At 71.5% G+C, this 57545-nt stretch carries 52 protein-coding genes (1 of these 52 only partly in view); 20 read left to right on the top strand and 32 right to left on the bottom strand.

Translation table 11 applies throughout. The annotated features are described in order from the left end of the window. Together ABD747_RS21170 and ABD747_RS21165 are read right to left on the bottom strand one after the other, a co-directional pair. Window positions 1-452, bottom strand: partial view of a hypothetical protein gene (locus tag ABD747_RS21170; RefSeq protein ID WP_344808353.1) — the 5' portion only. Its footprint begins 226 nt before the window's first position; 452 of the gene's 678 nt are visible here — the first part of the coding sequence; its start codon is at window positions 450-452; the stop codon falls past the left edge of the window. Between the two features lie 49 nt (window positions 453-501). Then, complete coding sequence (locus ABD747_RS21165) at window positions 502-2958, bottom strand: DEAD/DEAH box helicase (RefSeq protein WP_344808351.1); 2457 nt, start codon at window positions 2956-2958, stop codon at window positions 502-504. Window positions 2959-3464: 506 nt separating this feature from the next. On the opposite strand from ABD747_RS21165, the gene ABD747_RS21160 reads away from it, so the two are divergent. Next, window positions 3465-4241 (top strand): polymorphic toxin type 34 domain-containing protein, encoded by a 777-nt coding sequence (locus tag ABD747_RS21160; protein WP_344808349.1) that lies wholly within the window; start codon window positions 3465-3467, stop codon window positions 4239-4241. A gap of 20 nt (window positions 4242-4261) precedes the next feature. Further along, window positions 4262-4906 carry a HEAT repeat domain-containing protein gene (locus tag ABD747_RS21155; protein WP_344808347.1) on the top strand — a complete coding sequence of 215 codons (645 nt, stop codon included), beginning with the start codon at window positions 4262-4264 and terminating at the stop codon, window positions 4904-4906. Between the two features lie 143 nt (window positions 4907-5049). Here the strand turns inward: ABD747_RS21155 and ABD747_RS21150 are convergent, their stop codons facing one another. The 7 genes from ABD747_RS21150 to ABD747_RS21120 form a co-directional block, all read right to left on the bottom strand. Then, window positions 5050-8346 (bottom strand): peptidoglycan DD-metalloendopeptidase family protein, encoded by a 3297-nt coding sequence (locus ABD747_RS21150; protein ID WP_344808345.1) that lies wholly within the window; start codon window positions 8344-8346, stop codon window positions 5050-5052. A 48-nt stretch (window positions 8347-8394) separates the two neighbouring features. Continuing rightward, window positions 8395-8985 (bottom strand): HNH endonuclease, encoded by a 591-nt coding sequence (locus ABD747_RS21145; RefSeq protein ID WP_344808343.1) that lies wholly within the window; start codon window positions 8983-8985, stop codon window positions 8395-8397. Between the two features lie 53 nt (window positions 8986-9038). After that, window positions 9039-9569, bottom strand: coding sequence for a single-stranded DNA-binding protein (locus ABD747_RS21140; protein ID WP_344808341.1), 531 nt, complete (start codon window positions 9567-9569; stop codon window positions 9039-9041). Window positions 9570-9735: 166 nt separating this feature from the next. Further along, complete coding sequence (gene dnaE / locus ABD747_RS21135; RefSeq protein ID WP_344808339.1) at window positions 9736-16071, bottom strand: DNA polymerase III subunit alpha; 6336 nt, start codon at window positions 16069-16071, stop codon at window positions 9736-9738. A 105-nt stretch (window positions 16072-16176) separates the two neighbouring features. Continuing rightward, window positions 16177-16662: a hypothetical protein gene (locus tag ABD747_RS21130; protein WP_344808337.1), complete on the bottom strand. Its 486-nt coding sequence runs from the start codon at window positions 16660-16662 to the stop codon at window positions 16177-16179. Beyond that, a complete protein-coding gene (locus ABD747_RS21125; protein ID WP_344808335.1) occupies window positions 16659-17249 on the bottom strand; it encodes a hypothetical protein in 591 nt (196 codons plus the stop codon). The genes ABD747_RS21130 and ABD747_RS21125 overlap by 4 nt, the downstream gene beginning before the upstream one ends. A 113-nt stretch (window positions 17250-17362) precedes the next feature. Continuing rightward, window positions 17363-17677 carry a hypothetical protein gene (locus ABD747_RS21120; protein WP_344808333.1) on the bottom strand — a complete coding sequence of 105 codons (315 nt, stop codon included), beginning with the start codon at window positions 17675-17677 and terminating at the stop codon, window positions 17363-17365. A gap of 453 nt (window positions 17678-18130) precedes the next feature. On the opposite strand from ABD747_RS21120, the gene ABD747_RS21115 reads away from it, so the two are divergent. Continuing rightward, entirely contained in the window at window positions 18131-18763 is a 633-nt protein-coding gene (locus tag ABD747_RS21115; protein WP_344808402.1) for a phosphatase PAP2 family protein, read from the top strand. Further along, on the top strand, window positions 18700-19377 hold the full coding sequence (locus ABD747_RS21110) for a phosphatase PAP2 family protein (protein WP_344808331.1): 678 nt from the start codon (window positions 18700-18702) through the stop codon (window positions 19375-19377). The genes ABD747_RS21115 and ABD747_RS21110 overlap by 64 nt, the downstream gene beginning before the upstream one ends. 235 nt (window positions 19378-19612) lie before the next feature. Here the strand turns inward: ABD747_RS21110 and ABD747_RS21105 are convergent, their stop codons facing one another. Beyond that, window positions 19613-19870, bottom strand: a complete 258-nt coding sequence (locus ABD747_RS21105; RefSeq protein ID WP_344808329.1) for an SHOCT domain-containing protein — start codon at window positions 19868-19870, stop codon at window positions 19613-19615. Between the two features lie 280 nt (window positions 19871-20150). Here ABD747_RS21105 and ABD747_RS21100 point away from each other — a divergent pair, with 280 nt between their 5' ends. Both ABD747_RS21100 and ABD747_RS21095 read left to right on the top strand, forming a co-directional pair. Continuing rightward, the gene (locus tag ABD747_RS21100; RefSeq protein WP_344808327.1) at window positions 20151-20393 is read left to right on the top strand and encodes a hypothetical protein; all 243 of its coding nucleotides are present in this window, start codon (window positions 20151-20153) and stop codon (window positions 20391-20393) included. Next, a complete protein-coding gene (locus tag ABD747_RS21095) occupies window positions 20390-21964 on the top strand; it encodes an FMN-binding glutamate synthase family protein (RefSeq protein ID WP_344808325.1) in 1575 nt (524 codons plus the stop codon). Before ABD747_RS21100 ends, ABD747_RS21095 begins: the two co-directional genes overlap by 4 nt. 546 nt (window positions 21965-22510) lie before the next feature. Here the strand turns inward: ABD747_RS21095 and ABD747_RS21090 are convergent. The 5 genes from ABD747_RS21090 to ABD747_RS21070 all read right to left on the bottom strand — a co-directional run bounded on the left by ABD747_RS21090 (window position 22511) and on the right by ABD747_RS21070 (window position 30504). Then, entirely contained in the window at window positions 22511-23884 is a 1374-nt protein-coding gene (locus ABD747_RS21090; protein ID WP_344808324.1) for a hypothetical protein, read from the bottom strand. 58 nt (window positions 23885-23942) lie between these two features. Then, window positions 23943-26537 carry an ATP-binding protein gene (locus tag ABD747_RS21085; RefSeq protein ID WP_344808322.1) on the bottom strand — a complete coding sequence of 865 codons (2595 nt, stop codon included), beginning with the start codon at window positions 26535-26537 and terminating at the stop codon, window positions 23943-23945. Continuing rightward, window positions 26537-27625 (bottom strand): hypothetical protein, encoded by a 1089-nt coding sequence (locus ABD747_RS21080; RefSeq protein ID WP_344808320.1) that lies wholly within the window; start codon window positions 27623-27625, stop codon window positions 26537-26539. The genes ABD747_RS21085 and ABD747_RS21080 overlap by 1 nt, the downstream gene beginning before the upstream one ends. Before the next feature lie 39 nt (window positions 27626-27664). Beyond that, window positions 27665-28252 carry a hypothetical protein gene (locus ABD747_RS21075; protein ID WP_344808318.1) on the bottom strand — a complete coding sequence of 196 codons (588 nt, stop codon included), beginning with the start codon at window positions 28250-28252 and terminating at the stop codon, window positions 27665-27667. Window positions 28253-29628: 1376 nt separating this feature from the next. Next, window positions 29629-30504 (bottom strand): hypothetical protein, encoded by an 876-nt coding sequence (locus tag ABD747_RS21070; RefSeq protein WP_344808316.1) that lies wholly within the window; start codon window positions 30502-30504, stop codon window positions 29629-29631. Window positions 30505-30665: 161 nt separating this feature from the next. On the opposite strand from ABD747_RS21070, the gene ABD747_RS21065 reads away from it, so the two are divergent. From ABD747_RS21065 to ABD747_RS21050, 4 genes are read left to right on the top strand one after another with little or no spacing between them, the layout of a single operon-like run. Further along, on the top strand, window positions 30666-32009 hold the full coding sequence (locus tag ABD747_RS21065; protein ID WP_344808314.1) for a hypothetical protein: 1344 nt from the start codon (window positions 30666-30668) through the stop codon (window positions 32007-32009). Continuing rightward, entirely contained in the window at window positions 32006-33016 is a 1011-nt protein-coding gene (locus ABD747_RS21060; RefSeq protein WP_344808312.1) for a hypothetical protein, read from the top strand. Before ABD747_RS21065 ends, ABD747_RS21060 begins: the two co-directional genes overlap by 4 nt. Further along, a complete protein-coding gene (locus tag ABD747_RS21055; protein WP_344808310.1) occupies window positions 33013-33585 on the top strand; it encodes a hypothetical protein in 573 nt (190 codons plus the stop codon). The genes ABD747_RS21060 and ABD747_RS21055 overlap by 4 nt, the downstream gene beginning before the upstream one ends. Next, window positions 33572-34486, top strand: a complete 915-nt coding sequence (locus ABD747_RS21050) for a hypothetical protein (protein ID WP_344808308.1) — start codon at window positions 33572-33574, stop codon at window positions 34484-34486. The genes ABD747_RS21055 and ABD747_RS21050 overlap by 14 nt, the downstream gene beginning before the upstream one ends. A gap of 39 nt (window positions 34487-34525) precedes the next feature. Here the strand turns inward: ABD747_RS21050 and ABD747_RS21045 are convergent, their stop codons facing one another. Continuing rightward, complete coding sequence (locus ABD747_RS21045) at window positions 34526-35797, bottom strand: NYN domain-containing protein (RefSeq protein WP_344808306.1); 1272 nt, start codon at window positions 35795-35797, stop codon at window positions 34526-34528. Between the two features lie 97 nt (window positions 35798-35894). On the opposite strand from ABD747_RS21045, the gene ABD747_RS21040 reads away from it, so the two are divergent. Further along, window positions 35895-36470 carry a hypothetical protein gene (locus ABD747_RS21040; protein ID WP_344808304.1) on the top strand — a complete coding sequence of 192 codons (576 nt, stop codon included), beginning with the start codon at window positions 35895-35897 and terminating at the stop codon, window positions 36468-36470. A gap of 352 nt (window positions 36471-36822) precedes the next feature. Here the strand turns inward: ABD747_RS21040 and ABD747_RS21035 are convergent, their stop codons facing one another. From ABD747_RS21035 to ABD747_RS21025, 3 genes are all read right to left on the bottom strand, one after another. Beyond that, entirely contained in the window at window positions 36823-37503 is a 681-nt protein-coding gene (locus ABD747_RS21035; protein ID WP_344808302.1) for a hypothetical protein, read from the bottom strand. 138 nt (window positions 37504-37641) lie between these two features. Continuing rightward, window positions 37642-38844: an ImmA/IrrE family metallo-endopeptidase gene (locus tag ABD747_RS21030; RefSeq protein ID WP_344808301.1), complete on the bottom strand. Its 1203-nt coding sequence runs from the start codon at window positions 38842-38844 to the stop codon at window positions 37642-37644. A gap of 106 nt (window positions 38845-38950) precedes the next feature. Then, window positions 38951-39316, bottom strand: coding sequence for a hypothetical protein (locus ABD747_RS21025; protein WP_344808300.1), 366 nt, complete (start codon window positions 39314-39316; stop codon window positions 38951-38953). Window positions 39317-39488: 172 nt separating this feature from the next. Here ABD747_RS21025 and ABD747_RS21020 point away from each other — a divergent pair, with 172 nt between their 5' ends. Then, complete coding sequence (locus ABD747_RS21020) at window positions 39489-40151, top strand: HD domain-containing protein (RefSeq protein ID WP_344808299.1); 663 nt, start codon at window positions 39489-39491, stop codon at window positions 40149-40151. Window positions 40152-41169: 1018 nt separating this feature from the next. Beyond that, window positions 41170-41466 carry a Dabb family protein gene (locus ABD747_RS21015; RefSeq protein ID WP_344808297.1) on the top strand — a complete coding sequence of 99 codons (297 nt, stop codon included), beginning with the start codon at window positions 41170-41172 and terminating at the stop codon, window positions 41464-41466. A gap of 146 nt (window positions 41467-41612) precedes the next feature. On the opposite strand, the gene ABD747_RS21010 is transcribed toward ABD747_RS21015, so the two are convergent. Then, a complete protein-coding gene (locus ABD747_RS21010; protein ID WP_344808295.1) occupies window positions 41613-42275 on the bottom strand; it encodes a DUF2182 domain-containing protein in 663 nt (220 codons plus the stop codon). 151 nt (window positions 42276-42426) lie between these two features. Beyond that, window positions 42427-43029 (bottom strand): DUF1326 domain-containing protein, encoded by a 603-nt coding sequence (locus ABD747_RS21005; RefSeq protein WP_344808293.1) that lies wholly within the window; start codon window positions 43027-43029, stop codon window positions 42427-42429. A gap of 434 nt (window positions 43030-43463) precedes the next feature. Between ABD747_RS21005 and ABD747_RS21000 the strand changes: the two genes are divergently transcribed. Further along, window positions 43464-43940 (top strand): hypothetical protein, encoded by a 477-nt coding sequence (locus tag ABD747_RS21000; protein ID WP_344808291.1) that lies wholly within the window; start codon window positions 43464-43466, stop codon window positions 43938-43940. Between the two features lie 31 nt (window positions 43941-43971). Here ABD747_RS21000 and ABD747_RS20995 read toward each other — a convergent pair whose 3' ends face one another. The 5 genes from ABD747_RS20995 to ABD747_RS20975 all read right to left on the bottom strand — a co-directional run bounded on the left by ABD747_RS20995 (window position 43972) and on the right by ABD747_RS20975 (window position 47751). Beyond that, window positions 43972-45024: a hypothetical protein gene (locus ABD747_RS20995; protein WP_344808289.1), complete on the bottom strand. Its 1053-nt coding sequence runs from the start codon at window positions 45022-45024 to the stop codon at window positions 43972-43974. An 83-nt stretch (window positions 45025-45107) separates the two neighbouring features. Then, a complete protein-coding gene (locus ABD747_RS20990) occupies window positions 45108-45764 on the bottom strand; it encodes a hypothetical protein (protein ID WP_344808287.1) in 657 nt (218 codons plus the stop codon). A 164-nt stretch (window positions 45765-45928) separates the two neighbouring features. Continuing rightward, window positions 45929-46567, bottom strand: coding sequence for a hypothetical protein (locus tag ABD747_RS20985; RefSeq protein ID WP_344808285.1), 639 nt, complete (start codon window positions 46565-46567; stop codon window positions 45929-45931). Between the two features lie 175 nt (window positions 46568-46742). Then, window positions 46743-46886, bottom strand: coding sequence for a hypothetical protein (locus ABD747_RS20980; protein ID WP_344808283.1), 144 nt, complete (start codon window positions 46884-46886; stop codon window positions 46743-46745). Between the two features lie 259 nt (window positions 46887-47145). Then, window positions 47146-47751, bottom strand: coding sequence for a dihydrofolate reductase family protein (locus tag ABD747_RS20975; RefSeq protein ID WP_344808281.1), 606 nt, complete (start codon window positions 47749-47751; stop codon window positions 47146-47148). Window positions 47752-48569: 818 nt separating this feature from the next. On the opposite strand from ABD747_RS20975, the gene ABD747_RS20970 reads away from it, so the two are divergent. Then, window positions 48570-49595, top strand: a complete 1026-nt coding sequence (locus ABD747_RS20970; RefSeq protein WP_344808279.1) for a metallophosphoesterase — start codon at window positions 48570-48572, stop codon at window positions 49593-49595. A gap of 360 nt (window positions 49596-49955) precedes the next feature. Continuing rightward, the gene (locus tag ABD747_RS20965) at window positions 49956-50462 is read left to right on the top strand and encodes a DUF1269 domain-containing protein (protein WP_344808277.1); all 507 of its coding nucleotides are present in this window, start codon (window positions 49956-49958) and stop codon (window positions 50460-50462) included. A 526-nt stretch (window positions 50463-50988) separates the two neighbouring features. On the opposite strand, the gene ABD747_RS20960 is transcribed toward ABD747_RS20965, so the two are convergent. The 5 genes from ABD747_RS20960 to ABD747_RS20940 all read right to left on the bottom strand — a co-directional run bounded on the left by ABD747_RS20960 (window position 50989) and on the right by ABD747_RS20940 (window position 54144). Further along, complete coding sequence (locus ABD747_RS20960) at window positions 50989-51453, bottom strand: hypothetical protein (protein ID WP_344808275.1); 465 nt, start codon at window positions 51451-51453, stop codon at window positions 50989-50991. Between the two features lie 817 nt (window positions 51454-52270). Continuing rightward, window positions 52271-52858 carry an HD domain-containing protein gene (locus ABD747_RS20955; RefSeq protein WP_344808273.1) on the bottom strand — a complete coding sequence of 196 codons (588 nt, stop codon included), beginning with the start codon at window positions 52856-52858 and terminating at the stop codon, window positions 52271-52273. Between the two features lie 11 nt (window positions 52859-52869). Continuing rightward, complete coding sequence (locus ABD747_RS20950) at window positions 52870-53031, bottom strand: hypothetical protein (RefSeq protein ID WP_344808271.1); 162 nt, start codon at window positions 53029-53031, stop codon at window positions 52870-52872. Continuing rightward, window positions 53013-53189 (bottom strand): hypothetical protein, encoded by a 177-nt coding sequence (locus ABD747_RS26765; protein WP_425562567.1) that lies wholly within the window; start codon window positions 53187-53189, stop codon window positions 53013-53015. The genes ABD747_RS20950 and ABD747_RS26765 overlap by 19 nt, the downstream gene beginning before the upstream one ends. Before the next feature lie 448 nt (window positions 53190-53637). Beyond that, entirely contained in the window at window positions 53638-54144 is a 507-nt protein-coding gene (locus ABD747_RS20940; protein ID WP_344808267.1) for a DUF1269 domain-containing protein, read from the bottom strand. A 329-nt stretch (window positions 54145-54473) separates the two neighbouring features. Between ABD747_RS20940 and ABD747_RS20935 the strand changes: the two genes are divergently transcribed. From ABD747_RS20935 to ABD747_RS20925, 3 genes are all read left to right on the top strand, one after another. Next, complete coding sequence (locus ABD747_RS20935; RefSeq protein ID WP_344808265.1) at window positions 54474-55673, top strand: inorganic phosphate transporter; 1200 nt, start codon at window positions 54474-54476, stop codon at window positions 55671-55673. A 130-nt stretch (window positions 55674-55803) separates the two neighbouring features. Beyond that, a complete protein-coding gene (locus ABD747_RS20930) occupies window positions 55804-56100 on the top strand; it encodes a hypothetical protein (RefSeq protein WP_344808263.1) in 297 nt (98 codons plus the stop codon). Between the two features lie 284 nt (window positions 56101-56384). Continuing rightward, a complete protein-coding gene (locus ABD747_RS20925; RefSeq protein ID WP_344808261.1) occupies window positions 56385-56537 on the top strand; it encodes a hypothetical protein in 153 nt (50 codons plus the stop codon). A gap of 211 nt (window positions 56538-56748) precedes the next feature. On the opposite strand, the gene ABD747_RS20920 is transcribed toward ABD747_RS20925, so the two are convergent. After that, on the bottom strand, window positions 56749-56943 hold the full coding sequence (locus tag ABD747_RS20920; protein WP_344808259.1) for a hypothetical protein: 195 nt from the start codon (window positions 56941-56943) through the stop codon (window positions 56749-56751). Between the two features lie 71 nt (window positions 56944-57014). On the opposite strand from ABD747_RS20920, the gene ABD747_RS20915 reads away from it, so the two are divergent. Next, window positions 57015-57545 (top strand): helix-turn-helix domain-containing protein (locus tag ABD747_RS20915; RefSeq protein WP_425562566.1); only part of this gene is annotated, 531 nt, incomplete at its 3' end.

Genomic DNA, 57545 nt, shown 5'->3' with positions numbered 1-57545 from the left:
GGCGGATCCGGCCGGGCTGGGGCGTAGGGAATTCTCCTGGCCCGGGGCGCCTTCGCCAGCTTTCCGCGGCAGCCGGCGGTGCTGCGGCATGACGTCGGCACGGCCCGCCGTCCGATCGCCAGCCACGCCCCGCAGACCGTGCAGACGGCGATGCTGCCGCCCGGTTCGGCGACGACCAGCTCGATCAGGTCGGCGTGCGCGTCCAGCAGCTCGAGCTGCTCGTCGCTCAGGTGGAGCCGGCCGAGCCTGGACAGCACCTCCGGGTCGGACCCGTCGACGGCCAGGGCCAGCTGGGCCCAGGTGGCGCGCCGGGTGAGCCGCAGCAGGATCCCTGCCAGCGACACCGCCCGCGCGGCCGGCGGCGCGTCCGGGATCTCGATCCCGAACCTCGGATCGGGTAGGGCGGCGGGGGCTGCCGGTGACCGGGAGCCCTGCCCGCCGCTTTGGTTCACGACGGTCCGGGTGTGCGGCACGGCCGGGCACGCCGACGGGGGACGGCGATCACGCGCAATGCCGGGCCCTGCCGGGACGGCGCCGCGCCGCCACGTCGGCGACGATGCCGGCGAGCAGCTGCCACGGCGCCGGTGCGTCCGAGCCGTCGAAGGTGTCGTCGCGGGTGGCGCGACCGCGACGGTCGCCGACCACCTTCGCGGTCAGGTCGTCCTTGGCGTTGCGGACCTTGATCACGTGCTCGTCGAGGGTGCCGGTGGCGCACAGCGCGGTCAGGGTGACACCGCGGGTCTGGCCTGGCCGGTGGTGCCGGTCCTCCGCCTGCGACATCAGCTGCGCGGTCCAGTCGGACTCCACGAACAGCGGCTCGGCGCAGGCGGTCAGGGTGAGCCCGACCCCGGCGGCCGTGATCTGGCAGACCAGCACCCCCAGCCGGTGGGCCTGCAGCTGGTCGACGAGCCGGGTCCGCTCGTCCAGGCCGGTCGAGCCGTCGATCACCCCGACCGGCGGGTCGGTCGTCCCGACCCAAACCCGGAGCAGCTTCCCTGCGTGCCCGGCGAGAGCGGTGATCACGTCGCGGTGGTGGGCCCACAGCACCAGCGGCTGGTCGAACAGCCAGCCGTCCGGGCCCGGCCGGGGCGGGCACTGCGCCAGCCGCGTCTCGATCTGCTCGACGGCGGCCGGCACCTTCGCCAGCCCGGTCGCCCGGCGCAGCGGCGACAGCAGACCGATCTGGCCGCGGCACCACTGTTCGATGTCGTCGCCGTCCGGTCCGGCGGGTTGATCGTCCAACCAGACGCCGACGGCGCGTTCGAGCTCGGCCCGGGCGGCGCGGATGTCGGCCGTCGGCACGTCGACGTAGGCGGTGACCCAACGCTTCTCCGGAAGCCACGGCAGGATGTCGGCCTTGTGTCGCCGCACCCAGACGTGGGCGTCGAGCAGGCGGCGCAGTTCCTCCAGATTCCGGGCCCTGCCGACCCACCGGCCGAAGTGGTCGCGGCGGCAGAACCGTTGCGCGAACGCGGCCCGGCCACCGAAAACCCAGTCCAGCTGCCCGGTCATCGCCAGCAGCGGGATCAGCTCGACCGGTGAGCCCGTGAACATGGGCGTGCCGGTCAGCGGCAGCACGGTCAGCGCGGGCAGGGGACAAAGCCCTGCGGCGGTGCCCTCGCCCCAGGCCGCGCCGACCCCGGCGGTGCGGGCGACGCTGAGCCGGCCGATCAGGGACCGCATCGTCCGGGACCGGGTGGAGGTCCAGGTGCGGGCGCGGTGCGCCTCGTCGTAGATCACCACACCCGGCGACCAGGACACGATCTGGTCGGCCAGCGCCGGACGCGACGCGAGGGTCGAGTCGGCGACAATGAGCACGCCCCGGTCCGGAAGGGCGGGCATCCGCCGCCCCGGTTGCACCACGGCACAGACCGCGCCGTCCGCGGCGGGGGACCCGGGCGCCGGCGCGAGACCGGTCGGCCACCAGGACGCCCGGCCGGACGGATCCGGCCGCCCGAGATGGGCGGCGACGGTCTCCCGGGCCCAGTGCGTCAGCACCACCGGCGGAACGACGATCAGCACCCGTCCGCTGGACGGGCCCGATCCGGCGCCGTCCGGGACCGGCGCCGGGTGGCACCTTTCCCGGTCGAGCACGGCGGCGGCCGCCGCGAGAGCCTGCCGCGTCTTGCCGCAGCCGGCCTCGTCGGCGCACAACGACCGCCCGGCCAGCAGCGCCAGGGCGCCGGACACCTGGTACTCGTACAGGTCGAGCCCGAACCAGTCCGGCACGCCGCCGCCGGTCGCCGCAGTGAGGACATCCAGCGCCGAGCCTGCGCCGTCCGACGTGTCGCCCGCGGCCACGACCGCGGCGGCGGCGGGGGCCACGGACACTGCTGTTCCCGGCGGTCCAAGGGCCGCGGCCCGGGCTGCCCGGACCAGCCGCCTGTCCCGTGCCGCGCGCGGCGCCTGCACCCGTTCCGCGTACGCGTCGAGCGCGGCGGCCGCCAGATCGCCGTCCAGGTTGAGCCCGGCCCGGACCCGGCCGGTGTCCGGCTCGACCAGGTCGATCAGGTCCGCCGACAACCGGCCCGTCGCCTCGTCGGTGTCCGCCATCGGGACGAGCACGGTCGACACATGCGTCGCCCCGGCCAGCCGCGGCCGGATCGCCACCCGGGCCGGGTCGTCCGGATGGCGGCGGATGACCGGCGTGGCCAGCTCGGCCAGGACCGCCGCCACGTTCGACGGGGACGGGTCGCCGGGGTCGTGTCGCCGGGCGGGGGACCGGCTGATGTCTGGTCGGATTCCCGCGCGGCGCAGCACGTCGGCCGGGTCCGGGCCTAGCCCCGTCACCCACCAGCAGAACCGCTCCGGGTCCCACCGGCGGTCCGGCAGCCCCTTCACCCAGGCGAGGCCCGGCGTCCCGTCCCGGACGATGGCACCGCGGGCCAACGCGACCCGGATCATCGGCCGGTGGAACGTCCCGACCACCTCGGCGCTGATCCCGACCGCGCCGGTCACGCGGTACCGCCGTCGGTCGGGGTCGGTGGTAGCGACGCGATGCGTTTCGCCGTGTCTATTGCCGCCGGGACGAGCACCGCTTGGTGGTGTGCGGCCCCGGCCGAATCGCCGACAGCTTCCTGTCGCCCGTGCTCTCGCGGCGACGTTACAGGGTGGGGCCACGCGGACTGAACACCCGCCAGTCAGTGGGAACTGTGCATTGCCGCTCCTGGGGACGCCGCCCGACCGCCGAGGCCGCCGGTGCCCATGCCCGAACGGCTGCCCGTTCGGCCCTTGAGGGCCGAACGGAACCGGGCGACTGTTATTCGGTGTGGCGAACGAATGCGCGTTCACCGGCGGCGCCGGCACCAGTGCCGCATATCGAGCCGACCGCACGACACGTCGGATTGCTCGCCCTCCAGCAGAGCGCTGGGAACCGGGCTGTGGCGTCCTTGGTCGGTTCAGTTTTGCAACGCTGTGGGTCGACGCCGCCGAGTGAGTGCGACTGTCACGCTGACGAACCGGTCGTGGCTCGAGATGGCGACCAAGGGCCAACTCCGGCACCGGCCAGTGGCGGCACCAACGCTGGTGGTGACCTGTCCGCGAGGTTGCACGTACTCGCCGCCGATCTGAGGGCGATCGCCGCCTACGCCGGGGGAAAGGCCGACAGCGACGGCATGGGTGGAGAGGCGGCGGCTCAGCTGTCCGGACTGCAGACGCTCGCGGGAAACATCGAGGCAACTGCGGAGGGCTCTGATGAGGCAGTCAAGGCCGCGGTGCTACGCGAATTCGGCCCTGGTTTCGTGAGTCGCGCGGAGTCGATCGCGACCGGCCAACTCGCGGAGGTGGGAGACGACGCGGCCGAGCTCGCCGGTACGGTGCCGGTCGCCCAACGGGCTTGTGCCGCGACCGCGTCGTCCCCGGTTTCCAAGGCCGATCGACCGGCCGTGCTGCAACGCCAGGTCGCAGAGACGCTGGTCCTCGTCGGATCCGGCATGGTGGGCACCGCGGAGGTCGCCGCGCCGGTGGAAGTGGCAACCGGACCGCCGGGATGGGTGACGGGCGCGGTTTTACTGGTTGCCGGCGCGGCGCTGATCGGAATCGGCGTCTACATGGCCAGCGCCGGCAACGTCGCCGACACCGGAATCATGGAGGAAGCCCGCGCCATGATTGCAGCGGGCACAGCCAGCGACATCTGTGACGCGCTAGCGAAGCTGATGGCGGCGACCGGCGACAGTCGGCGGAAGCTCCGGATCAAGGCGACGCAGAAGGCGATGGGCTGCCGCCACAGTCGACATTCGTGACGAAAGGTGTGGACGAATCGATGATCGAGAACGTTGCCGAGCTCGTGGCCAGGGCCGCGGCCGACGACGCCGATGCCAGGGCGGGCGCGGTCCGACGACTGATCCAGCTCCTGGACGACCAAGATGCCTTCACCCGCTCTGAGGCGGCGGATGCCTTGGGGCCGATCGGTGACCCGTCAGCCGCGCCCGCCCTGCAGCGGGCGCTGACAGACGATGAACCTGTTGTCCGCGCGGCGGCTGCCGAGTCGTTGGGCGACCTCGGTCAGCGTAACTCGATGGAGGCACTCACCCGAGCCGTCCGCGACGACCCCGATGAGGCCGTCCGCGCCTTCGCGTCGAGCGCGCTGGGCCTGCTTGGCATGTCCGACGATGTTCTGTCGGAACTGCAGCGGAAAGAGATGTCGGACTGGGTGCGGGCCGAGCTTGCAATAGCACGCTACCGAGCCGGCGGCGCGACAATCGACGAAGTGGTCCAGCCGCTGGCTGCCGGCAGCGAGACCCAGCTCATCCGTGTGGTCAACGGCTTGTACGACCTCGTGGATCGCGGTGCCGGGCTCTCCGCTACGGACCAGTCCGTTCTCGCTGAAGCGCTGCAGTCTGCTCGGTCACGGGTCCCCGCGGTCGCAGCCGAGATCGATCGCCTGGCGGGGCGACTTACGCGATGAAGAGCGGCCACCCCGATTGCGCCTGTGGCGGGGGCCTCCCCGGCTATCGGCCCGTGCTGAGCTATCGGGAGCGAGATCGTCGAGACGCGGCAGGCGCCCGCGATCATCGGCGGCTCGGATACGCGGCAACTGCCGCGCGTAGTTCATGATCCTCGGAGATGCCCTGAAGCGACGTGATGCACAGCCAGCAGCGGCGCCGGGTCGACCGGCGTGCCGTTACGGCGGATCTCGAAGTGCAGGTGTGCGCCGCGCGGGCCGGCCGGGATGACGTGGCCCTCGAACCCGGACAGGCCGATCTCCTGGCCCCGCGTCACCGTGGCGCCGACCGGAACGAGCCGCTGCGACAGGTGCGCGTACCAGGCGGTGAGGCTCGGATCGGAGCTGGAGCGGACGACGATGAAGTTGCCGTACGAGCGGTGCGCGGCGCCGCCGCAGATCGGCAGGGCGGTGCACGGTCCGCCTGAGGCGGGCAGGGACTCGGACCGGATCACGGTGCCGCCGAAGACGTTGAGGACCGGGGTGCCGGCCAGGTCCGGGTAGTCGGCGCCGGTGTGGCCGGGGTAGCAGCCGAACCCGCAGGTGATCTTGTACCTGCCTCCGGTCGGGTCGGCCCACAGCCCGTCCGTCCCGCCCGGCGGATTGGTGGGGCCGGTGCCCCGGTCGCCGTAGACGCTGACGTGGACGTGGCTGTGGTGGGACCGGTTCGGGTCGGGGTTGTCGGCGTCGAAGTAGCGGCGCCAGCCCTCCGGGTCGCGTTCGACGTTCCAGATCCGCCCCCACCAGATGACGTACTGGACGCCGAGCTCGCGATGGTGGTCCCGGATCCAGGTGGCGACCCGGTCGCCGAGCGCCCGGCCCTGCGGTGTGTCGAAGCCGGGGATCATGATGTCGACGGCCTGCCGCATCGTCGGCTGGTGTCCTGGGTAGGAGAAGACCGCGCCGATCGTCGGGAACTGGGCGGCGACGCAGCGGGTGACGAGGACAGCGTCGGGGGACAGCCCCTGCCGCTCCGCCTGCAGGGTCGTCGGCGGGCAGCCGGCGTCCGGTGTCGTCGCTGCAGAGCACCCGGCGGCATTGCCGGCCGATCCGGTGTCGACGCCGCCGATCCGGTCGAGGATGGCGGCCGCGACCGGGGCCCACTGGTCGTAGGCGCCGGGAAAGGCCGACACCTGGACCGCCTGGGCCAGCTCGCCCAGAGTTTTCGTGCCGCGGCCGGGGATGTCGAGCAGGCCCGGCGGGCCGCCGGGCTTCGGCTTCGACGGACCCCCGTAGAACATGCCGATCGCGAACGGCGCCTGCATCAGCTGCGCCACCGACCCCCACGCGCCGGGCCGCTGCTGGAACAGGTTCACCGAGTCGTGGTCGTGGCCGACGGCGTCGTGCGGATGGTTCAGCGACCCGGGCACGTTCGCGTTGGCGTACATCAGCAGTCTCGACTCCTGCAGGGCCGTCATCAGCGCCGCCTGGATGTCGCGTCGCGCGAGCCTCAGCCTCCGCCCGTAGCCGATGATCTCCGCGGCGTGCCGGATCTGGACGGCGTCGAGGCGGACCGGGGTACCGGTGGCGGTGGTCGCGGTCACCCTGGCCGGCAGCGGGGTGACGGTCCCGGCCCCACCGTCGGGCGGCTCGCCGCCCGTCGCCGCCCGGCCGGTGCACACTGTCGGCGGGTTGCCGAGCGCGTAGCCGAGCGCGAGCTCGAACAGGCCGGGCACGCGGGCCTCGGCGTCGTCGACGGGCAGCCGGCCGAACGCCTGCACGTACGCGGTCCTGACCCGCTGCTGCGCCGCCAGGTCGTCGCCGCCGGTGCCGAGCCGCAGCACAGTCCCGCCGGGTGTCTCCGCGGAGACGACGCCCGCGGTCAGCGACGACGCGGTGATCGACGGGTCGGCGTCGGCGAGAAGCCGGACGAACAGCCGGCCGAGCGCGGCGCCGGCGGCGACGCGTCGGGCCGCCTCGTCCGTGGTGAGCGGGTCCAGTCCGTACCGGGCGGCCTGCTCGTCGAACCGGTCGACGTCGAGGCGGTACGGGCCGACACCGGTGGCGGCCGGCACGTCCGGCGCCGTGGCGCTGTCCGGTGGGCCGCCGCCGCTGACGCTCGCCGGCTTGGCTGCGGACGGGTCGGCGCTGGCGGCCCCCGTCCGGGCACCTGACCGGTTCGACAGCTCCACCACCACCGGGTTGTGGTCCGACCCGTGACGGGGCAGGATCGCCTGCCGGACCGGTGCGGCGAGCGCCGTCGAGGCGAACACGTAGTCGATCAACCGGCCCCCGGCGTGGGTGCCGCCGCGCGGGTACCCGAGGCTCCGCCAGTTCGAGTACAGGCCGTGCCGGGCGTAGCCGATGTAGGGGAATCGCGGGTCCTGGGCCTTCGCGTCGGCGGCCGCGGCGATGTTGTGGTCGCCGGTGACCATGGTCGCGACGCCCGCGGCCCGGAACCGGTCGGCGACAGCCAAGGCGGTGTCCATCTGCTTCTCGGCGGCGGCGACCCGACGCGGACGGTCGGGGTCGGGGCGGCCGCCGGCCTCGATGCCGGGCAGCAGGTGGTGGTTGACGACCGCGAACCGGGCGCCGGTGCCGCGCGCCGCGAACTCGGACCACTGCACCGACCGCGGCGAGAACAGCGTGCCGCCTGAACCGCCCTCCACGTGTGTCGGGCCCAGGACCTGCCGGCTGTGCTCGGCGACCAGGTCGACCCGGGCCCGCCGCCACACGATCGGGACCGCGTTGTCGGCGTCCGTCATCCCCCAGTCCGGGCCCAGCCGCTCGCGCAGGGCGGCCCGCTTCGAGCCGGGGGTCACCTCCTGCAGGCCGATCACGTCGGCGCCGGCCGCAGCGAGCGCCGCGAGTCCGCCGACGATCCCGGCCACGCTGTTCGTCTTCAGCACATTCCACGAGCCGACGCCCACGTCCAGGGCGGCAGCCGGGTCCGGGTTCGGCGCCGGCGCGTCGGACCCGTCCGGGAGCGCGGCGGGGCTGGTGGTGTCGGCCTCGAGGGCGGCCAGCACCGCCCAGTGCACGCCGCTGCGGGCCGACGCCTCGGCCCAGCCGGCGGCCTGGTCGCCGCTGACCGCCCCGGCGGCGCGGCCGCGGCTCATCGCCAACGAGTCCAACTGGGTGCCGAACGCGGCCGCCACCGACAGGCTGCCGAGCGCGAGCATCCCGCCGATCAGCAGGTTCGGGATGAGCAGGCACAGCAGCCCGATCAGGAGTTTCCCGCGGTGTTGGGAGCGCAGCGCCGCCCGGCCGGCGCCCAGTGCGGCGCCGACGACCGCGCCGTGCGCGCCGCCGATCCGGCCGCCGACCGCGGCGCCATGCCTGGCTCCGGCCACGCCGTGGCCGACCGCCGAACCGACCGCGACGACAGCCCCGGCGGTACCCGCAGCCGGGTCGGGCGCGTCGCCGACCCGGGCGTCGTCGTGCTCTGCCGTCGGGTCGGTCACATCCACATCCATGCGGAGGACGGGCCGTGGCCGCCGGCTGCTGCGGACTCACCTTCGGATGCGGTACGGCTCGCCGGGCCGGGCCGGTTGCCGGGCCGGGAAGTAGCCGCGGCGGCGTTGCGCGATCCGCCGCGACTGGGCCCGGCTGGGCGGCCGGGCGCCTTTCGACCGGTTGTGCCGCGCACAGGCGGCGACCAGGTTCGGCATCGACGTCGCGCCGCCGCGGCCGTGCGGCCACCAGTGGTCGGCGTCCTCCGCGGCCCGACGGCAGCGGGTCAGGCCGAGCCAGGCGTCGAACTCGCACCGGTTGCCGGCCCGGTCGAAGCCGGCCCGGCGCTCATCGCCGCTGAACAGGCGCCGCGGGTCGCGGACCGTGCGGCGTGCCAGCGTGATCGGCGTCGCCCCCCACAGGAGTCGCAGCAGCATGGCCGCAGCCGCGGCGCACGCCCAGGGACGGTGGGCCCTCAGCAGTGCCGCCGGGCCCGACGGCCACCACGGTGCAGGGCCGCTGACCGCCTCGAGGCCGGCCGGGTCGAGCAGGCCGGGCGCGACCAGCAGCGGCGCGGCGCACAGGGCGGCCGGCCCGACGGCCAGCTCCAGCAGCCGCCGGACGGCGGTCAGGATCGCGTACACGGACACCCGCCGGCTCCGGCCACCCCGCCTCGGGGTGGGCGGCGTCGGCGGTTCGACGGTCAGAAGTCGTCGTCGTCCGCGGCGGTCCGGCGGGAACGCCCTGCAGACGACCGGGCCGCCGTGTCACCGTCCCCGGAGCGGCCCGGCCGGTGCGCCGGCTTCTCCGGCTCGTCCTGCCCGCTCTGGCTCGCCTGCCCCGTCCGGTCGCCGCCGGCGTCGGCGTCGGAGTCGAGGGTGACCCGGGTGACCTTGGCCGACTGCCAGCGCAGGTCGGGCGCGACCGCGGTGGCGATGAAGTTCGTCTTGGTGATGTTCTTCGACTCGCCGTCGATCTCCGCCTCCACCCGGTAGGTGCTGGCGCGGCCGATGACGACAACCCGCTTGCCCTTGGTCAGCGACTCGGCGACGTTGCGGGCGAACGAGTCCCGCTTGCCGGAGAAGACGGTCACGTCGACGTAGGTCGGCGGGGCGTCGTCGTCGCGGCCGTACTCGTCCAGCGCGATCGAGAAGACCGCGCGCTCCGAACCGGCGCGGCTGGTGATGAGCTTCGGGTCGGCGGTCAGGTTGCCGACGAAGGTCGCGTTGTTCACGCTGATGCTCCTGTTCCTCTGCTACGAGTGGGTCCTCTGCCACGGGTGGGCTTCGGCGGACCGCCATCCGGGGCGGGTGGCGGTGGGGGCGGGGAGCGCCTCCACCGCCCATGTGTGCGGCGCCGCACAATCCGACGACACCCCCGACTGTCGTCGGACCCGGAGGTCAGGCCGACACCGTGTCCCGCCGGCCGACGCCGCCGGCAGCCCGGCCGGGGGCGGCCCGGACGGAGCCGGTGTCCCCGGAGGCGACCTGGCCGGCGACGGGCCGCTCGTCCGCGCCGCCGGCCGGCGGGACGGTCAGCGGGGTCGTCGAGCAGGCGATCGCCTGCCGGTCGATGACGGTGGTCCGGCCGAAGTCGAGGCCGTCGACGGCGTCGAACACGGTCCGCTGCCAGTCCGGTGGCAGGTCGGAGGCCCGGATCGCGGTCACGTACAGCTCGCTGCGGTTCTCGGTGACGTAGCGCAGCACCGTCCCCTTCTCGGCCCGGGCCTCGGCGGCCATCCGGGCCAGCACCCGGTAGCGGCTGCGCATGGCCTCGACCGCGGCCTCGTCGAGCAGCCCGTCGGTGGAGTTGGCCAGTCGCAGCCCGCGCAGGCCGCCGGTGTCGACCAGCACCCACCGCACCGCGTCGGCGTCCCCGGACGGGCCGGACAAGCCGGGCAGCCTGGCCGGCAGCGTCGGCGGCGGCACGTGGTCGGGAAGATCCGGCGACTCGGCCTGCTGTGCGGCGGTCGGCTCGAGCCACGGCCGGCCCGTCGCGGCGAGCCGGAGCGGCCGGGCCGGCGGTGGCGTGGCACACCCGGTGGCGGCGAGATCAGATGCGGTCGGATCGGTCGGGGTCGGATCGGCCGGGGTGGGACCTACTGGGTCGCTACCTCCCGTCGGGACCGCGGCCGTCCCGGCCGGGCCCGGGTTCGCCGCCCTCGCGGCGCGGCCCCGGGCGGACCTGCCGGCGGCCAGCAGTTCCCGTCCGGCCCGGCAGGCGGCGCGGAGGTCGATCCTGCGCCGCGCCGGCGGCAGCTCCAGCCGGCCCTGCTCGGGAAGCCGGATCGGGTGCAGCAGGTCTGCGCGCAGCCGGAGCGCCTCGACGGTCCGGAACCGGTCGGCGTCGGTGTCGTCCCGGCCGTCAGGATAGGAGCCTTCCGGGTCGGAGCCGTCGGGGTCGGTGACCCGGACCTGGACGGTGCGGCGCTTCGCGAACCCGTCCACGGCGACGGCGGAGCCGAGGGCGGGGACTCCGACGGTCCGCTGCGCGGCGAGATCCCGGTTCCACATCACCCCCTCGACCCAGGCGCCGTCGGAGCCTTCCAGGTCGAACCGGGCCATCGTGCCGTTGCGGGTGGTCGTCTCCTCCCAGCGGGTCAGCAGCCCCGCGACCAGAACCGGCCGGCCGCGGTCGGGGATGTCGGCGGCGTGCAACCGGGTCACGCCGATCGCGGGCCGGCCCAACGGTGTCCCGGTCTCGGCATGCTCGCCGTCGTCGGAACGCCACCGGCGCAGCGCGTCGCGGTGCGGGACGAGCGGGTGCGGCCCGACCCGGACACCGAGCCGCATCCGCTGCCGCTCCGACCGTTCCAGACCGGCCCACTCGGCGTCGACCGGGCGAAGCGGCAGGTCGGCCCGCAGCACCATCAGCATGCCGAGCCGTGGGCCGAACGCGTCCAGGGCGCCTGCCTCGATCACCGCCTCGAAGACCTTCGCCGACACGCCGCGGCCCGCCATCCGGGCGGTGAGGTCGGCCAACGAGGTGAACGGGCCGCCGGTGTCCCGTTCGGCGATGATCAGGTCCGCGGCCCGGCCGACGTCGCGGATCTCCGACAGTCCCAGCCTGAGCCGGCCGTCGGCGCCGACGGAGGTGGTGGCGCGGCCCTGGTTGACGTCCGGCGGCGCGACCTCGATCCCGTCCGCGGCCAGGTCGAGCAGGACCCGGCGCCTCTTCTCGTCGTCGTCGGTGCAGGCCAGCACGGCGGCGGCGCACTGGGCCGGCCAGTTCGCCTTCGCGTACGCGGTCAGGAACGTCACCTGCCCGTACGCGTAGCTGTGGGAGTTGTGGCTGACGATGCCGTTCGCGACGAACGAGTGGTTCTCGTCGTCCATCTCGACGTCGTAGGTCGGCTCGACGCCGGCGGGGGTGATCGCCACGATCCGGGCGGTCGCCGGCACGTGTCCCTTCTGCCAGCGGGGTCGGCGCCGGTCAGGGCGGTCGTCGCCGTCGACGTGCCCGACATTCCCCTCGGCCTGCGCCGACACCGGCCCGACGCCGCGGCGATCACCCACGGTCGTCCGGACGGCGGTCGGGTCGTGGGCCAGCCGCTCGTACCCGCCGTCGACGACCAAGGCGTCGCCGGGACGGAGTTCGTGCACGCGCCGCCAGCCGGACGGGGTGAGGAAGCGATGGTTCCCGGTTGCCCGAACCGACCGTCCGTCGGACAGCACGACGCGGGTCACGGGCCGGATCCCGTTGTAGTGCACCGTTCTGACCCGCTTGGGCCGGATCCGGTCGTCGGCGAAGTCGTAGGCCAGGACGGTCAGCCCCCTGCCGCGGAACTTGCCCCACCAGAGCTGGCAGGTCTTGCAGCGGCCGGTCGTCGGCAGGGCCGGGTTGCCGTCGTAGCGGCACAGGCCGTCGGGGGACGGGCCGGAGGTACACGACTCGATTCGGGCGTACAGGTCGCCGATCGTCCACCCACCCGCTCCACCGCTTGGCAGCACGGTGTCGCCCGTCAAGCACTTGTTGAATTGGTAGCTTGCCGAGCCTTTCAGCATGTCCCACAGCCGTTCGGCGGTGGCTCTGCTGAACACGGGGGAGATGACGTTGCCGTCGGGATCACGGAATTCCCGCACCGCCCCGTCCAGGAAGGCGGTGCCGACCTCGGCCATCAGGTCCGCCTTCTTCTTGCCGATCGCTCGGCGGAGCCTGGCCCGCCCGGCCGCGTCGAAGCCGGCGACGACGGTGCCGAGCAACATCGACTGCTCCTGGAAAGCACAGTTGTGGACCAGAAGGTTCTGGGCGACGAAGCTGTGGTGCTCGGCAACTTCCAGATCGAACACCGGCGAAGCACCGGCGTCCTCCACGGACTTCACCCGGAGCCAGCGCACTTTGGTCAGCGACTGCATGCCGAGGTCGCCGCTGACCTCGGCGAGTGTCGACAGCACCCCGTATCCGACGGTTTGGGACACACCGCTCAATGGGTTGGGCACACCCCACGTGCGGAGTGTCGTCTTCCACGGCCGGTGCCGGTCAGCGAACTGCTTCAGGTTGCGCCGGGGACAACGGCAGCTCCGCGAGATGGCCTGGGCGACGGTTCGGAGCGCGAGCTGATTCCGCTTGCCCGTGTGGCGCATGTGCGGGCCGACCACGGCGGCGAACGACTCCGGGTCTGCGACCAGTACGCTCTGCTGGACCCGATCCGACCCGCTCGCGGTGTTGTAGGGCGACCGGGTCACCGTCGATGCGATCCCCAGCCGCAGCAGGCAGTGGCGGACGTCGTAGGCCAGGCCCGGGCTAACGGTCGTGTAGCGAATCGTCAGGTTGCGCCTCTGATCGCGGCCGTGGCCGATGTGCCCGTCGCAGTCCCAGAGCGCCGCCAGCAAGGCGGCCAGAGCCTCGTCCGACCTACCCGTCCAGCTGGTGGGGATGCGCTTCTCGTGGCTGGCGGGTCCACGCTGGACGTCCGCGCCTTTCGCGGTTTTCAGCCCGACACTGCGCATCCATCGCAGGTGCTCCGGGGCGGCGGTCCCGCCGATTCCGCCACGGATCCCAATGATCGGTGCCAGCCTTGAGGCTCTCGTCTGGTGCGGGCCTCGTCCGGCGTCGACCAACCGGGCGTTCGGGAACCGTGCTCGTAGGGATTCGTCCAACGCGTCGTGCAGTTCGTCGCGGTCCTTGGTGAAGAAGGCCGACGTGAGCCGGGTGACGCCGCCGTCGGCGAGCAGACAGCCGAGGATCCGGGCTTCGTGTAGCTCCGCCTGTGTCGCGGGTGCCTGGGCCAGCGAGTTCAGCTTCCACGGGGCGGCCACGGAGTCACTCGCGGTTAGCGCTGCGGCAGGTTTCCAGCCGTCCTGGGTGAGGACGCGGTGATCGGCGGTCAACCGGATCGTGTCGCCGCTGTGCGTGATCAGGTGAACGATGGCCTTCTCGCCCCGCTCCATGACCCTTGTGACGCGACCCGGCTGGGCCGAGAGATCCGATGCCACTGACTGCACCAGCTCCCCGACGACGATCTGCTCGATCGGTACCTGCCGGCCTCGGGTCACCGAGTGGACCATCTCGCCGCTGGCGATACAAACGCCGGAGGTCGTGTCAAGCACGGTCGCCAACCACTCCTGCTCGGCCGGGTCGTCGGTGTAGATGCCGTAGTCGACGGGCTCGCGGCCGTTGCGGCGCTCCACGTACCGCTCGGCCATGCCGGCGGCCAGCGGGCCCGGCCGGTACAGCGCGGAGATGGCGGACAGGTCCTCGAGGCTCGCTGGTGCGGCGCCGACCAGCAGTTCCCGCATGCCGGCGCCCTCCATCTGGAACACCGACGAGGTCCGGCCCTCACACAGCAGCTCCCAGGCGCGGCGCACCCGCGGATCGGAGGTGTCGGCGGTGTCGGGCAGCCGGGCGAAGTCGACGTGTTCGCCGGTGGTCTCGGCGATGATCCGGGACGTCTCGGCCAGCACGTCCAGCGACCGGAGGAACAGGGCGTCCAGCTTCAGCAGCCCCAGTGCCTCGGTGTCCTTGCCGTCCCAGTCGGTCACCCACGGCTGCCGGTCCGGCGGCAGGTCCTTGTTGGGTCCCTGCCGGTCCTTCCGCAGCGGCACCAGGTCGGTCAGCGGCTCGCCGGAGACGATCACGCCGCAGGCGTGGATGCCCGCGCCGAGCACCGCGTTCTCCACGGTGCGGGCGTGGTCGACGATCCGCCGGGCGCCCGGTTCGGCTCCGACGAAGGTGCGGAACTCCTCCCCGGCGGCGAACGACTCGTCCTCCAGCGAGTCCAGGCCGACCGGCTTGCCCTGGTCGACCGGCACCAGGTCCGCCAGCCGGGTGCCGAGGTCGGGCCGGCCCAGCACCCGGGCGACGTCCTTGACCGCGCGTCGCGACCTGGCCATCGCGAACGTGCCGAGCCGGGCGACGCAGTCGGCGCCGTAGAGCTCGCGCAGATGGGCGTGGATCTCGGGGATGCGGCGCTGCTCGAAGTCGACGTCGATGTCCGGCATGTCGGTGCGGCCGGCCTCCAGGAACCGCTCGAACAGCAGGTTCGCGCCGATCGGTTCGACGTCGGTGATGCCGAGGCTGTAGGCGAGCGCCGAGCCGCACGCGCTGCCTCGTCCCGGACCCACCAGGATCCCGTGGTCGCGGGCCCAGGCGACGAGCTCGGCGAGGATGAGGAAGTAGACGGAGAATCCCGTCGACCGGATCACGTCCTCTTCCCGCCGGAGCCGGCTCCTGACCTGCGCCGGCAGCGGCGTGCCGTAGCGGGACCTGGCGCCGTCGAGGGCGAGCCGGTGAAGGTAGGCGGCGGGGCTGTCGAAGCCTTCGGGCAGGGTGAAGGCGGGCAGCCGGTACCGGACCTCCGGCAGCACCCAGTCCTCGACCATGGCGGCGACGGTCGCGGTCGCCGACACCGCGTCCTGCCACCGGCGAGACGTCGGCCGCAGCGCCCGCATCTCCGCCTCGGTGCGCAGGTGGTAGCCGGACCCGTTGAACCGGAACCGCTTCTCGCTGGTCAGCGTCGACTTCGACTGCGACGCCAGCCACACGTCGTGGGTGGGCGCGTCGACCTCGCGGACGTAGTGGGCGTCGTTGGTGGCGACGATCGTCAGCCCGTGCGCGTCGGCCAGCCGGGCCAGCGGCGCCAGCACCCGTGACTCGGACTCGATGCCGTGGTCCATCACCTCGACGAACACGTTCCCGGCGCCGACCGCCCCGATCAGACCGAGCAGGTTCCGTTCGGCCAGGTCATCCTCGCCGCGGGCGAGGGGACCGGCGACCGGGCCGCCGAGGCAGCCGGTCAGCACGATCAGGCCGGCGCCGTGCCGGGCGAGCAGCTCGACGTCGGCGAGCGGGCGGCCGCGGAAGGTCTGCTGGGCCGCGTTGTTGATCTTGACCAGGTTCGTCCAGCCGGTCGGGGTGGCGGCCAGCACCGTCAGGTGCTCGTTGCTCTTCCGCTTCGTGCCGGCGTCCCGGTTCGCCGGATCCGCCCCGTCGACATCGGTCGCGTCAACGTCGGCGCCGTCGCGGGGCACCTGGAGCACCTGCGGGTCGAACCGGGACCCGATCCCCAGGTAGGCCTCCATGCCCAAGATCGGTTTGACGCCCGCGGCCCGGCAGGCGTGCGCGAACTTCCAGGCGCCGCCGAGGGTGCCGTGGTCGGTGATCGCGAGCGCCGTCTGGCCGGCCGCCTTCGCGGCCGCGACCATGTCACCGACCCGGCCCATCCCGTCGAGCAGGCTGAACTCGGTGTGCGTGTGCAGGTGGACGAATCCGCCGGTCTCCGGGCTGGGGGACGTCATGGCCGGCAGGTGTGCGGCAGTCCAGGGTTCACGGCCGGGCGATACAGGTCGGGGCGAAGCAGGTGCCCAACCCGTCCGGTGTTCGGGTGGGCCGATCGGGCGCTGTCAGGTGATGGCGTCGGCGGCGCTGCGCCGCAGCAGACCGACCGCTCGACGGGCCCGGTTCCGTTCCGCGCCGGTCACTCCGGGCAGCGGCTCACCGGTGTGCCTGTCCTGCACCGCCCACAGGTCGAACGGGGCGAGGTCGCCGACGTCGTCGGGGTGCAGCTCCCCGAACACGGCCCGGATCGCCGCAACCATCTCCGCGTACGCATCGGGGCCGAAGCCGGGCAGCCGGCCGACCAGGTGGCGGTGCCGGACCGCGACCTCCGCCACCCGTACCGCTTCCGGCACCGGGACCGCGGCCACGCCCGTGCCGGAACCGCTGGTGCCCGTCGCGTCGGGGACCGACGTATCGAGCCCGGCCGCGTTCAGCGCTGCCAGGGCCGACCCGATCAGGTCGGCCGACCGCGCCAGGTAGGCCCGGTCCAGCCGCGCCCGCTGCACCGGTGTCGCGTCCAGATACAGCCGGGCCGGGTCGGGGCCGCTCATTGGTGCACCCCCGCCCAGGCGCGGGCGTAGACGGAGTGCCGGTGCGCGGTGTGGACGGCGACGTGCAGGTTCGCGGCCCACCAGTCCTTCAGCTCCGCGTGCCACTGCTGCAGCGCATCGGCCTCGGTCCCGTACTGGTCCCGGACCGCGTCCAGGTCGACCGGGTAGCCGGTCTCCGGTCCGAACGTGTCCGGGGTGACCTGCTCCGGCGGGACCGCCTCCACCTCCGCGACCCGGTCGGCGTACGCGTCGATCACCGACAGGTGCTCGGCCAGCTCGGCCGGTCGCAACCCGACCAGGTGCCGGCTGAGCAGGCCGTGCACCTGCCGGCGGGTCAACGTCGCCGGCGTGCCCTCGTCGGCGTCGGGAATGCCGGCACGAACCGCCGCCAGCAGCTCGAGGGCGCCGGCGGTGCCGGGTCCCGCGTCGGCGGGCCGATGGCCGACGGTGCTCTCCTTCCGGCGGCCCGGACCGGCGTGACGGTGCTCCAGGTCGAGGTCCGACTCCGGGTGCGTTGTGGGGGCGAACTGGCCGCCGGCCGGGGAGCCGGCGGGACGGCGTTCCCGCGGATGGGTCTGTGTGCTCACGCGTCCCAGGTGTGCGGCGGCTGGCGCGGTTCCCGAGCCGGTGAGGACGTCGGCCGCCCCCGACCTCACCCGACAGCGCCGGGCGGGCAGCCCTTCGAGTGCAGGTGGTCGGGTCAGTTGCCGGCCCGAGTCGACCGGAACCAGCGGTCCTCGCCGATCGACGCCATCAGGTCCGGGTCGGCGGCGTCGTCGTCCGGCCCGTAGACGCCGGCGTCACCGCCTGAGGCGTTGTCCCAGGCGGCCGTGCCGTACACGTACCGGGGCGGCGGGGTTCCGGCGTCGGCGAAGTCTGCCTCGGACGGGGCGAAGTCGGCGTCGCCGGGGAGCGGCAGGTCCGTCGCCGACTCGGGCCGTGGCGCCGGTGAGAACTGGCCGCCGGCGGGCGACCCGGCGGGGCGACGGCTCGGGGTGATGGGTTGTGCGGTCACGTCCCACCGGTGTGCGGCGACCCGCCAGGTGCTGCTGAAGATCGTCGGCGGACTGGTCGGCGCTGGGTGGACGGCCTGTTGTCGAATCGCCCGTTAGCGGGCGTAGCCGTAGACCTGGGCGACGGTCGAGGTGACAAGCCGTCTGCCGTCGGCAACCAATTTGCGCGCGGTGGTCGTCCCAGTCGGGGCTCGATGACGACGGCTCGAGGTGTGGCGTGCCGCGTCGCGTGTCGGTGGCGGCGACTCAGTCCGGGATCTTTCGTGGCGTGGATCGGTCCGTCCGGAAATGATGCTCCACTGTTCGGTCTTGACCGTCGGTCCCCAGGTTAGATGCAGATCGACTCAGATGGTCGGGGTGTGCGGATGGTTGGTTACGGTGGATCGATGGCGGGCCGGACTGCGACAACGGTGGTTCGTTCCCAGGTGCGGCGCACGGTGCGAGCGGTGGTCGCCATGGTGCTGTTCACCTTTCCGGTCCTGTTGTTGGCTTGGGCGATCCGGCAGCGGTCTGGCCTGGTGTTCGTGTTCGACCAGTGGGCAGTCACGGACGCGACGGGCACGACGCGCGCGTGGGACCTCGCCTCGGTGGCCGTGTTCGTGCAGGCTGTATTCCATCCGTTCGTCGTCTACGTCGCGGCGACGCTGATGGTGATCTACGCCGGGCTCGGTCAAGGGCTGCGCTCCCGGGCGCTGTGGGCGTTCACCACGATGATGGTTGGCTGGGCGATAGGTGCCGCCGCCAAGCAGGTCGTCCATCGTCTCCGACCGGTGTTGCCTGATCCACTGACCCGGCTCGGCGGGTACTCGTTCCCGTCGGGCCACGCGCTGAACATCACCGTCGCGACCACCGCATTGCTGTTCTTGTTCTGGCCGGTGCTGTCGCCCGCTTCTCGCCGGTTGGCCGTGGCCGGCGCCGTGGTCCTGATCACGATCGTCGGGTTGGACCGGATCTTTCTGGGTGTCCACTTCCCCTCTGATGTCGTTGCAGGCTACGTCCTGGGTTTCGGGATTACGTTCTCCTCATGGATCGCATTCGTCGGACCGGCGGCCGGGATCTCGTTGTCCTCGTCCTCGGCCCGGCGTTAGCGCTGTGGGTGGTGATCTTGGGCATCGGTCTGCTTGTGACCGGACCGCTGTCGGGGACCCTCGGTGGCGAGGACGACATCGTCCGGACCTTGGTGTCCCGCCGCAGCAACACGTGGAACTCCATCACGTTCTACTGGTCACACATCGGCAACATCGAGTGGGTCATCGCCGTGTGCCTGATCGGGTCGGGCTTGATCCTCTGGCGGACCCGGGACTGGAGACTTGCCGCGGTGCCTTGTCTGGCGGTCTTGCTTCAGTTCGTGATCTTTGACACCGTCTCGATCCTGGTCGGTCGGGCGCGGCCTCCGGTGCGCGAGTTGGACCTTGCGCCGCCGACCACCAGCTATCCGAGCGGACATGTGAGCGCAACCATGGCCCTGTACCTCACCTTCGCACTGCTGGCTGCCACCCGGCTCCAGTCCGGGTGGCTGTGTCGGCTCACCGTCGTCGCATTCCTCACCTTCCCTCTGCTGGTGGCCTTCGGCCGCCTGTACGAGGGCATGCACCATCCCACCGACGTCGCGGCCGGGCTCTTCAACGGTGTTGTCTGCGCCCTCCTGGCATTCAACTGGTATCGACACACACACCGCGCAGCTGGCGCGCACCGTACCTGACGTCACGGGTGCACCGAGCACAGGCTTGCGGTGCCGACACGTGTCACAGCGCAGACTGGTGCTGCGTGCGTACTGCGGAAAGCGTGCCGAGCCAGCGGGCCGAATCTGGTGGAGCGTCAACTCGCCCGGCACCGCCCATCCGAGCCTGCGCCTGAGGCGGCAAACGGCGCAGGAGCAGGCGGCAAGCATCTGCGCACGCTTTGGATCAGGCGTGGAATCGGGAGCCTGTCGGCTGTCACCGCCGCCTGGGCTGGGACGTTGTGTCGGTCGCGTCCAGTGCGCTCAGTCGGAGGTAGTACTCCTCGTCGTCGATCTCGCCGCGGGCGAACCGATGGGCGAGCAGTTCGCGGGGCGAGGAGGGCACGCTGGTGGCATGGTGGCTGCGGTTCCGTACCAGCAGGACGATCGCAGCGGCCGCGGCAATGGCCAGGAGCAGGAAGATCAGGCCGCCGAGCCATGCGCCGGCCATCATCCCGGAACCCATCCCCATCATGGCTGCCACCTTCCCGAGCGCGCACGTGTTGTCACTCTTACGATGCCGCGGCGTCAATGACGAGCGCAGGGCCGGATGGCAGCGTTGCCCGGGACCGAAGACCATCCTGGGATCTTGTCGGGTGGGATCGAAGCGCGTCGTCGGGAGTCGAGCCGCCGACGCGCTCGTTTTGCTTCACCCGACCAGCACATCTCTAGGACAGCCACCTTGAGCGGCATCCAGACCCACGCCCTCGGCAGCACGGTCGGTGAAACCGGGGGTCGTGGGTAAGGAAGCTCACATGAGCGATCTGAACGACGCCGACCTGGCCCCCACGGGTGGAGAGGCGGGCGGCACTCCGAGCGAGTCGGACTTGCCGTCGATGCAAGGTCTGGGCGACAGCGTCGACGATCCTAGTGATCCGACCGCGGCCCGCGACGATGACGCCGGCAGCGTCGGGGACAATCCGGCGGCACTGTTGAACGACGACGAAGGGCCGTCTGATCCGATGCCCGACATGTCGGGTACGTCGGGCAGCCAGTGAAGTTGTCGAGAGCACTTCCGTCCGCCGCGGCGTCGGCGTTGGCGGCGGTCGCCGCTCGTGATCTGATCCAGCGCCGCCATTCGCTGCTGCGGAACTTCCCGGTGCTCGGCCACGCCCGCTACCTGCTCGAGGCGATCGGTCCGGAGCTGCGGCAGTATCTGGTGGCTGCCAACAACGAGGAGCGGCCGTTCACCCGGGACCAGCGCCGCTGGGTCTATGCGTCGGCCAAGGGGGAGAACAACTACTTCGGGTTCGGCACAGACAACGACGTCGAGTACACCGCCGGCTATCCGATCATCAACCACCGGACTTTCGGCCGAGCCATTCCTCCGTCCGCGCCCGCGGCCGGTCACGAGGTAGCGCTCCCTTCGGCCAAGGTGCTAGGCGCCGCGCGGGGCCGACGCTCGGCGTTCCGGCCGTCCTCGGTGGTCAACATCTCAGCGATGAGCTTCGGTTCATTGTCCGGGAACGCCGTCGCGGCCTTGAACACCGGCGCGGCTCTGGCCGGCTGCCTGCACAACACCGGGGAGGGCGGGATTTCGCCGTACCACCGCAAGGGCGGAGAGCTCGTCTTCCAGATCGGCACGGCGTACTTCGGCTGCCGCGACGAGGACGGCAGGTTCAGCCTGCAGCGACTGAAGGGCCTGGTCGAGGAGAATCCCGTCCGGGCTCTGGAGATCAAGCTGAGTCAAGGCGCCAAGCCAGGTTTGGGCGGGGTGCTGCCCGGTGCGAAGGTGTCGGCCGAGATCGCCGCGACGCGTGGGGTGCCGGTCGGCCGCGACTGCATCAGCCCCTCCCGGCACGCCGAGTTCGACGATCCCGACAGCCTGCTGGATTGGGTGGAGATGCTTGCTGCCGAGACCGGGCTACCGGTTGGCATCAAGTCAGCCGTCGGGGACCTCGCATTCTGGGACGAGCTGACGACGTTGATGGCCGAGTCCGCGCGCGGGGTGGACTTCGTCACCGTCGACGGCGGAGAGGGCGGCACCGGCGCCGCCCCGCTGATCTTCACCGACTCGGTGTCGCTGCCGTTCCAGCTCGGGTTCAGCCGGGTGTATTCGATTTTCGCGGCGAAGGGTCTGCAGGAGAAGGTGACCTTCATCGGCGGCGGCAAGCTCGGGTTGCCCGACAACGCCGTGGTCGCTTTCGCGCTGGGATGCGACATGGTGAACGTGGCCCGCGAAGCGATGCTGGCCATCGGATGCATCCAGGCCCAGAAGTGCCACACCGACACCTGTCCCACCGGGGTCGCCACCCAGAACCCGTGGCTGGCGCATGGTCTCGACCCACAGCTGAAGTCGGTTCGAGCGGCGAACTACATCAAGACCCTGCGGCGCGACCTGGTGAAGGTGGCCGAGTCGTGCGGCGTCGAGCACCCAGGACTCATCGACGTCAACTCCGTGGAGATCCTTGACGGGCGGACCGCCTCCACCTCGCTGCGTGACGTGTACGAGTACCGGCCAGGTTGGGGACTGCCGTCCGAGGATGACCGACAGGCCATCATCGAGCTGATGACCGACCAAGACGAACAGGGCGGCAGCGCGCCCGCCTCACCGACGGCGCGCGGCTGAAGATCTCGTCTTCAGGAGCGCGTGGCCCCAGGAAGGTCTGTTCCGTCCGTGTCCCAGCCGCGTACAACATTTCCGGCACGGCAGAGGAGGACCGGAACGCGCTGAAGACGCTCGCGACGACGGTGTGATCAAGGTCGAGGCGCTGGCCCTGGTGAACCGTGATGACGGTAGCAAGCTGCACGTGAACGACACCACGAACGAGCACGGCATCGGCGCGGTGGCCGGGGGCATCGGTGGCGCCCCTGGTCGGAATGATCTTCCGCCGCATTGTTGGCGTCGCCTGCCGTCGCTCCGAACTCTGTCCACTCCATCAGAAGGGCGGATTGCCGCGCCAAACCTGACTGTGAAGGTTCCAGCGACCGCCTTTCGTCGGTTTCATTCTGTCCGAGCTACCCGATCGGCGCAGGTCAGATTGCGCTAAACACAACAACGCACATCTCGAGCGGCTGATCGAGCGTGCCGGCACTCGAGCGACGCATTTGCGGGGACGCGGGGCCGCAGACGGACCGGGTGGCCGGCGATCCGCCGGCAAGCAAGCGGTGCGGCTCAATCGCACCCGCCGGGGTCGATGGTGTTGGCCGGATCCGAGCCCAGCTGCAGCGATGAGCTGAACAGCAGTACCTCCCTGTGGGCGAGCCGGCCCAGCTCCAGCCGGACGCCGTCCGGACGGTCGCCAAGCCCGGACCGAAGTTCGGCGACCTGGGCGAGACATTCCTCGAAAGTCCGCTTCAACCGTTCGTGACGCTCCAGCACCGAAGCCAGGTCGACCACCGCACCGGCCCGGCGGGCGACCGGTTCGCACTCGGCCTCCACATAGGCCGCGGCGGCGTCCCGCACCGCCGGGTGGCGTTCGCCTGACGCGGCGGAGACCGCCGCCACGAAGGCCCGGATCTTCTTGCCGGACGGTCGGGGCAGTGGGGCGACGGCGGCCAGGGCGACGGTGTGCGCCACCGCCTGCGGCTCGTCGAGGATGCCGCCGCAGGCGAGCAGCCGGGCCGCCTGGTCGCGGCTGAACCCGCTCCAGATGCCGAGCAGCGCCGGGTCCAACTCGGGCTGAGGGGACGGGGGTTGCGGGGACAGGGGGTGCGCGGGCTCGGGTTCGCCGGCCCGCGCCCACCGGCGAAGGGACCGGTGGGCGAGCCCGTTGTCGGCGGCGAGCAGGGCATGGAGCCGCTCCCGGTCGACCAGGTGGGTGAGACGCCGCACCGGCGGCAGGCCGAGCCCCCGCAGCAGAGCCTCCGCCTGCAGGTGCACGTCGTCCCGGGCGGCGCGGGTCAGGGCCTCCACGGCGTCGGCGACGTCGGCGCACCGCTCCGGGTCGAACGACGGGGCGAGGGCCGCGGCGGGTTCGGTGGTCGGTTCGGTCGGCCGCGGCCCGGGTCCGGTCGGCCCACCGCAGATTCCGACCCATTCGCCGTTCGCCAGCAGTCGGAACCGCTCGTAGAACCGGCGCAGGTCGCGCTGCTGCCAGACGGCGGCGGTCGAGGCCAGCTTCCACGCCCAGCCGCGGACCGAGCCGGCCCGCCGCGGGTCGAAAGTGGTCGACGGCGGCAGCATCTTGTCGATCAGCAGGATCCGCAGCCGCTCGGTCAGGTCGGCGCGAAGCCGCAGGTCGTCGCCGCGGCCCGACCGGGCGCACATTCGCCACGCCACCGCCGCCGGGACGTCGGACCCGTCGATCAGCACAGCCAGTCCGCGACGCAGCCGGTCGACGTCGAGGTCGCCGCGCCGCCACGCGTCGAGCAGCGGCTCCGCGGCCGCGTCCAGGTCGGCGACCGGCGGTAGTGCCAGCGCCGCGGGGAGCCGGGCGGCGGGCGCGGCACGCTCGCGGTCCGGGTACGGCGGCAGCCGGCAGCGCTGTCCGCCGACCGCGGCCGCGTGCGGCTGGTGGCGGGTCGGGATCCCGGTCGCGACGGTCATGGGCCGCTGGTGTGCGGCGGTCGACGATCCGGCGACAGCGGGCCGGCGCAGGCTCAGTTCATCGGTGCGGCGCGGCGACGGGCGTGTTCGTCGGTGCGGCCTGTTGCCGGGCGCGGATGTCGAGGCCGTTGGTGGAGGCGGCACGGAGGAACCAGTCCGGGATGGTGATCTCGACCGGGACGCAGCGGCCGGCCAGGTCGACGTGGTAGCCGACCGCGCCACGGTGCACGACCCGGTCGGCGTCGACCAGGGCCTTGAGGCTGCGCCAGTCGAACGCGGCGGTCTCCCTGGCGCCGTCTTCGGTGGTGTCGCCGCCGATCCGCGGTTTCGCCGTCACCCGGGCCATCCGCTCCGGGGTGGGGTCGAGCTTGAACAGCTCGAAGGAGGCTCGGGCCTCGTCGGCGTCGGGAATGGACAGGATCAGACCGCGGGAGATGTAGCCGGCCATCCCGGCGTCGAGGGCGTCGGAGACCTTCTGGGTGAGCAGCACCGGGAAGACCTCCAGCGCCCGGGCGAGCCGGCCCAGCCGGTCCATCTCGGCGCGGCCGGCGGTGGTGAACACCCAGCCCTCGTCGAGGAACACCACGCCCTGCCGGCCGGTGAGGGCCGACATGGTGCCGAACACCATCATCCGGACCAGGGCCAGCGCGGTCCGCTGGGTCACGTCGGGGTTCGCGGCGCCCGGCTCCGGCAGGTTGAGGTGCGAGTTGCCGACCTCGATCAGGGTCAGGCCCTGCGACAGTCGCAGACCGTCGCCGGCCGGGTCGAGACCGACCAGGGCGCGGACCTGCGGCACCGACTCGAGCAGGGTGTCGACGGCGTCGACCATCCGGGTGATCACCGGGTCGTCGAGGTCGGCGCGGGCGGTGTGCAGCGCCTGCCCGGTGGCGCCGGCGCCGCGGTCGATCCCGTGCTTGAGCGCCTTGAACAGGGCGATCTCGTAGCCGTCGCGGTCCGGGCCCCACGGGTTGATGCCGAGGAGCACGCTCACCGCCAGATCCATGCCCTCCCGGGGGCTGCGGGCGAACCGCAGCGGATCCACCGCACCGTCGGCGGCGGTCAGCTCGTCGAGGCGGAACGAGCGGCCGCCGACGGCGTCGATCAGCGGCTGCAGCGACTGGCCCGGTTTCGGGTTGAACAACACCACCGGTGTCTTCTCGCCGAGCGCGTTCGGCACCTGCGCGGCCTGGTAGGCCGCCCACTGGGCCAGGATCGTCTTGCCAGACCCGGACGCCGCGGGGACCATCATGACCGGGACTTGGTCGTCGTTGGACGCGGCCGCCGTGTTCATCCAGGCCGGCTGCCGGTCGGTCTCGGTGAAGCCGAGCAGGATCGAGTTCGCCGGCGGGTCGCCGACGGTGGACAGCGAGGTGACGCCGGAGAAGGTGACGGCGTGGGCCGGCAGATCGTGCAGCGTGGGGTTGCCGCGGGCCGGTGAGCACAGCCAGGTCTCTGCCATCGCCACCGGCTGCAGGTCCGACATGGGGGCCAGGGTCAGCGGCAGCCGCCCGGGGCTGATGTCGCGCAGGTCGGCCACGTTGCCGTCGAACCCGACGATCGCCGACAGGCCCTTGATCGTCGGCGGCGCGGTCCCGTTCGCGTAGAGGTCCTCCACGCCGGCCAGCCGGGCCAGCCGGGTGTCCTGCTCGCCGCGGGACGACTTGCCGGCCGCGGCCCGCTCCACGATGTCGCGCTCGTACAGCTCCTTGTTGCGGCGGACCACGCCGCGGGTCACTTTCGCCGGCTCCACCTTGCCGCGCACCGACACCGCCAGCGCACCCATGCCGAGCAGGGTCGACACCCAGCGGGCCCGCCGGTCGTGGCAGCCGATGCCGTCGATGTCGAAGTCGGTGACGGAGGCCAGCGTCACGGCCCACTGGTCGGGCACCGCGGCCGGGTCCCAGTCGGCGCAGTCGGCGGCCGGGCTGGGGCCGGTGGCCCGGACCGCGGCCTGCATCGTGCCGAACAGGTGCAGGTGGTCGTGGTGGGCCATCATCGGCGTGTCGGCGTAGCGGCCCAGGTTCCACCAGCAGTTGGCGAGCCGGACGTCTGCGTCGGTGGGGGTGCTCAGCCCGGCCCGGGTCAGGTCGGCGTCGAGCCGCTGGAAGTCGCGGCCGAACTCGACCAGCGGCACCCCGGCCGAGGTGAGTGACTCGGCGAAACCGCGCACGGCGTCGCGCAGGCCGCCGGACGTGTCGACCGCCGGCACCAGCCGCACCCCGAGCAGCACCAGCCGCTGCTCGACGGTCCGCTGCCCGAAGACCCCCGCCAGCAGGTCCTGCAGCGGGTGCCCGGCGGGCGGGGAGAACCGGCGGGGCACGTTGACCGCGAGCAGGTGGAACTCCCGGTACGACGTCTCGGCCAGTCTCCGTCCGCCGACGGTGGCGGCGGAGCGGGAGAAGGTGTCGAACGCCTCCGCGAGGGGAAGCACGGACCGTTCGAGCTCGGCGTCGTCGCGGGCGTCGACCATCGGCGACAGCGGGACCCTCTTGTACAGCCAGACGCTGCCGATGCCGTCGCGGGAGTTGGGGCTGACCCCGATCAGGCGTCCGTCGCCGAGATTGGTGCGCATCGTCGTCGGCCAGGCCGGGACGTCCCGCATGGCGGCGGGCCAGCCGCCGGCAAGCCGTGCCGCACGCCGCCCGAACGCCATCAGCCGCCGTCCGACCGGTGCTGCGTCGGCGGGGCCGCCGGGGTGGTCGCCGTGCCGGGGGCGCCGGTGCCCGGCTGCAGGCTGCGGCCCTCGATCCGGTTCCCGAACGGAGTGAGCAGCTCGCCGGAGCCGGCGGCACCCCAGGCGACGACGACCGGGCTGGCGGTGTCGGCCCGTTGCACCAGCAGGTCGAAGGAGGCCGGGGAGACGTCGGCGGCGGGCACGTCCGGCGGGGCGGCGGTCTGGCCCTTCGCCAGCCAGTACAGGCCGGCGTCGACCCGAACGACCATCGACGGCGGCACCCCGCCCGGGGTCCGCGGCCCGTTCGGGCCCCACACCTCGCCGGCCTGGCCGATCTGCAGCGAGACGAACACCGCCCCGGCGAGCGGCATGTAGGCGTGACCGGCGTCCGGGTCGCCGATGGACTGTCGCAGGGCGGCCGGGTCGCCGGACGTGTAGGCGGCGGCCCACGCCCTGATCGCGGTCTGCACGGCCGGGGTCGGGGTGGCCGGGATCAGGGTCTGCCAGCCGGGCGGCTGCGCATCCGGGTCGGCCGGCGGCAGTGCCACCAGCGACGGGTCGCCGACGGTGACGGTGCCGCCGGCCGGCGTGGTCGCGGTGGTCACCGACACCTGGAACAGCTGTCCCGTTGCGGCGAGCACCGTGAAGGCGTGGGTCTCCATGTCGGCCGGCGGCCCGGGGGTGCCGGCCACGGGGGACGGCGTCGGCAGCGGGGTCGCGCCGTCCCAGGTGAGCAGCTGCCCGCCGCCGGGCAGTGGCGACGGGGTCCGCTGCATCCACCGCAGCACCGCCGAGGTGGCGGCGGCCCGCGACGGCGGGTCGGCCGTCCCGGTGGGGGTGGCGGCGGGCTCGGCGCGGGCGAGGTTCACCATCAGCGCGACCGCCAGGACCGGCACCAGGACCAGCGAGGCGCCGACGGCGGCCCGGACCCAGCGCAGCCGGAGCCGGCCCCCGGTGAACGGCCGCGGCAGGTCGGTGCGGGGGACATCGGGCGCGGTATCGACCAGCCAGTCGTGTACGCCCGCGCGCCGTCTCGCGCGGAACGGCCGGCTTCGCGGTCGTCGCATCGGTGGCCTCCCTCGGTCCGCGGTCGCTCGGGTGCCGGTTCAGGCGATCAGCTCGCCGAGCGCCCGCAGCCGGTCCAGCACGGCCTGGTCGACGGCCCGGACGGCGAGGACGACCTGGCGGGCCGCCTTCGTGTGTGAGGGGCGCAGCCGCACCGGGTTGCGGCCGGCGGCGGCAGCGGCGAGCGCGTTGACGGCGCGGACCCGTTCCGGGCCGATCTCCACCGCGGTCAGCAGCGCGTCCATGTCGGAGTCTGCGCCGGTGATGGCCTGCAGGTCCCGCAGGCCGCGGGCGGTGTCGCCCGCGCCGGCCAGCGACGCCTCGGTAACCGCGGCCGGGTCGGCGGCGGTGCCGAGCAGCTGCCCGGCCAGCCGCAGGTCGTCCCCCGGCAGTGCGGCGAAGGTGGCGAACCGGTCCAGTACCCGGCGGACGGTGGCCCGGTCCAGTGCCTCGCGGGCGGGCCTGCGGTGCGCCGGCCGGTCCCGCGGCGTCGGGTCCGGCGGGCCGGGGAGGGTGTGTGCCGGGTCGCGCCGGCCGACGGAACGCGCCGTGCGGGTGCCCGGATCGGCGGCGCCGGCCGCCGGGTCGGTGCCTGGCACGAGGGGCGGGTCGATCGTCTGCGTGGTCACATCCCACACCATGCGGCGAACGCTTCATCGAGTGTCCGCTCGGCCCGACGCCCGCCCGACGGGCGTGGCCGGCGAGCGGGTCGGGTGCTGGGCACGAACCGCGCGGCCGGGCGGACGGCGTCGGACGGCGCGCCGCCAACTGGGCTCGACCAACAGGGGTGCCTGTCCAGGCTGTCCAGGGCCTGTCCAGGCATTTCCGGTTCGAGCCTGGACAGCAACCGGAAATCATCACACCTGACCAGAAGCAGTTTACAACGTAAGATCTGGGCTACTACTACTACTGACCAGGCTGTCCAGCCACATACACATATCTCTATACGCGAGAGCGAGTGTGTATATATCTCCCTCCGGAACCGGAGAACAACACATATACACACCGTTCTTCACACATACACATACACAAAACACCCTGGACGACCCGGACAGCCTGGAAACCGGCACCTGACCAGGTGAAACGCTGACCAGGGCAACCAAATCGAGCCTGGACAGCCTGGACAGAACCGCCGAAACCGCGCCGTTCAGCCTCCAACCGACGGTCCGCGCAGCCGAAAACCGCTCCGTTCAACATTCAACTATCGGAACGTGGGTCCCCACCAGCTGCTCGCGATCGTGTGACGGACCCCATGGTGAGGACCGGCGGCCCACCGGTGTGACCATCGAGGGTCGGTGTCCGGCGCGTGAAGCCGGCACCGGGGGTCGACCGCGTGGGTCGGGGGCCTGTCGGAGGATCGGGCGGTGGCGACCGGGTGCCTGTCCAGGCTGTCCAGGGCCTGTCCAGGCATTCCTGGTTCGAGCCTGGACAGCAACCGGAAATCATCACACCTGACCAGAAGCAGTTTACAACGTAAGATCTGGGCTATTACTACTACTGACCAGGCTGTCCAGTCACATACACATATCTCTATACACGCGAGCCTGGGTATTTATATCTGCACCGGAGAACACACATATACACACATATACACACCGTTCTTTACACATACACATACACAAAACACCCTGGACGGCCTGGACAGCCTGGAAACCGGCACCTGACCAGGTGAAACGCTGACCAGGGCAGCCAAATCGAGCCTGGACGGCCTGGACAGAACGGCCAAAACGGCCCCGTTCAGGCTTCAACCGCCGCTCCGCGCAGCCGAAAACCGCTCCGTTCAACATTCAACTATCGCAAGAACGGGGTCAAAACCCGCTCCGTTCAATATTCAACTATCGGGCCACAGACCTGTCCGACCCCGCGCGTGCGCCGTCGCCACCGGCTGCGCACCGTCGTGTGTTGCTCGAGGAGCGCCACGCCGGATCAGTGGAAAGGGCGGCGCCCGGTTCAGGGCGGCGGCCGTGCCCAGCCAGCCCTGCGAGCGTGGGAGGTGTGAGCGGGCTCAGGTCAACCGGAAGTCGTCGTAGGAGCCCGCCGGGATCGGTGTGCTGCGCAGCGGCGGCTCCACCGCCGGCTCGAGGTCGTCGACGGCCACCTCCGCCTCCCGGCCCGCCCAGGCGATGTCCGTCCGCTGCTGCCGACGCACCGGCGCCAGCGCGCCCGCCAGGTCGTCACGGAGCCGGGCCGGCGGGGCCGACGGGTCGACGCCGGCCAGGTCCCGGCTCGCCAGCCACGCGTCCAGCTCGATCGCCAGTTGCGGCGCCTCGGCACTGACCGCCCCGTCGCCCACATAGGTGCGGTACCGGGCCAGCACCATCCGCAGCGCCGACGACAGCAGGTGGAACCCGCCCGGCGCGGAGTCGGGGCGTCCCGGCGCCACCAGTCCGGCCCAGATCGGCGGGACGTCGAAGCCGCCGTCGGCCTCCGACAGGCCGCGCACCGCCAGGCAGGCCGCGGCGAGCTCGGGCAGACCGGCGCCGCCGCCGGCGGACGCGATCAGGTAGGCGGCGGGCAGCGGCAGCGGGGCCGCGATCCCGGCCAGCTGCAGATCGTCGCCGATGTCGTCGGCGCCGCGCGGCACCAGGTCCAGGTGGTCCTCGACGGTGCCGAAGCCGCCGGACGGGCTGACCGCTGCCGGCCCGGGCGGGGGCTGGGGACCGGCGGTCAGGCCGTTCGGCAGCCGTGCCGACACGCTGGTCCACGGGTCGCCGGCGGGCAGCGCGCGGACGAACGGGCCGATCATGGCGGCGAACCAGACGCAGGTTCGCACCGGGTCGTCGGCGAGCGCCGCCACGGCGGCCCGCTCCACCTCGACCCGCCTCACCAGGCCGGTGAGCGGGTCGCAGGTCGTGGTCAGGTACGCGAGCAGAGGATCCATCACATCCGTCGAATCGGCGTGCGCCGCCGGACGGGCACGCGGTTGTGGTCGTGGGCAGGACATCCGGCGCGGGCTGTCGTGTCGGCCTCCGATCCGGCGGGCCGGGGCGCGCCGGGCGCGGGCGCGGACGCTTTTTCGGACCTGCCCACATAGAGCAGGGTGTGACGAGCAGATACCGCATCGGCCTGGTCGGCGACTTCGACCATCTGCGCCGACCCCTGCGCGATGCCAGCTACAGCCCGGTCGGTGGACCGTTCTGCCACGCTGTCACCTCCGAGATCGAGCAGCTGCTGGGCGGCGGCCGGGTGCCGGTGCTCATTGCCGACCTCCCCGACGACCCGGCCTGCGTCGCCTGGGTTCGGAGGCTACTGCACGCCGGCCACCGGCTGGTCGTGGTCGGCGGCGCCGACGGCGACGACCTGGCCGTGCCGCGCCGGGTCAGCCGGACCGCCAGCCTGGCCGACGCCCTCAGCCTGTGCGGCGCCTCCGGGTCCATGGTGCCGGAGACTTTCCGGGACGTCCCGCTCATCGCGTCCGAACCTGTGATGTCGCCGCCACCGGTACGCGACGCGACCGGGGCCGAATCGGACTGGACCGCCGACGATCCGGTGGAGCTGGTGTTCGACGGTCCGCGGCGGGGCGGGCCCGCGCACACGCCGGCCCCGGTGCTGGTGGTGTTCGGCGCCCGCGGCGGTCTCGGCAAGACGTCGGTGGCGCAGGCCCTGGCCGGCACCGCGGCCGCCGCCGGCCTGCGCACCGTGCTGGTCGACGCCAACCGGGAGCAGCCCGACCAGACGCTGCTGCTGCGGCTCGACCCGGACCGGCCCGTCCCCTCCGTCTACGACGCCGCCCGCAGCGGCCGGCCGGAGGACGCCGTCGCTTCGCCCGGCGAGCTGGATCGGCTCCGCGGGGTCCGACGGGACAAGGTGCGGTTCGCGTTGGCCGCCGGGCCGCCGGCGGCGGTGCCGGGCGCCGCGGAGGCCTGCACCCCGGCCGTGTACCGCCGCGTCGTCGACCACGCCGCCCGGGTCGGCGACCTGGTCGTCGTCGACACCCACCCGGTGTCCGCCTCCCACCCGACCGACATGGTGACCGGACTTGTCCTGCCGCTGCTGCGCGGCGGGGCGTGGGGGCTCGGGCTGACCGACTCCTCCGTGCCGGGCCTGCGGCACCTGGAGGAGACGCTCGACTTCCTGACCGACCGTGGTGTGCCGCCGGACCGGCTGCTGACGCTGGTCAACCGGGCACCCCGCTCGGCGGAGCTCGACATGACGCTGCTCGGGTCCCGGCTGGCGCGGCGTTCCCACTGGATCGGCCCGATCCACACCGACGACGAGGACATCCAGAACCGGTCCAACGCCGGCGTCGTGCTGACCGACGTGCCGGCGATGGCGCATCAGGTCGAGCAGGTGCTGTCCCGCGTCGCCGGGCTGGAGGTCCGCACCGCCCCGCCCGGCCGGCGCCGCCGCGGCCCATTGCGGCGGTTGACCGGGAGAGCGGGGTGAGCGCCGTGCCCAACCCGGAACCCGCCGGGACCCCCGACCCAGCCGAAGACATCGACCCGGCCGCCGCGGGGTCCGCGCCGCTCGACCATCCGCTGCTGGCGACGATCACCGGCTGGCTCGGGGCCATCATCCTCGGCGAGGAGGCGGCCGCCCTGCTCCGGCGCGCCGACGCGGGCGACGTTCCGGACGTCGACGCCCCGGAGACGGTGCTGTCCGCCGGACAGGTGTGGATCTGGCGCGAGTCCCGGATCGACGTCGGCCGCAAGAGCCGGGCCGGCGGCGGCCGGACCTACCGGATGCCGGTCCGGGTCCGCTGGGGCGGCGGCCACCTCCGGCTCGACCGGCCGGGCTCGGGCGACCCCCGCGCCTGGTCCGCCCGCGGCATGGGCTGGTCGCTGGCCGGCCACACCGACCTGACGGCGCCGCCGTCCGGCCTGACACAAGCCGGCGACCCGTCGCTCGAGCCCCTGCCGGGCGCGCCGCGGGAAACGCTGACCCGGCTCGCCGAGACGGGCCGGGCGGCCCGGTGGGAGTTCCTGCTGTGGCTGCAGCCGACGGTGAACTCGGCGTTGCGGAAGGCGCACGCCGGCATCCGCGGCGAGATGGGCACCGACACCCGGCCGGCGCCGCCGCTGGTCGACCAGGTGAAGCTGGAGCAGCTGGCGGACCTGATGCTGTTCGGCGACGGGGAGACCGCGTCGTCCGCCGACCGGCTGATCGCGCTGTGCTGCGCGCCGGACACGTTCCTGCGGGTCGACCCGCTGCGCTATCTGACGACCGCGGTCCGCCGGGACGCCGCCACCGTCCTGCGCCGGGCCGTCGGCGACCCGCACATCGGCCGCAAGGTCCGACAGGTCGCCCGCGAGCTCGGCACCACCGACGTCGCCCGGGTGGTCGCGGCGTACCGGCGCCGCTGGCCCGAGGACCACCTCGCCGCCGAGCGCGCCCAGCAGGCGTTGTCGGTGGGAGCTGATCCAATGGCGGCCTGGGTCAGGGTCGAGGGGTGAGCAGCATGGACGTCGAAGCCGGCACCCGCGACGAGCCCGAGCCTGCCCGGACCAGCTCCCGCCTGCAGCCCGCCTCCCCGCACCGCGGCTCCGACAACCTGCGCCGCGCCCCGTCGAGCGAGCAGCTCACCGCGGCCGCCGACCGGGCCCGCGAGGGCCGGGCCCGGTTCCTGCTCGCCGTCCTCGACGGCAGCCAGAGCCTGGCCGAGGTGCCGTGGACGGCGTGCGCGGGCGACGACCGCCGGCTGCTGCGGGTGCGGCTGCGGCAGCTGGTCACCACCGCGCCGCTGTGGGACGCCCGCCGCAGCAACGCCGCTCTCGGCCACGTCGCCATGCTCGCCGGCGCGGCCTTCGCCGAGGTGCGGGACGCCCAGCTGGCCTGGCTGGTCGACCCGCGCTCCTCCGGACGCCGCATCCTGGCGTGGCTGGACGCGTTCCGGCCGCGGAGCCGGCCCTGGCACGGGTTCCCGTTCGCGCCTGTCCCCGACACCTTCCCGGCAGAGGGGCCCGGCCGCCCGCCCGTCCTCGCCGCCAGGACGGTCGACGGTGAGCTCCGTGACCGCCGCTGAGCAGCCCGAGCCGCCGCTGCTCCCGTTCGGCGTCGACGACTTCTCCCCGACGCTGGCGTTCCCGCGGGTCCTGCAGACGCTCCGCCGCGCGCACCGCGCGGGACGGCTCGACGAAGCTCTCGACCTGTTCCTGCTGGCCTGGCGTCCGGCCTTGTCCCGGCAGGCGTTCCTGCTGGTCCACGCCCGCAACCTGGACCCCAACACGTGGGCCGACGACGCCCTCGCTGTGGTGATGCTGCAGGTGTACGACCGGCTGCCGCGGCTGGTCGCGTCCACGGTGCCGGTGCAGAACCTGCTGGCGTTCCTCCGGCAGGGCATGACCCGCGCCTTCGACGCGTATCTGGACAGTCCAGGCGGGCTCGACGGCCGCGGCGAGATGTCGAACGTGCACCGTCGCCGGATGCGGCTCACCACCCTCCGCCAGCTCTACCGGACCCGGTACGGCGTCGAACCGGGCGCGGACCAGGCCTTTCTGGACTGGGCGAACGCGGAGCTGGGCAAGACCCACAAGAACCCGGGACGGTCCGGGATGGTGTTCACCGCCGCCGACCTCGCGCCGGTCGAGTCGGTGCTGTCGACCGATGCCGACGGCGGCGAGTCGCTGGCGGTGGCCCAGGACGAACCCGACACCGGCGTTTTGTCCGCGCTGGACCGCAAACGGCTCGCGGCCGCCGTCATCCACTGCGCCGAAGGCATCGACCCGACACTGCACCGCTGCGCGGAGGTGATGTTCGCCTCCCAGCTCACCGACCAGCCCGAGGCGATGCCGGGGCTGAAAGACGTTACCCAGGTGCTGCACGTGCGATCCGCCCGGGCCGACCAGCTGTGCACGCAGGTCAAGGGGCTGGCCCGCGACATCCTGGCCGAACGGTTCGGCATCGACGGTGTCGACGACCCCTGAGTCCCGGCTCGGCCCGCCTGGACGATCGCCGGTGACTCGTCACGCCGCCCCGGTCAGGCCGGAGGCAGCCCTGGGCCCGTTCCTCGCGGGCCCGTCCCCCGCGGGCCCGGTGCCGGCGGCTCGCTCGACACCGCTGAGGAACCCGGCCCTCAGGTCGGTCCGGTTGTGCTCGTCGTCGCGGACCCGGACGTGCGCCGCGCCGAAACGGAGCAGGGGCGCGTCCACCTCCAGCGGCAGGAAAGGGGCCCGGTCGGCGATCTCGCCGAGCAGCCGGTCCCGCTCCGCGGCAGCGGTCCGCTGCAGCCACCGGTCGGCGAAGCTGCGGCCGGCCAGCCACGCGCGCGACACCTCCCGCTGCGGCGCGGGCGCAGGTCCGGTACCCGCGCCGCCGTCCCGGTCGGTGCCGTCGTCGCGGCCCGGGCGCAGCCCGCGCCGTGCCGGGTCTGGCATCCCGGGCAGCACCGGCTGCACCCAGGCCCGGAAGTCGCGCCGGGGCATCACGGCGGCGGTCAGGGCCAGCACCACGGCCCCGGCCGGCTCGACACCGGTCCCGGCAGCGGCGGAATGCTCGTCCGCGGACGGAGCACCCAGTCCGGCCATCCGGGCGAACAGCCGGGACCGGTTCGTCGCCGCCGCCGAGAGGTTGGCGACGTCGACGGTGAGGACCGTGTCGACCAGGCCGCGCAGGTGCGACGACACACCCATCGCCCTGCCGCCGTCGACGATCGCGCACAGGTGGACCCGCAGGCCGCGCCGCCGGGCCACCTCGACGCCGGGGGACAGGTCGTCGTCGCCGGCCAGCAGCACGACGTCTGCCGGTGGCGCGGCGTGGTAGGCGAGCTCGACCAGGTCCGCCACCAGCAAGGTGTCGACCCGTTTCTGCCGGAGCCGGCCGGTCCGGTCCCGCTGGACGGTGCCGAGCCGCAGCTGCACATCCGGTTCGGCGCGGAGCGCGGCCAGCCACGGCGTTCCCAGCCGCCCGGTCCGGTCGTCGGCGTCGTACCAGCCGAACGCGACCTGGCCCGGTCCGGTGGGGCCCGGTCCGGTGGGGCCCGGTCCGGTGGGGCCCGGCAGCTCCGCGAGCTGGGTGCGCAGCGCGTCGCGGAGGAGCCCGACGATGCGGCTGACGTCGAAGATGCAGTTCGACACGGTCGCCTGGTTGCGCTGCGCGGCCAGGGCGAGAACGTAGCCGGCGTCGACCAGCACCGGCACCGTGCAGCGTGCCGGCCCGAGGATCGGAGCGCGGTCCGGGAGACCCGGCGCCCCGGCCGGCGGCGGGTCGGGCGTGGGCGGGTGGCTGCGGGTGTTCACGGCTCCCGCGTGTGCGGCAGTCGACCGGCCACCACCCGGGGCCGTTCTCGAGGGGTCAACCGTCGGGGAACGGCGGGCCGCCGCACACCGGGAGGACATGACAGTCAGCACCGGTGCGGTCGTGATCGACCTCGCCACCTACCGAGCGCGGCGTCGGCGCGGAGGCCACCTCCGCCGGCGGCCGGCGCGGCCCGGGCACGACCCCACGCCCCGTGCCACATCCCCCGACGGCGACGCCGCCGCCGCCAGGCACCTCTACGCGCTGCCGGACCCGTGGGTCGCGCCGCCCGGGCGGCCCGTCGACGGGCTGGCGGGCGGCCCGCTGGCACCCGTGCCGGACCCGACGGCCGACGCGCGGGCCGAGCTGAGGTCGGCGTTCGACCGGTTCGGCGCCGGGTACCGGACCGGGTTCGACGGCACGATCGGGTCCGCCCTCGCCGCCGCCGAGGAGCTCGCCGACACCGTCGCCAGGGTCGCCGGCAGCCTCCCGGCCCGACGCCGCCACCAGCTGGCCGTCACCGGCGCCCAGCAGGTCATCTCCGCCATCGGGCGGGGGATGAATACCGGTCCGGTGATCGACGGTCTGGTGACCGCGGTGCTGCGGGAGCAGCAGGCGGCGTGGGACCGCGGGGTGCGCCCCGGCCGGTTCGGCCGACGCGATCGGCCCGACTGACTCGCACATCGGGGGTACCGGCCGTTCACGATCATCTGCCCGCATCGGGGCGACGTTCGATCCAGCGGATCGGGCGAGGCGGCCCGTGGGGCATCGCGGCCTCCCGTCCGCATGGCATGGTGTCGGCGGTGCTGCGCTCCCGAGTCCGCCGCCGCCGCACACCAGAAGGACAGGAGCCCGAGGGGCGGTGCCTCGGCGTCAAGACCGGACGGCCAGCGGCCGGAGCGATCCCTGCTGGCCGGCCGGCACCCACAGACGATCGGGTCCGCATCGGATTTGTCGTCGACAGCTACCTGTGACCGCCGGGGACCAGCGCGCGGGGCCGCATCGAAGGGTCGGCGCCCGCGGAGAATCAGCGGTTCAGGATCGGATCGGCTCGAAGGGCGCCGACGAAGTTGACGAGCGCGGCGTCGTACTCCTTCCGGATCTTTGCGCGCATCTCGGCCAGACCACGTTCCGTCGTCGCCCCGAACGCCACGGCATCGAAACCGGCGTGAAATGCCCCGTCGTCGTCGATGGAGTTCCCCTCCAGAACACGTCCGGGGTAGCCGCCGCGAAGATTGAAGTAGTAGAGCGTCAGCAGATCACGAACCTGATGCCAATACATCACCACGGCGCCGCCACCGGCTGTCGAGGACTGCTCAGGACGCAGCGCCGCAGTCCCGAACCTGAGCTCGAGCAGCGTCTCTAGTGCTCGCGAGTCCACCGAGAAACGTCGATACGCCTCGTCGAGCCGGCCGAGGATGCGCGAGCGTCGGAACGCGGTGGTTCGAAGGTGCCGGCCAGCGTCTTGACAGTTGATGTACATCGTCGCGGCACATACGGCGGTGCGCTCCGCCAGTTCCGAGCGGATGCCGAAATCGCGACTCAGCGCGGCTTGTCGGGCTGTCGCAGCTTCATCCGCGTCCTTGCGCTTCTGCCGGAGGCTGTTCGCCGCAACATACCCCGCAGCCACCGCCGCGAGCGCTGTCACGAGCGCCCCGACAACGGTCACGACGAGCGTCTGGGGGAAGGAGAGGTCCAAAGCGATCACGGCCGGCCACTGTGTCATTCAGCCCCCAATGCCCGGGCGACGGATCGGCGCCCCATCGCCGGTTGCGAGAACACTAGCGGCGGCGTGCGGGGCGCGTAGGCCGTTTGCGGTGCCGGTGCGGATTGAGGACGGCTGCGCTCAGTCGGACGCGGGCCAATCGCCGTCGATGACCTCCTGGAAGACCTTGGTGGCCTTCGTCAGCGACGTCTTCACCCGGGCCACGTTGCCGCCGCTCCAGCCGGCGATGTAGCCGGGGGAGAACGAGTCGTGGTCGGCGGTGTCGTCGTCGGCACCCAGCCAGCGTCTGATCATGTAGGCGCTCGCCTCCGCCTCGGTCTCCATCTCGCCGCGGTGCCACCGGTAGCGGGCCGGATCGTCGGTGTGACCGTGCAGGATGTGGGCCAGCTCGTGCGCCATCGTCTCCACCTTCTGCGCCGTGGTGAGCCGGGGGTCGACCTGCACGGTCCTGGTCGCCGGGTCGGCCCAGCCGTACGCGCCGCCGCCCCGCCGCGGGTCGACCGTCGCCGTCTCGGCCTCGACCAGCCGGTAGCCGCAGTTCTCGATCCGGTTCTTCAGGCCGCTGTACGCGCCGGGCCGGACCTTGCCGTCGGTCATCACCGCGATCCGCACGTCGGGCACGTCGGGACCTTCGGTCTGGGTGATGTCGAACTCGGCGACCGGGGTGATGCCGACGAGACGGCGGTCCTCCTGCTCCTCGCCGGTGTCGGGATCGGTCAGGATCACCCTGCGGGTGCGGGGACCGTTGATCCAGATCGCCGACTCGCCGCCCTTGGGGTGACGGCCGAACTCCCGGTCCCACGCGGCGGCGGTCATCACCATGATCGGCGGCAGCTCCCCGACCGGCGTGCCGGACTCGGCGGCCAGCTGTTTGCGGCGGCCCTCGATCTGCCACAGGGCGAGCAGCTGGTTGCCGAACGACCACCGCGGCATCCGGTTCTGCGCGACCCGGTCCAGCCACGCCTGCAGCCGGCCCGACGACACCACCTGCTCGATCGCCTCGGTCAGGTCTGCCTCGAGCCGCTCGGCACGCAGCTTCCTGTTCACGCTGGTGTAGCGGAAGGCGGTGCTCGGGTCGTCGGCGGGTGAGCCGCAGTCGTGCACGCCGCCGGGCCGGCCGCAGCGGCCGCACGCCGGCCGGACGTCGGACCCGACCGCGTCGGCGCCGTGTGCCGTGACGTCGGCGGCGTCCAGTTCGGTCCGTGACTCGTCGCCGATCTCCTCGGCGAACTGCCCGCCGACCGGCGAGCCTTTCGGCCGGCGGCGCCGGCCGGCCGCCATGCCCGTGGACGGACTCGTGATGTGGGTTCCGGTGAAGCTCATGCCTACCGGTGTGCGGCGACGTTCGATCCGCACCCGTCGGCCGGGACTGATCGTCCCCGGGCGGCCGATGACGGTTCCCGCCCCTCCGCACCGCTCGGCAGTTGGTTCAGGCCGTCGCGATGGCATCGGCTCGGGTCGCGTGCCGACCGTCCCCGTCGACGACGGCGAGAGGGCGCTGTTGCACGCCCCGCCGCCAGAACTCGGTCCGCCCGGTGACGTACTCGACGGCCGGGCCGTCGGCGCGGTGCCGGACCCCGTCGACCCACCATTCCCGGCTGCCGTCGGTGAACTCGATCGCCGGCCCGTCGGTGCGGTGCAGCAGGCCGGCCCGGCGCCATTCCCGGTCGCCGTTGGAGCCGATCCAGGCGGGTCCGTCGGCGCGGTGCAGGCGCCCGTCGCGCCGGTACTCGAGGTCGCCGAACTGGTTCCGATACACGCTCGACGGGTCGGTCGGGTCGGGCTCGCTGTTCACGCCGTGACCGTGCGCGGCACCAGCTCCTCCGACGACGGTCAGCCTCGGACCTCGCTCGGCAACCCCCAACGACACGGCAGGCACCGGCGCCGTGCGAACGGGCCCTCTGTGAACAAGCGCTGGGCGAACGGGCGCTGGGCGGATCCGTGACTCCGCCGCACACCTGCAGGTCATGAGCCGTGCAGTCGTCCTCCACCCGCCCGCACGCGGCGCGGCGGCGGAGCACAGCGTCCCCGCCGTGGACGCCGGCCCGGTCGTCCGGCTCGCCGACCTGTGTCTCGAGTTCGGCCGGGTCGAGCGGCTGTGCCGGCACCCGGACGGCGTCCGGCAGGAGACCGACACCGACCACACCGTCATGCTGGGTGTGGTGGGCTGCGCGTTCGCTGCCCGGCACCTGCCGTGGCTCGACCCGGGTCTGGTCGCGCAGTACGCGCTGGTGCACGACCTGGTCGAGGTGTACGCCGGGGACACCGTGACGCTCCGGATCGACGCCGCCACCCGCCGGCGCAAGCAGGCCGCCGAAGCCGCGGCCGCGGCCCGGCTCCGCGCCGAGTTCGGCGGCGCCCTGCCGTGGCTGCCGGACACGATCGCCGCCTACGAGGACCGGGCCGCGCCGGAGGCCCGCTACGTCAAGGCCCTGGACAAGCTGCTGCCGAAGATCACCCACCTGCTCAACGACGCCGTGGTGCTCCGTGACGAGGGGATGGGCCGGGCCGAGCTGGCCGCCCGCTACGCCGCGCAGCTGGTCGAGCTGCACGGCTACGCCTCCGACTTCCCGCCCCTGTTCGAGCTCCGCCGCCAGCTGCTCGACCTGCTCTGGGACGCGGTCGCGTGATCATCGGCCGGCAGCGGCCCGCCGCACGCGGACCGGGGGCGGAGTCCTGTCCCGTCCTGGCGTCCGGTCCCGGCCCGCCGGTCGGCGCACGGCTGGATGCCGGCCGGTAGGCCGCGACGGACCGATCGCGAGTCCGGTGCCCATATTCGATGAGCCTCGGCTGGCGCCTCGGCACGGCCCGGTCCGGCCGGCGTCTCGTGTCCGGCTGGCGCCTCGGCCGTCTCGCGCGGCGGTTCGTGTCGGCTGGCGCCTCGGCACGTCCGGCGTCTCGTGTCCGGTTCGGCTGGCGTCTCGTCTCGCGGGTCCCGTGTTCGGTACGACCGGCGTGTCGTGTCCGGCTGGCGTCTCGAGCCGCGTCACGTGTCCGGTTCGGCCGGCGTCTCGTCGCGTCCCCTTCCGGTTCGCGGCCTGGGGCGTCCCGCCGGGCCCTGGCGTATCCAGCCTCCGGTCCATCTCCTGGCGCCGCCTGATGCACCGTTCCGGACACGGATGGCACGCCGTCCCGGCATCCGCGCCCGGTCCCCGGGGCCCCCTCTTCCCGGCCCTCGTTCCCGTCCGGCAGCCGACCCGTCCGCCGGGCCGGTCAGCGTCGCGGTGGCGCACCGCCGAGCGCAGCGAGGCCGCGGCCGGGAGACGGGGCTCTGGCACGCCCACGGGTGGTTGGCAATCCCAACCAATTACGCAGTGTGCAATGTTTGGTTGCGACACCGGTCCGCATCGTGCCGGCGGCCGGGGCTGCAGTGCGCACCGTCCGCCCTGAGTGCGTAGACGCGGACGACACCGCCCGAACACGCCCGGCCGGCCGCTGGGCGAAAGGTTCGATGCGTAGCCCAAGACCGCCGAGGGTGCCGTGGCCCGCCGCTACGATGCGAGTTCGTGGGCTGACGGCGCAGCGGTGGTCGGAGGACGCCCGTGTCCGGTGGCCGCGTCGGACGCAATTTACGATCATGTTCTGGACGCCGTCGCCGGCACGCCACGACGCCCGACGTCCCTCTGACCCCACGTCCGCAGGAGCGCAATGGCCATCGAACACACCGTCGTCTTCCGACTGATCCACCCGGCCGGCTCGTCGCAGGAGACGGAGTTTCTCGACAGCGCCCGGCGGACCCTGACCGCGATTCCCGGTGTCACCGACTTCGTGATCAAGCAGCAGTGCAGCCCGAAGAGCGACCTGGCCTGGCAGTTCTCGATGAGGTTCGCCGACCAGTCCGCCTACGACGCGTACAACGCGCATCCGGCGCATGTCGCTTTCGTCGAGCAGCGCTGGCAGACCGAGGTGGCCGCCTTCCAGGAGTACGACTTCGTTCCGCGCTGACAACAACCAGGCGAAGAGCCTGCTAGCAGGCAGACCTCGCCCGCCGAAATCGTCGATCGAGTTCGGGCCGAGTCCGTGGGATGAGCTAGATGCTGAGCCGACGCCGGAACTCTTGCACGTTACGGCTCGGCGACCGCTGAGCTGAGTCACCGCATCGGGCGGGGGATCGGCATCAGGAAGCCGGCCAGGACGTCGGGTGAGGTGATCACGAGCACGCCGAGGACGACGAGTACGGCGGTGACTCCATAGGTTGCGACTCGTCGCCAGGGGAGTGTCTTCTCGACCGCGATCAGGGCTGCGACGAGCACCATCCACAGGGGGCTCATGAAGCCTAGAGCGAACAGGGACGCCATCAGCGCCCAGCAACAGCCGACGCACCAGGCCCCGTTCCGCATCCCCATGCGGAGCGCGCCCAAGCGCCCGTCCCGCCACGATCCGAGCAGTAGACCCAGCGGGCTGCGACACTTGCTGAGGCAGACGTTCTTCAACGGCGTGAGCTCGTAGGCCGCGGCAACCAGAAGTGTCGCCCCGGTCAGGAAACGACCGCCGCGCTCCCAGGCGAAATCTCCGGCGAGCGCGGGTCCGAGCAGTCCAACCAGGAACGCGACGACACCGGCACCGGTCCAGGTGAGCAGGTAGCCGGCAACGAAGAAGGACGACGCCATCGGCTTACGGCTCATCTTCGAGTACAGCGCGACGGTCGGGGCAACCGACGGGAACATCATCGCCGCCATCATCACGATCCACACACCCAGGAACCAGCCGAACGTGCCCAGACTCGTCCACGGCCCGCTGGCCATCCCCGCCATCTGACGCAGAATCCACCACCACCCAGCAGCGGCGAGGACCAGCAGGAGTGCGACAAGTCCGAGCCGAACCCGGCTGGCCGCATAAGCGGGCCGAAGGCCTGAGCTCTCGGCCGTCCGTGCCTCCTCAGCGCGGCTCATTCGAGCAAGCGGCTCACGCGGCCCAGGAGAAGTCCGACTTCGATAGTCCGGTCTTTCCCTCGTAGTCGATGCCGAACGCGCTGATCCGTGATCGTTTCGCCTCCGCCATGGTCAGGTCCGAACCGACCGGATGGAACATTCCGGAGAAGCGGACCGGCTCGCCTGTCTCGACGCCGAAGGGGACGATGTCCTCGATTTCGAAGTCGATCATGTCGCCGACCCGGACGCTGTGCCGCAGCCCGTTGTCCTCGACGGTGATGGTGGCGCGCTCAACTCCCAGCATTTCTCCGATCAGCGGAGCCAGACCAGCCATCGGCCCTCCGAGTTGACCGCTGAAGACCTGAACCAACCGGTTGAACTGTTCCTCGCTGGCGGCGTCGTGAACGAACACGCCGACGCGCCAGTTGCCCTCGGTCATCACCTTCGGTGTGTCGGCGATCAACGCCACCCTGCAGCCGGCGACGTCGGTCCCCTCGATAGAACCGTCCCGGATGTTGAAGACCAGTGTGACCCGGCAGTAGTCGTAGGTCGCGCCATGATCGAGGGACAGGTTGCACGGGCACATCAACTCACACGAGCAGGTCTCGACGTAGCTCCCCTTCAGGTTCCAAGACATGACAACCCCCTCGATCCAGTGTTTCCCCGCCGCGAGCACCTGTCAACGCGCCACGACAACGCCAACACCTCCGGGCTGGACACCGGCGGACCAAGCGAGCCGTCGGAGTCGTGAGCCGACCAGGTGCGCAAACCAACTCCCCGGCGTGCAGACCCACCCTGTCGCGGCGACGGAGTGACGACGCCAAAAGCGCGGCAGGTCTGAGGATGAGCGCCAGGCGCTTTCGATATGCGTGCAGCCCACCGAACCTCGCTGAGTTGTGCCCGGCCCGCCGCAACGATCCGCCTTTGTGACGGGCGGCCAGGCGCCCGTCAGGGCGAGCGCGGCGGCTCCGAGAGCCCGACCGAATCACCAGTCCGATCCTGCAGCCGTCGACCGGGCGTCAGCACGGATAGCTCGCACCACGGACAACAGACAACACCTACGCTCGGGCCATGGCAGGTGTCGCGGACGGGGTGGCGTGGCAGGAACTGATCGCCGACGAGCTCGCCCGCGAGCCTGTCGTCGTGGTCCGTGACCTGGTGGCCCGCGAGGCCCGCGGTCAGCCGACCCGGGCCCAGCTGAACGCGGCCCTCCGGGCGGCGAACCGCTACGCCGCCAGCGGGCGCGCGGTGATCGTCCGGGTGCCGTCCGACGCCGCCAACCGGGCCCGGGTGTTGACCCTGGTCCGGACCGGCGAAACGCCGCCCATCGCCAGCCGCGGGCCGCGCCGCGGCCGCGCCCGCAGCGACCTCGTCATCGCCCGCGGACTGGTGCGGACCGTCGACGGCGTGGTGCCGGCGGCACGGCTGATCGACCCCGCCAAGATCGCGCCGGAGGAGGCCCGCTCGCTGGCCGCCTCACTGGACGACCCGATCGAGGAACTGGTCCGGCTCCATGTTTGGCTGACCGCCCGCGGCCGCGAGGACTGACATCGGTCCGTGCGCAGCGATACACATCGAACTATGCGGGTCGCCAACGGGTCGTGGAACGTGTCGGCTGGGTCGCGATCCAGGTTGTCGGGTTCTCGGCTTGGCTGAGCGCGTCGGTGAGCCAGATGGTGACGTCCGGTTCCCAGCCTGCGAGCACGGTCATCCCACCGGCCGCCGGGAGGGCTCTGCCCGCGCCGCTGAGGTAGGCCAGGACGGTGAGGTGAACGCCGTCGTAGTCGTGGGCGACTCGGGGCCAGTCCGGGAGCAGCCAGCGGTGGTCGCGGCCGGTGAGTGCGTGCCACGACCGGCCGCGGGACGCACCGACATCGAGGGGATAGGCCTCGACGAGCGCGGTCCAGTCCTCAACGCCGCCGACCTCGTACACCCGTGCCTCCGGCCGGGGTTGCAGCCGGGCCACTCGGGCGCGGTGCCAGCCCTGCGAATCCTCCACCAGCGCCAGCTGTATTGCCGCCACATGCCGCGACGACGGTGCGGTGGTCACCACGTCCCACCGGTTCGGTGTCGACCACCACACGCTCCCGGGCTGCTGGGCTTCACGACGCCATTCCGTCAGCCGATCGGTGACGCCGGTCAGCGGCGGAGGCGTCGCCCGGGTGGCCCGTTCGTCCTCGATCCACGACACGTACGGCTGATCATTCGCGAGGTACGGCCGAGTCCACCACCCGGCGTCCGGTGCCGCCGCGACAGCGGCCGCGACCGGCCTCAACGCGTCGGTCACGGTCGGATCGTCAGCGGCCTTCTCCTGGTCGCCCGGAGGCTGCCAGTACGCCGCTTCTCCCACCACGTCCGCCAACGTCTCGAGCAGCCGTCGCCCCTTGAGTTTCTTGGCCGGCACCGCCGCTCGGGCAGCGACGGCCAGCGCCAACGCCGCCGACGTGTCGGGGGTCCACAGCCGGCCGGACATCCACACGACCCGGTTGCCGTCCCCGCCGACGTCGGGCCGGCGCTTCGCCAGATAGGTGGCGGTGATCACCTCGAACGGGTCGGTCCCGGAGACGTACAGACAGAGATCGCGGCCGCGGGGACCGGCCAGCAACCGGTCCGCGAGCTCGGTCTGCTCCACTCAGCAGACGATAGGGAATCTCACCGTGGAGCGCGCCGGATTTGGCCGAAAGATGACCGCGGACGGCCCTGCGGCCGCAGGGGTCACCAGCTGGAGGCGAACGCGTACCAGGGGCCGTGCAGGTGGGTGAACTCGGGCGACTCGAACCAGCCGGTGTCGAGGTCGTCGGGGATGCCGTTCGGCAGATAGGCGACTCCGCCGTCGTCGATGAGACCTGAACCCGCGGAATCCCAGAACAGGTATCCGCCGGGGAACTGGCTGCACTCGTTGACGAGATAGGTGCCGATCACCGTGGGGCACGGATCGAGCTCGGACCAACCCTCGTCCTCATCATCGGGATCGGCAGGACGAAGCGTCGGCGGTCCGGCCCGCTCGACGATCGCGTTGAAGACCGGCTCGCTCAGCAGCCACCGCGCTTTGATCGGCAGCGTGGTGAAGCCGAGCGCCACCAGCGGAAGCACCACGATCGGCGTGATCAGCACGACCAGCGGCGGCCGCTGCCTGCGCAGGACCGCCAACACGGCGAGGCAAAGCCACCACACGCCCAGGCCGAACAGCACGGACGCGGCGAACGCCAACGGGAAGAACGGGGCGGCCAGATTGCTGCTGGCCCACAGCCAGACACCGATGGCCAGCGCGAGACAGACACTAAAGCCCACCCGCCGCGACGCACGGGCGCGTGGCCGGGTCGCTGGTTGGACCCGGCTGTCGTCGGCCACGGTCTGAGATGGAACTTCCACCCGTCGAGTATGAGGTTCTAGCCGCCCTCCTGCGGCCATCCGTCGCCAACCGCCGTCCGTTGGTCTCGCAACCCGGAGGATCGCGGCAGCGCTAATCGGCTCGACGAGTTGTGCCGGCGATCGACGAGGCGAGCCGGCGGCGCTGCCAGTCCAATCGCGCGCGCCTATTCGGTCTTCGCGCGTCGCGGCTTGTAGTCGGAGCGCGGGCTGGCGGTGTCCCAGGCGAGTTCCTTCAACTCCTCACGCAACTCGGCAAGCGACGGATGCTCCGCAGCTTCCAATCCTGCTCGTGCCCGCAACACATCGACGGTTCGGCACATGCGGGCCAGCCCACGACGGCCGCTGAACCGTCCCAGCTCCCACAGGTGAACGGTGCGTTCCAGGTACGGGCTCGACCCGCAGGTGATCACCGGTTCGAAGCGCCGTGCCCGTGCTGCGAGCAGCTCGTCGAGAATCGGCAGCTCGATCAGAGCGAAGCTGTCGTCGCTCACGCCGACGCGAATCGAGGAGATCTCGTCCCATCGGAGGTGCCTGGGTTCCTCCCCCTTCCGGCGGACTATTCCAGTGCTGTCGGCCGCGACGCTGCACACCCAGTGAGGGCCAGCGATCCACGCGGGACCCATCAACGACCAGGCAAGAAAGAGCAGGAGCGACCACGTCCAACCCGACTCTTCGAAGCCGGCAACCAACCAGACGACACCGAGCAACGTCCACAACACGAAGAAGCCCACAGCCACGAAGTAGAACGGATGCACGCCTCCATGCAGCCGCTTCGTCGGCTCGCTGCGACCGCTGTCCGTCATGGCGGCAAGTATGACGGCGCTCCGAAAGCGTTGCCCAGTCCAGGAGCGAGCGGCCACGGCCCAGGTCGACAGCCGCCCGATCGGTGACGGCCAACCGGGAGTTGGCGCGACACCGGACAGCACCGACGGGCCAGTGGACGGTTCCAAGCGTCTGCCCGAACCCACGGATCGGGGATCAGGCAGTCCGGAGCGGCTCCGCGACCGGGCGCTCAGGTTCGAGCACGAGCTGAACCGCGCCGATCACTACCCAGGCAATCGCGATCGCCAGCCTCGGCCAGTCGAAATCCACCACTGCCCAGACGACCAGCGCGAGTCCCAAGATCACGAAGCCGACGTGCAGCTAAAACGAACGGACTCCACGTCCAACACGACGACGTCGATGACGCTGAGACACCTGACCCGATGTCAGCCCGGTGTGGTTGAACGATCGTCGAGCCCTCCGTCCTGCGCAGCGCGAAGGCTCTACACGGCTCGGAGGGGGAATGGACGCGCCCAGGCGGGAGGCACGCAGAGTTGTCGGCGCCCCGACCTGAGACGATGCCGTCCGATGGCGCTCGGCAGCTACGGACCGGGCGACGTCACGCGGGGCTGTCGAGCGGAGGGTGGTCGAGCACGCGTGGCCTGTATTCGACCAACTGGATGCGGCCATCGAAGGTCCGGTGGTCGATCATCTGGAGGGCGATGTCGGGATAGCCGTCGTAGATACGTTCTGCGCCGGTCGCCCCGGTGATCACCGGGAACATCCCGACCCGGAAGCGGTCGACGAGTCCGGCTCGCAGCAGCGACCGGCACAGGCTGAGGCTGCCGATCGTGCTGAGCAGCCTCGAGCCGTTCTCCTTCAGAGCGCGGACCGCCTCGACGGCGTCGTCGCGGACGAGCGTGCAGTTGGCCCACGCCAATGGTTCCTCGAGCGAGGAGGAGAACACCACCTTGGACGCTTGCGTGAGCTGGTTGACCGACGACTCCTCCTCGGCCCTGAACCCGTCCTGGCCATCCGGCACCTCGCCGGCGGCGAAGCCCGACATCAGGCGGTAGGTGTTCGCGCCCATCAGGTAGGTGACCTCGGGCTGCTCGCCGAGCCACGCGAGGTACTCCGGGCCTTCGAGGCCCCAAAAACCAGGCCACCCCTCTCCCGATGCGTAGCCGTCGAGGGAGGTGATGAAGTCGACGCGAAGCTCTGACACGGTGGTGTCCTCCTTTGCTGTCACCAGCTTGGACCGGCCGGAGCCACGAACTCATCGGGTGCATGAGGTTCCGGTGAGCGAATTGGCCCCGACGAGGGCGTCGAGCGTCCCGCGACGAGATCGGATCAGCGGCAGCCAGCTCGGTCAGGTATCTCGGCCCGGTCGACCACGGCCGGGCGGAGGCCGTCGAGGAGCCCACGTCCGAGTCGCGGGTGCCGAACGTCCGGGGAAGGGCCAGCGGCGGAAGCCCGATCCCCGGCGCCGGTCACACCGCGACGTGAATCCGTCTGAGCGGAAGTCGATCCGTCGGCGATCCGGGCGACCGACCCGGCGTCCGCCTCGAAACCCGCGATTGCGGCGGACAGGTCGATCACCGCGAGCAGGCCGGCAAGGTCCCACAATCCGGCTGCGCCGGACAGAGCCCGCGACGGCTCCAATGCCGGTACACCGGTCAGACTCGTTGCGCTGTTCCGGATCTGCGTCTCCCCAACCGGCGGCCGTTCGGCCCCGGCTGGGAAGCCCGTGTCACAGCCGGCGGCCCTCGTAGCGCGGGCAGTTGTGACAGTTCGCCATGCCGGGTCGGGAAGCCGTGTTCGAACCCTTTCCGGATCCGCGATTGGGCGCCGGGGTCACACACGCCTTCTTCGGCATGACTCGTTGTTGACTGCCCACGCCGCGTGCGGCTCTGTGTCGGGCAAGCCCTTGGTGCGATCGTGGCCGGCTCGTTCGATATTGCTCTGATCGTCACCTGGTGGTCCGCTGCCCGTTACCTGTGGCCGACAGGCTCGGTCGAGTTCCCGGGCACGGAGGAGACAGTGATGCGCCGACGTTTGACGATCCTGGCCGCGATGATGATCACGGTCGGATCCCTGATCGTGGGCGCCTCGAGTTCATCGGCGGCGCCACACCGAGCCACCGGCCGCGATCACGGATCCACGTTCGCGGTGATCGGCGACATTCCCTACGGTGCAGCGGAGATCGCACAGTTCCCGGCCGTCGTGGACCAGATCAACAGCGACCCTTCCGTTTCGTGGGTGGTGCACCTGGGCGACATCAAGAACGGCTCGTCCGTATGCAGCGACGACTATTTCGCCATGATCAAGAAGGACTTCGACGGCTTCGCCGACCCTCTCGTGTACACCGTCGGGGACAACGAGTGGACCGACTGCCACCGTCCCAACAATGGGTCGTACAACCCGCTGGAGCGGCTGTCCAAGGTCCGGCAGGTCTTCTTCGCCCGTCCCGGGTTCACTCTCGGCCGACCCGAGCGGGTGGACTCGGAGGCGGCCGCCGGCTACCCGGAGAATGTCCGGTTCGTCCGCAGCGGAGTCTCATTCGCTGCCGTGCATATCGTCGGCAGCAACAACAGCATGGCCCCGTGGACGGGCAACCAGGCGCCGACGCCCGATCAGACCGCTGAGGTGCTCGGCCGAACCGCATCCGACGTGGCCGAGATCCGGGCCGCGTTCGCGACCGCCCGCCGCGGCCACCTGTCGGCGGTGGTGCTGCTCACCCAGGCCGACATGTTCGACCCGACCGCGACCAATCCGGCGTTCGCCGACTACTACGCCTTCCAGCCCGTCGTGCAGGCCATCGCTGCCGAGGCTGCCACGTTTCGTCGGCCGGTCTATCTGTTCAACGGTGACAGCCACGTCTACAACTCTGATCGGCCCCTGGCTCCGGGTTCTGCCTGGCTCGACTTCTACCACGTGAGCGCACCGGCGCGGAACCTGTCGCGGGTCACCGTGGACGGCTCGGACAACGCCAAGGACTATCTGCGGGTGCGGATCGACCCGACCGATCGCCAGGTTCTGTCCTGGAACAGGGTGCCGTTCACCAGCTGACCCGACGGCAGCGTCCCGGGCCGGCGACGGCGATCGGCGTACATCGAATGTGCGCAGGTGATCGTGTGACGCACCGATGCTGCCTTTGCGACGTCGAAAGGCGTCCAACGACCAGTCATCGCCGCCGGCGGGTCCAACGCAGCGGCATCGGGCACCCGCGGGTATCCGTTCGGGCCCCGGGTCGTCGAGTGTTCACGACATCTTCACCGCCGCGCGGCTGATGGGAGTGCCGCGGAACGCCAGCATGAGACGTGGCGGCCGGCCGGCGCTCCGCCGGTCACGGCACTCTGCCGGGGTCCAGGAGGTTCCAGGTCGCGGTGGGCTAGACGTCCGCGCGCTCGCGGGAAAGGTGGTTCGACGGTGGGCAAGGCCAGCGAGACGCGGCATCTCTATGTCGCTGCCTACAGCGACCCGGCGACGGCGGCCGAGGACTGGGATGCACTGAAGCGGCTCGCCGCCGACGATGTGATCCGCGTCGAGGCGCTGGCCCTGGTGACCCGGGACGCCGACGGCAAGATCCACGTCGAGGACACCACAAACGAGCCTGGCGTCGCAGCTGCCGTCGGGGCCGACGCCGGCACGCTGGTGGGTCTGATCTTCCCGCCGTCCCTGATCGCCACGGCGACGGTCGGCGCCGTCGTCGGCGCGGGATCCGGCGCCGTTGTGGATCGGGTCACCAAGCGCGAAGTGGGAGCCGGTGTCGAGTGGATTGTTCCCGTCGGAGGTTCCGGGATCGCGCTGATCTTCGACGATCAGTGGGTGAACGAGGTCGAAAGGTGTCTGCTCCGAGCCGACGAGATCTCGCGCAACCATCTGCACGCCGTCGTTGCGCACGCGCAGGCCGATCCCGCCCTGGCCTCGCCCTAGATCTGCGTCACGGCAGGGCCGTCAGGCGTGTGGTGCGGCGGGCGTTGGTGTGGCCACCCAACCCCGCCGCATCCGCGGCCCGCGATTCGGCGACACCCGTCCGGACGACATTCTCGTTCCGGTGCGCGGCGGCCGCGGCTAGGGTGTCGCCATGGTCGCACCGGCCATCTCTCGCTGCTGGGCCGCTCGGCAGAGCGGTCACGCCTCATTGAGGAGTTGCGCCGAGTGCGTGGCGGGGCGATCGCGGTGGGATTGGGCCCAGGGCCTGGTCGAGCTTGTCCCGGCTGTTGCTGGGTGCGGGATCGGCGTTGGCCGGCAGCTTGGCTGCCGTCTTGAGGTGTTTCTCTTACCGCCCGGGCCGAGTCCGACCTGTTCCAGGCGACCGCCGGCCCGCACCAATCGCGTGACTTTGAGCAGAGTCCACGCCTCGTCAACGTCGACCTTGTTCTCGGTCTCCACGCATTTGCGCACGCGAACAGATCCTCCCGTGAGCTGCGGTGCCACACCTCAAACCGACGACCGCTCGTCAGTTCTTGGGTCGTCGTTTCGGTGTCTGTCGGTTCAGGGTGGCCAGCAGTTGCTGCTTCGACTTTTTGGACGTGCCCGTCAGTCCGCGTGCCCGGGCCTCGGCCTGGAGCTGAACCACAGTCCATGTCTTGTCCGGGACAGTGAGTCCGTCGGCCGCGGTGGGCCCGGTCACCGAACGACCTGCTCCGGCGGCCAAGTTCGGTGCGGCTGCGGCAACCGGCTTCAAGGCCGCGGTGGCACGGTCGAGCTTCCTCTGCAGTCGCTCCACGCGGGCGTCGGAGCGGGAGGCGGCGGTGCGGTGCGCCGCTGCCTGCTTCTTCCAGCGCTCCGCTCTCTCGTTCGCCTTTTCAAGCTTGGTCTCGGTCTTCGTCAGCTGACCACGAACGCTGGACAAGGTCTTCTTCAGATCCCCGTTAGTTGCCGTGAGCTTCTCGATCGCGCGTGCCTTCTTCTTGCTACCCATGCCGCTCCGTTCGTCGCGTCGTAAGCAGGTGGCGTATCCGGATGCTTCGCAAGATGCACCGGTTGATCCATACCCCGGCCGCCGGAATCCAACGCGTTCGCACAGTTAAGAGCGGTCAAGCGGCCGAGCTCGATGGGGCAGCTCGGCAGTCGCGGCTCCGCTCCCCGGGAACGGCGAGGGTGCTCGAGCTTCGTTCCGACGTCGGCTGTACGTCACTGGAGGTTGTGCCTCGAGTCACGGCGCCGAAGCGGTGCAATGTGTGCGCAGTTTGATCACGAGCGCGCTCCTTCCCCAGCGAAGCGGGAGCCCTCAGTCGATCTCCGACCTGTGGCTCGGCCGGCATGACGGTGATGCCACAGCGCCGGCTTGGGCCGAGCGGTCGGGGGCAGGGGTGGCCGGCCGGCGGGTGCCGCTGGTCGACGACGCGGTCGCCCAAGGCAGTGCTGCAGGCGTACACCGCCGAAACGCGCCGCGAGGGCGCGGCCGTGGTCGGCATCTTCAGCGTGGTCGACATGCGCGACGTCGCCAGCTCGGTCAGCCCGGGGGCTGCGGCACTCCGGATCGCCCCGATCAGGGGCTACCTCCCGCTGCTCGATGCGGCCACCGAGCGCGGCGGGCTCGACCCCACGACCCACTGGCTCGCCGTCGACGCCCTGCTGAACCACTGTGAAGACGACGACGCGCGCTGGGCCCGCCCCGACCAGCTACCCGGAGTGGTCGGGCTGCCGACGTACCGCAGCCGCGCGTCGTCGCCGATCTGGTCGCGCAGGTCGCGGCATCCGTCGGCTGATGCCGAATCGCACGCTGAGTGGCAGCATCATCCGTCGGCGTCCGAGGTTGTTCCGGCGGCGGTGGCGAGTCGTTGCTGGACGCGGTCGGCGACGGCGAGGAGGTAGGGCACTCGGTCGACCCGGGCGCGGGCGTTGGGTGAGTCTGGGCCGTGCCGGCTGATCGCCTCGGCGATCCGGTACTCCACCGTCATGGTGCGGCCGTGGGGGCCGACGGTCTGGTCGGCGTAAGTGAGCGCATCGGAGACCGGAGAGTCCTCGAAATCGAAGTCCGCCATTTGGTCGGCGAATCCCCGCTCGACCGGGACGAACCGGGCGCCGGAGTGGTGCGCGACCAGCGCTGTGATCCGGTCCGGCCAGCCCTGCCGGCTGAGATAGATTGCGCCGTCGAGGCGGTGGAAACCGGTCCGCCGGAGTGCCCGGGTGTAGCCGATGTCGTGCAGCCACGCGGAGGCGACCAGGACGTCCCGGTCGGTGACAGGCACGGTGACCGCCACCTGCGCAGCGCGGTGGGCGACTCCCTTGGTGTGGGCCCACCGTTCCGGCATTTGCTTGCGCAGCAGCCGTCGGGCCAGATGCCGGGCCCGGGTCACGGTGTCGTCCTGTCTGCGCGGCATGGACGAGCCGATCAGACGGCTGTCTTTCCGGTCTCGGCTTCGTCATCGACGCCGAGCTGGACCTGCCGTTCGGCGTTGACGTTGTCCGGGTTGATCGCGGTTCGGCGAGTCCGAAGACACATGCCCGCGGAGGCGGCGACCATCCCGGCGAACATCACCAGCACTCCAACCATGCCGCCGATCGCGTCGGTGATGAACCGATCGCGATGATCTTGTTCGACACCGTCGACTCCACCTCGCTCGGGAGGAACGCGCCGACGAGGTTCAGGATGGCCGACAGCCCGCCCGCCACCTTCGGCCTCAACGCGCTGGCCGCGATGGAGGTCGCCATCGCCCTCGCCGTGTCGTCGAACCCGCCGGTGGATGGAAAACCAACGCCGCCGCCACCACGATCTCCAGAATGAACAACGCCTCGTTCACAAGCTTTGATCCTGCAACTACCTTGTCTGCGCCTACCAGGCCCCGGGAAGGTCGTTCACCAAGAGTTCACCGGACGCGGAAGCCCTACGGGCGTTCCGGTCATGGTTTGCTGCGAGCAGCGGGGCAGGGGTCGGACGCGGCGGGGAGCACGGAAGCAGTTCGACGAAGACGGCTGACGACAACCCGGCGTCGACGGCCGGGGGCCTGCGGCGACCCCGTGCTCCGGCGATCCTGGACTGGTGAGCGTGCTGTCGCACCGGTCTCACGCCGGACGGCGGGTCGCGTTCTTTTGGCCCTGTTGAACCGGACGAGACGAGGATCGGGCGAACTGGGTCTCGGTCACGCTCGCCTCCTAGGGCTCATCGATAGATGTCGGGCTCGTCGTTCTTCTTGCCATCGTCGTCCTCGATGTGTTCACGCACGACACGGTCTGCCTTCGTGAGGCCCTGCTCGACCTCGGCGGTTGAGGCGGTGGGGAACAGCACTACGATGCCCGACTGGCCGGGGCCGACCGCCCATTCCACTTCCTCTTGAACCTTGCGTTTCGAGACACGGTCGACGATTTTGCCGGTACCGGCACCGATTCCCGCACCAATCGCCGCGGAGGCGAGCAGCGACGGTGGGAAGATCAGCCCGACGACGGCTCCACCCACAGCTCCGATCGCTGCGCCGACACCGGTCTCGCGTGTGGTGTCTTTGACATGAACCTTGCCGTCCTCGTCGCGGTCGACGAGCGCCAACGCCTCGACGGTGACGGTCTTGTCGTGCGCTGACTGCTTGAGCGCGTTCCACTCCGCTTCCGCAACGGAGGAGTCCGAGTAGGTGGCGATGTAAAGCTCGAGCGGTTCCTCGTCCTTCTTGGGCATGACTGTTCGCTCCTTTGCGCTTCGCAGCAAACGTTGGGATGGCTCTAGCTTGCCCAACTGTCGGGGGAGTGACAAGGGGAGCGGTGCCCGCGCCGGGCGAGCTGGTCGGCTCGTTTGACCCGTCGGTGCCGCGGCGGCGGTTCAGCGTCAACGTCGACTGCCACACGGACGCTCATCCAAGGAACTCATCGGCGGTCGAAACCCTGCCGGCTAGGTCCGCACATCCCTGCCGAGCGGATGCTCGCCGGCGCTGAGGTGCCAAGTGAACTTTGCGTTAACAGCACAGGCGGACCTTTCGCCTTAGCCTGTAGAGGCGTGACGATCGGGTCATGAGCGAGGCCCTGTTCGTGCTGGTCCTGGTCATAGTGACGGCGTTGGCGTTCGACTTCACCAACGGATTCCACGACACGGCGAACGCGATGGCCACATCGATCGCGACCGGGGCCTTGAAACCGAAGGCTGCGGTCATCTTGTCGGCGTGCCTGAACCTGCTCGGTGCGTTCTTGTCGATCGAGGTTGCGCTGACCGTGTCGAACAAGATCATCGCCATTCAGGGACCGAACGGGGCGCCGATACCCGGGTTGACCGGCCTGCCGATCCTGATCATCATCTTCGCCGGGCTGGTCGGCGGCATCGTGTGGAACCTGATCACGTGGCTGTTCGGGCTGCCGTCGTCGTCCTCCCACGCCTTGTTCGGCGGGCTGATCGGCGCTGCGGTCGCCGCCCTCGGTGTTGGCGGGGTGAAGTGGGACGGGGTGATCACGTCGATCGTCGTGCCGGCCGTCGCCTCGCCACTGATCGCTGGGTTTGTCGCCGGGATCGGCACATGGGTCGTGTTCAAGATTGTGACCGGTATTCCTGAGGCGCGCCGCGACGCCGGCTTCCGCTGGGGTCAGGTCGGCTCGGCGTCCCTGGTGTCGCTGGCGCACGGCACCAACGACGCCCAGAAGACGATGGGCGTCATCACCCTCGCGTTGATCGCCTACGGGTCCTGGACCGACGTGCATGCGATCCCGCTCTGGGTGAAGGTGGCGTGCGCGGTGTCGATCGCCGCCGGCACCTGGGTGGGTGGCTGGCGGGTGATCCGCACGATGGGCAAGGGTTTGGTCGAGATCAGCTCACCGCAGGGGATGGCCGCGGAGACGTCGTCGGCGGTCATCATCTTGTCCTCAAGCCATCTCGGCATGGCGCTGTCGACGACCCAGGTCGCCAGCGGGTCCATCCTCGGCTCGGGTGTCGGGCGCCGCGTTCCGGTCCGCTGGGGCGTCTTCGGCCGGATGGTGGTCGCTTGGCTGATCACCCTGCCGGCCGCCGGGCTGGTCGGTGCGGGCTGCTGGTTCGTAGAGAGTTACATCGGCGGTGCGCTCGGCGTCGGCGTCGTGTTCCTGCTGATGGTCACCGTCGCCGCCGGCCTGTACTACCGGTCCCGGCGGACCCCGATCGACCCCGGCAACGTCAATGCCGAGTGGGAGGGCCACCTCGCCGTGACCCAGCCCGCCGACGAGGACAGAATTACTACCGGCGGCTAGAGGGGCCTCTCCAGATGGGCCGCGCATCCCCGGCCGGGCGTCGGCTTGGCCACCATCGACGCCGGATCGCGACGCCCGGGCCCCCTGATCGGGATGGCTCGAGATCCGCTGTCGCCGATGGGACCCGGGCATGACCTGGCACCGACGCCAGTCGGCCCTGGCTTTGGACTGGCAGCTGCTGACGACCCAACAGGTCTGGGTGCTGTTGGCCGTCGCGCACGGCCGGGTCCGGCGGCTGACGGAGTTCGGTGAGCTCGCCGTCCACGAGCTCGACGGTCGGTCGGTGAGTTGGACCGTTACCACACTCGCCGTCCGCCGGCTGGTGGTGATCGATCCCCTCCGGCCGGGGCCGCCGCGGATCACCCGGCGAGGTCGACAGCTTCTCGGCCACGCCGGACTGGTGCCGGCCGAGCCGAGCCTCAACTGACGCGGACTTTTGAAGCTGTCAGGTCCGATGGTGGTGGCCGGTCACGGTCGACAGATGAGGGCTGAACCGATCTGTAGGAGATGATCGTCGCCCGTCGGCGTGGGTCCGCCGTATCCGATCAGAGCGAGGACCTACCCTGGCGGGGCAATCCGACGGTCACGATTGCAAACGACCGGACCGTTCGAACTCGCCATCTTTGGGGAATGGCGCTCAGTTCGTCGGTCGGCAGTGTGTCCGGAACTCGCATCGCACACATCGTTCTGCGAGGCGCGTTCACTGTGGACATGGCCGACGCGCTCGCTCAGGACGAGGTCGAAGATTCCTGCGGTGAGGTTCATGTCAGGGCCCGAATCGGCGAACCGGCAGCCGTCTGTGTCCTGCTCGACCAGGTCCGAAGCCTCGGCGCGACGCTCGACTACCTGTGTGTCGAGGCTTGAACGCCACGCCCCAGGGCGAGGGAGCCGGATGCCGTAGGCACGGCGGTCCTGAGCTGGCGCAGCGCGCGACCTGTGCGGATTGGCCAGCGCCAGTCCCGCGCGATACAACCGGAGCGCCGCCGGCGCGGGCTGCGGCTGCTGAGTGGATGCCGCGCTGTCACGGGCGTCGTCTCGATGTGGAGGGTGAACAGCGCGTGCAGTCTGTCGGAACCTAAATGTCCACGCGCCGCGCCGAGGGCGCCTGCCTGAGGAACGTTTCCTCCATGGTCACGGAAGGACCGCCGTCGACAAAGACGATGTACCCGTCCGCCAACGGCTTCGCATTCGTGACGAATCCCGATGCGACCAGCCGCTCGACGACATGTTCCGCTTCCGCCGCTGTCTCGACGAAGTAACTGCGCGCCATGCAGCACAGGATCACACCACGCCCTAGTGGTGTGTCTGCGAATTAACAAGGCATTTTGATAGACTGGCCGTGTGGTGGCTACGGCGTTGACGGTGAGTGATCATCAGCGGAACGAGCTTGGTCGGATGGCCGCGTCGTCGGTGTTGCCGCATCGTCAGGTGATCCAGGCGCGAGCTTTGTTGTGGGCGGCTGACGGAGTAGCGAACGAGGAGATCGCGCGGCGGTGTGCGGTCGATTCGGATGCGGTGCGTCGCTGGCGTTCTCGGTTCGCCGAAGAGGGTGTCGGCGGGGTCGGGGTGGTCGCCAAGGGGCGCGGCCGGAAGTCGTGGCTGCCGCAGGACACGGTGGCTCGGGTGGTGGAGTTGACATTGACCGAACAGCCGCCGGGTGGGGCCACGCATTGGAGCACTCGGTCGATGGCCGAGCGGGTCAGGGTGGGCAAGGACACAGTCGCGCAGATCTGGGCAGATCACGAGCTGAAGCCGTGGAAGGTGGATGTTTTCAAGCTCAGCAACGATCCCGACTTCGAGGCGAAACTGGTTGACGTGGTCGGGCTGTACTTGGCGCCGCCGGCCCGGGCGGTGCTGTTCAGTTTCGATGAG

Origin of the sequence: Microlunatus ginsengisoli, from assembly GCF_039537205.1 — a bacterium.
GTDB classification, from domain to species: domain Bacteria; phylum Actinomycetota; class Actinomycetes; order Propionibacteriales; family Propionibacteriaceae; genus Microlunatus; species Microlunatus ginsengisoli.
Note: the sequence above shows the minus strand (reverse complement) of the source record. Positions and strands in the feature narration are given on the sequence as shown.

What these genes read in the sequence shown, in the direction of transcription:
- ABD747_RS21015 (WP_344808297.1), top strand. Translation starts at nt 41,170, where the DNA reads ATGGCCATCGAACACACCGTCGTCTTCCGACTGATCCACCCGGCCGGC.
- ABD747_RS21100 (WP_344808327.1), top strand. Translation starts at nt 20,151, where the DNA reads ATGAGCGATCTGAACGACGCCGACCTGGCCCCCACGGGTGGAGAGGCG.
- ABD747_RS21110 (WP_344808331.1), top strand. Translation starts at nt 18,700, where the DNA reads ATGGATCGCATTCGTCGGACCGGCGGCCGGGATCTCGTTGTCCTCGTC.
- ABD747_RS21105 (WP_344808329.1), bottom strand. Translation starts at nt 19,870, where the DNA reads ATGATGGGGATGGGTTCCGGGATGATGGCCGGCGCATGGCTCGGCGGC.
- ABD747_RS21005 (WP_344808293.1), bottom strand. Translation starts at nt 43,029, where the DNA reads ATGTCTTGGAACCTGAAGGGGAGCTACGTCGAGACCTGCTCGTGTGAG.
- ABD747_RS21010 (WP_344808295.1), bottom strand. Translation starts at nt 42,275, where the DNA reads ATGGCGGGGATGGCCAGCGGGCCGTGGACGAGTCTGGGCACGTTCGGC.
- ABD747_RS21090 (WP_344808324.1), bottom strand. Translation starts at nt 23,884, where the DNA reads ATGACCGTCGCGACCGGGATCCCGACCCGCCACCAGCCGCACGCGGCC.
- ABD747_RS21130 (WP_344808337.1), bottom strand. Translation starts at nt 16,662, where the DNA reads ATGAGCGGCCCCGACCCGGCCCGGCTGTATCTGGACGCGACACCGGTG.
- ABD747_RS20960 (WP_344808275.1), bottom strand. Translation starts at nt 51,453, where the DNA reads ATGGGTAGCAAGAAGAAGGCACGCGCGATCGAGAAGCTCACGGCAACT.
- ABD747_RS21070 (WP_344808316.1), bottom strand. Translation starts at nt 30,504, where the DNA reads ATGGATCCTCTGCTCGCGTACCTGACCACGACCTGCGACCCGCTCACC.
- ABD747_RS21030 (WP_344808301.1), bottom strand. Translation starts at nt 38,844, where the DNA reads ATGAGCTTCACCGGAACCCACATCACGAGTCCGTCCACGGGCATGGCG.
- ABD747_RS20935 (WP_344808265.1), top strand. Translation starts at nt 54,474, where the DNA reads ATGAGCGAGGCCCTGTTCGTGCTGGTCCTGGTCATAGTGACGGCGTTG.
- dnaE (WP_344808339.1), bottom strand. Translation starts at nt 16,071, where the DNA reads ATGACGTCCCCCAGCCCGGAGACCGGCGGATTCGTCCACCTGCACACG.
- ABD747_RS20970 (WP_344808279.1), top strand. Translation starts at nt 48,570, where the DNA reads ATGCGCCGACGTTTGACGATCCTGGCCGCGATGATGATCACGGTCGGA.
- ABD747_RS21080 (WP_344808320.1), bottom strand. Translation starts at nt 27,625, where the DNA reads ATGCGACGACCGCGAAGCCGGCCGTTCCGCGCGAGACGGCGCGCGGGC.
- ABD747_RS20955 (WP_344808273.1), bottom strand. Translation starts at nt 52,858, where the DNA reads ATGCCGCGCAGACAGGACGACACCGTGACCCGGGCCCGGCATCTGGCC.
- ABD747_RS20920 (WP_344808259.1), bottom strand. Translation starts at nt 56,943, where the DNA reads ATGGCGCGCAGTTACTTCGTCGAGACAGCGGCGGAAGCGGAACATGTC.
- ABD747_RS26765 (WP_425562567.1), bottom strand. Translation starts at nt 53,189, where the DNA reads ATGGCGACCTCCATCGCGGCCAGCGCGTTGAGGCCGAAGGTGGCGGGC.
- ABD747_RS20930 (WP_344808263.1), top strand. Translation starts at nt 55,804, where the DNA reads ATGACCTGGCACCGACGCCAGTCGGCCCTGGCTTTGGACTGGCAGCTG.
- ABD747_RS20940 (WP_344808267.1), bottom strand. Translation starts at nt 54,144, where the DNA reads ATGCCCAAGAAGGACGAGGAACCGCTCGAGCTTTACATCGCCACCTAC.
- ABD747_RS21020 (WP_344808299.1), top strand. Translation starts at nt 39,489, where the DNA reads ATGAGCCGTGCAGTCGTCCTCCACCCGCCCGCACGCGGCGCGGCGGCG.
- ABD747_RS21115 (WP_344808402.1), top strand. Translation starts at nt 18,131, where the DNA reads ATGGTGCTGTTCACCTTTCCGGTCCTGTTGTTGGCTTGGGCGATCCGG.
- ABD747_RS21000 (WP_344808291.1), top strand. Translation starts at nt 43,464, where the DNA reads ATGGCAGGTGTCGCGGACGGGGTGGCGTGGCAGGAACTGATCGCCGAC.
- ABD747_RS21155 (WP_344808347.1), top strand. Translation starts at nt 4,262, where the DNA reads ATGATCGAGAACGTTGCCGAGCTCGTGGCCAGGGCCGCGGCCGACGAC.
- ABD747_RS20950 (WP_344808271.1), bottom strand. Translation starts at nt 53,031, where the DNA reads ATGGTTGGAGTGCTGGTGATGTTCGCCGGGATGGTCGCCGCCTCCGCG.
- ABD747_RS20925 (WP_344808261.1), top strand. Translation starts at nt 56,385, where the DNA reads ATGGCCGACGCGCTCGCTCAGGACGAGGTCGAAGATTCCTGCGGTGAG.
- ABD747_RS21085 (WP_344808322.1), bottom strand. Translation starts at nt 26,537, where the DNA reads ATGGCGTTCGGGCGGCGTGCGGCACGGCTTGCCGGCGGCTGGCCCGCC.
- ABD747_RS21040 (WP_344808304.1), top strand. Translation starts at nt 35,895, where the DNA reads ATGACAGTCAGCACCGGTGCGGTCGTGATCGACCTCGCCACCTACCGA.
- ABD747_RS20985 (WP_344808285.1), bottom strand. Translation starts at nt 46,567, where the DNA reads ATGACGGACAGCGGTCGCAGCGAGCCGACGAAGCGGCTGCATGGAGGC.